The 56,603-nt window shown below is 67.2% G+C and carries 51 protein-coding genes (1 of these 51 running past the window's edge); 36 read left to right on the top strand and 15 right to left on the bottom strand.

Features of this window, described 5'->3' with window-relative positions; all coding sequences use genetic code 11:
• The 3 genes from KW835_RS09970 to pyk all read left to right on the top strand — a co-directional run.
• Positions 1–102: the end of an aminopeptidase P N-terminal domain-containing protein gene (locus KW835_RS09970; protein WP_218382222.1), read on the top strand. It extends 1,302 nt beyond the left edge of the window; 102 of the gene's 1,404 nt are visible here — the last part of the coding sequence; its start codon lies beyond the left edge, outside the window; its stop codon occupies positions 100–102.
• Positions 99–905 carry a type II CAAX prenyl endopeptidase Rce1 family protein gene (locus tag KW835_RS09965; RefSeq protein WP_218382221.1) on the top strand — a complete coding sequence of 269 codons (807 nt, stop codon included), beginning with the start codon at positions 99–101 and terminating at the stop codon, positions 903–905. Before KW835_RS09970 ends, KW835_RS09965 begins: the two co-directional genes overlap by 4 nt.
• A gap of 106 nt (positions 906–1,011) precedes the next feature.
• Positions 1,012–2,451 carry a pyruvate kinase gene (gene pyk / locus KW835_RS09960; RefSeq protein WP_218382220.1) on the top strand — a complete coding sequence of 480 codons (1,440 nt, stop codon included), beginning with the start codon at positions 1,012–1,014 and terminating at the stop codon, positions 2,449–2,451.
• A gap of 6 nt (positions 2,452–2,457) precedes the next feature.
• On the opposite strand, the gene KW835_RS09955 is transcribed toward pyk, so the two are convergent.
• Complete coding sequence (locus tag KW835_RS09955; protein WP_218382219.1) at positions 2,458–3,198, bottom strand: phosphatase PAP2 family protein; 741 nt, start codon at positions 3,196–3,198, stop codon at positions 2,458–2,460.
• A 79-nt stretch (positions 3,199–3,277) separates the two neighbouring features.
• On the opposite strand from KW835_RS09955, the gene KW835_RS09950 reads away from it, so the two are divergent.
• The 9 genes from KW835_RS09950 (at position 3,278) to KW835_RS09910 (ending at position 13,773) form a co-directional block, all read left to right on the top strand.
• Positions 3,278–3,979, top strand: coding sequence for a response regulator transcription factor (locus tag KW835_RS09950; protein WP_218382218.1), 702 nt, complete (start codon positions 3,278–3,280; stop codon positions 3,977–3,979).
• Positions 3,976–5,367: a histidine kinase dimerization/phospho-acceptor domain-containing protein gene (locus KW835_RS09945; RefSeq protein ID WP_218382217.1), complete on the top strand. Its 1,392-nt coding sequence runs from the start codon at positions 3,976–3,978 to the stop codon at positions 5,365–5,367. Before KW835_RS09950 ends, KW835_RS09945 begins: the two co-directional genes overlap by 4 nt.
• 97 nt (positions 5,368–5,464) lie before the next feature.
• A complete protein-coding gene (gene fba / locus KW835_RS09940) occupies positions 5,465–6,529 on the top strand; it encodes a class II fructose-bisphosphate aldolase (protein ID WP_218382216.1) in 1,065 nt (354 codons plus the stop codon).
• 204 nt (positions 6,530–6,733) lie between these two features.
• Positions 6,734–7,444 (top strand): hypothetical protein, encoded by a 711-nt coding sequence (locus tag KW835_RS09935; RefSeq protein ID WP_218382215.1) that lies wholly within the window; start codon positions 6,734–6,736, stop codon positions 7,442–7,444.
• Between the two features lie 68 nt (positions 7,445–7,512).
• A complete protein-coding gene (locus KW835_RS09930; protein ID WP_218382214.1) occupies positions 7,513–8,052 on the top strand; it encodes a phenylacetic acid degradation protein in 540 nt (179 codons plus the stop codon).
• A 56-nt stretch (positions 8,053–8,108) separates the two neighbouring features.
• Entirely contained in the window at positions 8,109–9,716 is a 1,608-nt protein-coding gene (locus KW835_RS09925) for a Re/Si-specific NAD(P)(+) transhydrogenase subunit alpha (protein WP_218382213.1), read from the top strand.
• A gap of 34 nt (positions 9,717–9,750) precedes the next feature.
• Positions 9,751–11,163, top strand: coding sequence for a Re/Si-specific NAD(P)(+) transhydrogenase subunit beta (pntB, locus tag KW835_RS09920; RefSeq protein ID WP_218382212.1), 1,413 nt, complete (start codon positions 9,751–9,753; stop codon positions 11,161–11,163).
• A gap of 94 nt (positions 11,164–11,257) precedes the next feature.
• Entirely contained in the window at positions 11,258–12,937 is a 1,680-nt protein-coding gene (locus KW835_RS09915; RefSeq protein ID WP_218382211.1) for a long-chain-fatty-acid--CoA ligase, read from the top strand.
• Positions 12,938–13,029: 92 nt separating this feature from the next.
• Positions 13,030–13,773: a 5'-methylthioadenosine/adenosylhomocysteine nucleosidase gene (locus KW835_RS09910; protein WP_218382210.1), complete on the top strand. Its 744-nt coding sequence runs from the start codon at positions 13,030–13,032 to the stop codon at positions 13,771–13,773.
• 318 nt (positions 13,774–14,091) lie between these two features.
• On the opposite strand, the gene corA is transcribed toward KW835_RS09910, so the two are convergent.
• The 6 genes from corA to KW835_RS09880 form a co-directional block, all read right to left on the bottom strand.
• On the bottom strand, positions 14,092–15,081 hold the full coding sequence (gene corA, locus KW835_RS09905; protein ID WP_218382209.1) for a magnesium/cobalt transporter CorA: 990 nt from the start codon (positions 15,079–15,081) through the stop codon (positions 14,092–14,094).
• A 303-nt stretch (positions 15,082–15,384) separates the two neighbouring features.
• Entirely contained in the window at positions 15,385–16,143 is a 759-nt protein-coding gene (locus KW835_RS09900; protein WP_255593436.1) for a uracil-DNA glycosylase family protein, read from the bottom strand.
• 33 nt (positions 16,144–16,176) lie between these two features.
• Positions 16,177–16,656 carry a ribosomal protein S18-alanine N-acetyltransferase gene (gene rimI / locus KW835_RS09895; RefSeq protein ID WP_218382208.1) on the bottom strand — a complete coding sequence of 160 codons (480 nt, stop codon included), beginning with the start codon at positions 16,654–16,656 and terminating at the stop codon, positions 16,177–16,179.
• Positions 16,653–17,360 (bottom strand): tRNA (adenosine(37)-N6)-threonylcarbamoyltransferase complex dimerization subunit type 1 TsaB, encoded by a 708-nt coding sequence (tsaB, locus tag KW835_RS09890; protein WP_218382207.1) that lies wholly within the window; start codon positions 17,358–17,360, stop codon positions 16,653–16,655. Before tsaB ends, rimI begins: the two co-directional genes overlap by 4 nt.
• 8 nt (positions 17,361–17,368) lie before the next feature.
• A complete protein-coding gene (locus KW835_RS09885) occupies positions 17,369–18,367 on the bottom strand; it encodes a DMT family transporter (protein WP_218382206.1) in 999 nt (332 codons plus the stop codon).
• Between the two features lie 143 nt (positions 18,368–18,510).
• Complete coding sequence (locus KW835_RS09880; protein ID WP_255593435.1) at positions 18,511–20,316, bottom strand: methyl-accepting chemotaxis protein; 1,806 nt, start codon at positions 20,314–20,316, stop codon at positions 18,511–18,513.
• A 189-nt stretch (positions 20,317–20,505) separates the two neighbouring features.
• On the opposite strand from KW835_RS09880, the gene dacB reads away from it, so the two are divergent.
• The 5 genes from dacB (at position 20,506) to KW835_RS09855 (ending at position 25,835) form a co-directional block, all read left to right on the top strand.
• Positions 20,506–21,969, top strand: coding sequence for a D-alanyl-D-alanine carboxypeptidase/D-alanyl-D-alanine-endopeptidase (gene dacB, locus KW835_RS09875; RefSeq protein ID WP_255593434.1), 1,464 nt, complete (start codon positions 20,506–20,508; stop codon positions 21,967–21,969).
• 43 nt (positions 21,970–22,012) lie between these two features.
• Positions 22,013–22,273 (top strand): SemiSWEET transporter, encoded by a 261-nt coding sequence (locus tag KW835_RS09870; protein ID WP_218382203.1) that lies wholly within the window; start codon positions 22,013–22,015, stop codon positions 22,271–22,273.
• Between the two features lie 150 nt (positions 22,274–22,423).
• Positions 22,424–23,722 carry a lipase family protein gene (locus KW835_RS09865; protein WP_218382202.1) on the top strand — a complete coding sequence of 433 codons (1,299 nt, stop codon included), beginning with the start codon at positions 22,424–22,426 and terminating at the stop codon, positions 23,720–23,722.
• A gap of 260 nt (positions 23,723–23,982) precedes the next feature.
• Positions 23,983–25,128: an SGNH/GDSL hydrolase family protein gene (locus tag KW835_RS09860; protein WP_218382201.1), complete on the top strand. Its 1,146-nt coding sequence runs from the start codon at positions 23,983–23,985 to the stop codon at positions 25,126–25,128.
• Positions 25,129–25,163: 35 nt separating this feature from the next.
• Positions 25,164–25,835, top strand: coding sequence for an OmpW family protein (locus KW835_RS09855; protein WP_218382200.1), 672 nt, complete (start codon positions 25,164–25,166; stop codon positions 25,833–25,835).
• An 84-nt stretch (positions 25,836–25,919) separates the two neighbouring features.
• Here KW835_RS09855 and KW835_RS09850 read toward each other — a convergent pair whose 3' ends face one another.
• From KW835_RS09850 to purE, 4 genes are all read right to left on the bottom strand, one after another.
• Positions 25,920–26,873 (bottom strand): SGNH/GDSL hydrolase family protein, encoded by a 954-nt coding sequence (locus KW835_RS09850; RefSeq protein WP_218382199.1) that lies wholly within the window; start codon positions 26,871–26,873, stop codon positions 25,920–25,922.
• Positions 26,874–26,965: 92 nt separating this feature from the next.
• The gene (locus KW835_RS09845) at positions 26,966–27,982 is read right to left on the bottom strand and encodes an L-threonylcarbamoyladenylate synthase (protein ID WP_218382198.1); all 1,017 of its coding nucleotides are present in this window, start codon (positions 27,980–27,982) and stop codon (positions 26,966–26,968) included.
• Positions 27,983–28,144: 162 nt separating this feature from the next.
• Positions 28,145–29,314 (bottom strand): 5-(carboxyamino)imidazole ribonucleotide synthase, encoded by a 1,170-nt coding sequence (locus KW835_RS09840; protein ID WP_218382197.1) that lies wholly within the window; start codon positions 29,312–29,314, stop codon positions 28,145–28,147.
• Positions 29,311–29,805, bottom strand: a complete 495-nt coding sequence (gene purE / locus KW835_RS09835) for a 5-(carboxyamino)imidazole ribonucleotide mutase (RefSeq protein ID WP_218382196.1) — start codon at positions 29,803–29,805, stop codon at positions 29,311–29,313. Before purE ends, KW835_RS09840 begins: the two co-directional genes overlap by 4 nt.
• 159 nt (positions 29,806–29,964) lie before the next feature.
• On the opposite strand from purE, the gene trxA reads away from it, so the two are divergent.
• The gene (trxA, locus tag KW835_RS09830; protein WP_218382195.1) at positions 29,965–30,873 is read left to right on the top strand and encodes a thioredoxin; all 909 of its coding nucleotides are present in this window, start codon (positions 29,965–29,967) and stop codon (positions 30,871–30,873) included.
• Positions 30,874–31,062: 189 nt separating this feature from the next.
• Here trxA and KW835_RS09825 read toward each other — a convergent pair whose 3' ends face one another.
• Positions 31,063–31,983 carry a phosphoribosylaminoimidazolesuccinocarboxamide synthase gene (locus tag KW835_RS09825; protein ID WP_218382194.1) on the bottom strand — a complete coding sequence of 307 codons (921 nt, stop codon included), beginning with the start codon at positions 31,981–31,983 and terminating at the stop codon, positions 31,063–31,065.
• Positions 31,984–32,330: 347 nt separating this feature from the next.
• On the opposite strand from KW835_RS09825, the gene KW835_RS09820 reads away from it, so the two are divergent.
• The 4 genes from KW835_RS09820 (at position 32,331) to hprK (ending at position 35,722) form a co-directional block, all read left to right on the top strand.
• A complete protein-coding gene (locus KW835_RS09820) occupies positions 32,331–33,590 on the top strand; it encodes an MFS transporter (RefSeq protein ID WP_255593465.1) in 1,260 nt (419 codons plus the stop codon).
• Between the two features lie 225 nt (positions 33,591–33,815).
• A complete protein-coding gene (gene hpf / locus KW835_RS09815; protein ID WP_056411430.1) occupies positions 33,816–34,151 on the top strand; it encodes a ribosome hibernation-promoting factor, HPF/YfiA family in 336 nt (111 codons plus the stop codon).
• A gap of 110 nt (positions 34,152–34,261) precedes the next feature.
• Positions 34,262–34,729 (top strand): PTS sugar transporter subunit IIA, encoded by a 468-nt coding sequence (locus tag KW835_RS09810; RefSeq protein ID WP_056166771.1) that lies wholly within the window; start codon positions 34,262–34,264, stop codon positions 34,727–34,729.
• 36 nt (positions 34,730–34,765) lie between these two features.
• Positions 34,766–35,722: an HPr(Ser) kinase/phosphatase gene (hprK, locus tag KW835_RS09805; protein WP_218382192.1), complete on the top strand. Its 957-nt coding sequence runs from the start codon at positions 34,766–34,768 to the stop codon at positions 35,720–35,722.
• A gap of 326 nt (positions 35,723–36,048) precedes the next feature.
• On the opposite strand, the gene fur is transcribed toward hprK, so the two are convergent.
• Positions 36,049–36,465 (bottom strand): ferric iron uptake transcriptional regulator, encoded by a 417-nt coding sequence (gene fur, locus KW835_RS09800; RefSeq protein WP_218382191.1) that lies wholly within the window; start codon positions 36,463–36,465, stop codon positions 36,049–36,051.
• A gap of 90 nt (positions 36,466–36,555) precedes the next feature.
• On the opposite strand from fur, the gene KW835_RS09795 reads away from it, so the two are divergent.
• The 6 genes from KW835_RS09795 to lptE all read left to right on the top strand — a co-directional run bounded on the left by KW835_RS09795 (position 36,556) and on the right by lptE (position 42,639).
• Positions 36,556–37,116, top strand: a complete 561-nt coding sequence (locus KW835_RS09795; protein WP_218382190.1) for an outer membrane protein assembly factor BamE — start codon at positions 36,556–36,558, stop codon at positions 37,114–37,116.
• 55 nt (positions 37,117–37,171) lie between these two features.
• A complete protein-coding gene (gene dapB / locus KW835_RS09790) occupies positions 37,172–38,005 on the top strand; it encodes a 4-hydroxy-tetrahydrodipicolinate reductase (protein ID WP_218382189.1) in 834 nt (277 codons plus the stop codon).
• A gap of 3 nt (positions 38,006–38,008) precedes the next feature.
• Positions 38,009–38,689 (top strand): MotA/TolQ/ExbB proton channel family protein, encoded by a 681-nt coding sequence (locus tag KW835_RS09785; RefSeq protein ID WP_218382188.1) that lies wholly within the window; start codon positions 38,009–38,011, stop codon positions 38,687–38,689.
• A 20-nt stretch (positions 38,690–38,709) separates the two neighbouring features.
• Entirely contained in the window at positions 38,710–39,192 is a 483-nt protein-coding gene (locus KW835_RS09780) for a biopolymer transporter ExbD (protein ID WP_218382187.1), read from the top strand.
• 129 nt (positions 39,193–39,321) lie between these two features.
• On the top strand, positions 39,322–42,033 hold the full coding sequence (gene leuS, locus KW835_RS09775) for a leucine--tRNA ligase (RefSeq protein WP_218382186.1): 2,712 nt from the start codon (positions 39,322–39,324) through the stop codon (positions 42,031–42,033).
• A 105-nt stretch (positions 42,034–42,138) separates the two neighbouring features.
• Positions 42,139–42,639, top strand: a complete 501-nt coding sequence (gene lptE / locus KW835_RS09770) for an LPS assembly lipoprotein LptE (protein ID WP_218382185.1) — start codon at positions 42,139–42,141, stop codon at positions 42,637–42,639.
• A gap of 183 nt (positions 42,640–42,822) precedes the next feature.
• Here lptE and rocF read toward each other — a convergent pair whose 3' ends face one another.
• Positions 42,823–43,773 carry an arginase gene (gene rocF, locus KW835_RS09765; RefSeq protein ID WP_218382184.1) on the bottom strand — a complete coding sequence of 317 codons (951 nt, stop codon included), beginning with the start codon at positions 43,771–43,773 and terminating at the stop codon, positions 42,823–42,825.
• Between the two features lie 251 nt (positions 43,774–44,024).
• Here rocF and holA point away from each other — a divergent pair, with 251 nt between their 5' ends.
• Positions 44,025–45,080: a DNA polymerase III subunit delta gene (holA, locus tag KW835_RS09760; RefSeq protein WP_218382183.1), complete on the top strand. Its 1,056-nt coding sequence runs from the start codon at positions 44,025–44,027 to the stop codon at positions 45,078–45,080.
• Between the two features lie 84 nt (positions 45,081–45,164).
• Here holA and KW835_RS09755 read toward each other — a convergent pair whose 3' ends face one another.
• Positions 45,165–45,443, bottom strand: coding sequence for a hypothetical protein (locus KW835_RS09755; protein ID WP_218382181.1), 279 nt, complete (start codon positions 45,441–45,443; stop codon positions 45,165–45,167).
• Between the two features lie 93 nt (positions 45,444–45,536).
• Between KW835_RS09755 and KW835_RS09750 the strand changes: the two genes are divergently transcribed.
• The 7 genes from KW835_RS09750 to gshB all read left to right on the top strand — a co-directional run bounded on the left by KW835_RS09750 (position 45,537) and on the right by gshB (position 56,165).
• Positions 45,537–46,817: a glutamate-5-semialdehyde dehydrogenase gene (locus KW835_RS09750; RefSeq protein ID WP_218382179.1), complete on the top strand. Its 1,281-nt coding sequence runs from the start codon at positions 45,537–45,539 to the stop codon at positions 46,815–46,817.
• 60 nt (positions 46,818–46,877) lie between these two features.
• Positions 46,878–48,341 (top strand): Trk system potassium transporter TrkA, encoded by a 1,464-nt coding sequence (trkA, locus tag KW835_RS09745; RefSeq protein ID WP_218382178.1) that lies wholly within the window; start codon positions 46,878–46,880, stop codon positions 48,339–48,341.
• Positions 48,342–48,540: 199 nt separating this feature from the next.
• Positions 48,541–50,007 carry a TrkH family potassium uptake protein gene (locus KW835_RS09740; protein ID WP_218382177.1) on the top strand — a complete coding sequence of 489 codons (1,467 nt, stop codon included), beginning with the start codon at positions 48,541–48,543 and terminating at the stop codon, positions 50,005–50,007.
• Between the two features lie 189 nt (positions 50,008–50,196).
• Complete coding sequence (gshA, locus tag KW835_RS09735; RefSeq protein ID WP_218382176.1) at positions 50,197–51,492, top strand: glutamate--cysteine ligase; 1,296 nt, start codon at positions 50,197–50,199, stop codon at positions 51,490–51,492.
• A gap of 388 nt (positions 51,493–51,880) precedes the next feature.
• Positions 51,881–53,749 carry a potassium transporter Kup gene (locus KW835_RS09730; RefSeq protein ID WP_218382175.1) on the top strand — a complete coding sequence of 623 codons (1,869 nt, stop codon included), beginning with the start codon at positions 51,881–51,883 and terminating at the stop codon, positions 53,747–53,749.
• A 126-nt stretch (positions 53,750–53,875) separates the two neighbouring features.
• Positions 53,876–55,063: a benzoate/H(+) symporter BenE family transporter gene (locus KW835_RS09725; RefSeq protein WP_218382174.1), complete on the top strand. Its 1,188-nt coding sequence runs from the start codon at positions 53,876–53,878 to the stop codon at positions 55,061–55,063.
• A 145-nt stretch (positions 55,064–55,208) separates the two neighbouring features.
• Entirely contained in the window at positions 55,209–56,165 is a 957-nt protein-coding gene (gshB, locus tag KW835_RS09720) for a glutathione synthase (RefSeq protein WP_218382169.1), read from the top strand.
• Positions 56,166–56,603 lie beyond the last annotated feature (438 nt).

Genomic DNA, 56,603 nt, shown 5'->3' with positions numbered 1-56,603 from the left:
GAGGACGATGCGATCGTCAATGACGCTGGCTGCGAGCTGATCACCCGCGGCGTTCCGGTGAAGGCCGACGAGATCGAAGCGCTGATGCGCGACGGTGCGTGAACCCGCAACCTCCCGGCAGCACCGCGCACGGCGCCGAGCCGACGCATACCTCGCAGCCGTCTTCAAAAGCCGCCAGGTGGCGGCTGGCGGGAGCCCTGTGGCTGCTGGGCCTACCTGGCGTAGTGGCCGTGGTGTGGGCGCTTCTGCCGCCCCTCGCCGCCAACGCGGCGATGTTTCCGCTGCCGCTGTGGGCCATCGTGCTGCTCAGCGGGCTGCAGACCGCGGTGCTGCTGGCGTTGGCCGTGGGCGTGGGCGTGTGGCTGGCGCCGCGAGTCGGGCTGGCAGCACCGGCAGTATCGGCATGGCTGGTCGGGCAACCCGTGGGCCCGGTGCTGCGCGCGCAGTGGCTGCCAGGCGTGCTGGGCGGTTTGGCAGGCGCCACCTGGCTCTGGGCGCTGTCGCGGCTGGCACCTGAGGCGCTGAAACCGTCGGACCCGGGCAGTGCGATGCCCCTGGTGGTCAAGCTGCTGTACGGCGGTGTGACCGAAGAGCTGCTGGTGCGCTGGGGCGTGATGACGCTAATGCTGTGGCTGGGCTGGCGCCTGGCGCAGCGCGGCAAGGGCCGACCGGGCGCCGGCGTGGTCGGTGTTGCGGTGGTTGTCAGCGCACTGCTGTTTGCCTTGGGCCACCTGCCTGCGGCGCAGGCCATGGCGGGGGCGCTGACCCTGCCGGTCGTCGCCTTCGTGCTGGTGGGCAACGTGGCCTTCGGCCTGGTGGCGGGCTGGCTGTTTGCGCGCCGGGGCCTGGAGGCCGCGCTCATCGCGCATGTGCTGGCTCATCTGCTCTCGCACCCGCTGCTGTAACTCCGCACGACCCCGCTGAGGTTGCCGGGAGGTAACTCGCATGTAACCGCTTCGTGTGAGAATTGAAATTCGATTACATCCGCCACGCACAGAAAGAGACAAGCCCATGCCCAGTACCCGCCGCGCCACCAAGATTGTTGCCACCCTGGGCCCCGCATCGAGCGACCCGGCACTGCTGGAGGCCATGATCCGCGCGGGCGTGAACGTGGTACGGCTGAACTTCAGCCACGGCAAGGCGCAGGACCACATCGACCGCGCCGCCACCGTGCGCGCTGCCGCCCAGCGCGCAGGCCGCGAGGTCGCCATCATGGCCGACCTGCAGGGCCCCAAGATCCGCGTGGGCAAGTTCGCGGAAGGCAAGGTGCAGCTCGAGCACGGCGCCAAGTTCGTGCTCGATGCATCGCGCACCGAGCCGGGAGACATCGACGGCGTGGGCCTGGACTACAAGGAGCTGCCCCGCGATGTGCGGGCGGGCGACCTGCTGCTGCTCAACGACGGCCTGATCGTACTCACGGTGGATGCGGTGCGTGGGGAAGAAGTGCACACCACCGTCAAGGTGGGTGGCGAGCTGTCCAACAACAAGGGCATCAACAAGAAGGGCGGAGGCCTCACGGCGCCGGCCCTCACGGCCAAGGACATGGAGGACATCCGCACGGCGATGAGCTTCCAGGCCGACTACGTGGCCGTGAGCTTTCCCAAGAACGCAACCGACATGGAGATGGCGCGCCAGCTGTGCAACGTGGCGGCGTCCGAGTACCGCCACAAGCCCGGGCTGATCGCCAAGATCGAGCGCGCTGAAGCCATCCCGCACCTCGAATCCATCCTGCGCGTGAGCGACGGCATCATGGTGGCGCGCGGCGACCTGGCCGTGGAAGTGGGCAACGCGGCGGTGCCGGCGCTGCAAAAGAAGATGATCCGCATGGCGCGCGAGCTGGACAAGGTGGTGATCACCGCCACGCAGATGATGGAGAGCATGATCACCAACCCCGTGCCCACGCGCGCCGAGGTGAGCGACGTGGCCAATGCGGTGCTGGACGGCACCGACGCCGTGATGCTCAGCGCCGAGACGGCTGCAGGCCGCTACCCGCTGGAGACCGTGGAAGAAATGGCCACGATCTGCGCCGCTGCCGAGGCGGCCGAGGACCACCAGCTTGATGCTGACTTCACGGGACAGACCTTTGGGCGCATCGACCAGTCCATTGCCATGGGCGCTCTTTTCACGGCCCACCACCTGGGGGCCAAGGCCATCGTGGCCATGACCGACAGCGGTGCCACGGCCCTGTGGATGAGCCGCCACAGCATAGACATCCCGATCTATGCGCTGACGCCCAAGGTGGCGACTCAGCGCAAGATGGCCATGTACCGCAACGTGCGCCCGCTGCTCATGGACACCAGCGCCGACCGCGACACCGCGCTGGAGCAGGCCGAACGCCACCTGAAGAGCCGCAACATCGTGCAAAAGGGCGACGTTTATGCCATCACCTGTGGCGAGCCCATGGGCGCGCCGGGCGGCACGAACATGCTGAAGATCTGCGTGGCTGGCTGATGCCTCTCAGGGGGCGGGCGTGGCCGCGAGGCGCTCGCCCGTCCGGGGCGCCAGGCGTGGACGCAATGCGTCCGCTGCCAGGTCGCAAGCCCATCCGGTGGTCCAGCACAGCCAGCCGGTCCACAGGGTGTGGCTCATGAAGTGGGCGCCGCGCATCTGCTGGGCGCCGCCCAGCACGAAACCGGCCGCCACGGCCGTGCCCAGCCACCAGCGGGCGGCACCCGGCGCCGTGCGGCGCAGCGCGAAGTACCCGCCGAGAAATGCGAAGCCCGCCGACGCGTGGCCTGCCGGAAAGCAGCGGCCGCTGCCGCCATCGAGCGTGCCCAGTGCCCAATGCGAGGCATAGCGCGCAACGCCCCCGAACTCCGCCAGATCCCACGGGCAACTGGTGTGGCTGAGGTTCTTGACCATGCTGACCACCGCCAGCGCGAGCAGTGCACTTGCCACGATCTGTAGACGCCCGGCCACGTCCAGCCGCCGCAGAATGCCCTGCGGCCACCACACGCCCAGCGTCAGCACCAGCGCCAGCAGCCACGCCAGGTAACGCGCGCCCTCGTGCAGCACCTGTACCAGCAGCCAGTGGTCCCGCAGTGGAAATCCGGTGCCTAAACCGAACAGGTGGGCCGCCGGCAGGTCCTGCCCGGCCGCATCCCAGGCCACCACACAGGCGAGCGCCGCCAGCGTCCACCACAGGGCGTGCAGATGGCGTGAAGGGGGCGCGGGCGGTCGGAGCGTGGTGAGGTGCATGGGCGCACGATAGGCGGGCGCACTTAACTCCGTCTTAATGCCTGCCCGAAAGACCCGCTGGCCCGGCGACAATGGCTGCATGCGAATCCTTGTGGTCGAAGACGATGCAGGCATTGCCAGCGGCCTGCGCACCAACCTTCAGCAGCGTGGCTATGCCGTGGATGTGTGCGACGGGGTCGCCGCGGCGTGGAGTGCCTTGCGGGCAGAGCGTTTCGATGCCGTGCTGCTGGACCTGGGGCTGGCGGACGGCGACGGAAGCGAGCTGCTGCAGCGGTTGCGGCTCAGCCCCGCAGCCGACAGCCCGCTGCAGACCGCGTTGCCAGACCCGGCCACCCCCGTGCTGATCGTCACTGCGCGCGACCAGGTCCACGAGCGCATCGCCGGATTGGACCAGGGCGCCGACGACTACCTGGCCAAACCCTTCGATGTCGATGAGCTCGATGCCCGCTTGCGGGCGCTGCTGCGGCGTGCGGCGGGCAGAGCGTCGCCCACCATCCGCTACGGCGAGATCGAGGTGGACCCTGCGGCGCGCACGGTGCGTCGGCAGGGGCGGCCGGTGGAGATGTCGCCGCGCGAGTTCTCGGTGCTGCTGGTGCTGCTGCAGGCCCGGGGCCGCGTGCTGTCACGTGCGCAGATCGAGGAGGGGCTGTACAGCTGGGACGCGGCCATCGAGAGCAACGCGGTGGAGGTACATATCCACCACCTGCGCCGCAAGCTGGGCGCCACCTGCATCCAGACCATGCGCGGCGTCGGCTACTTCATGCCGCAGGAATCGTTGTGACCGCCCCCGAACCCACAGGCCCCGTGGTGCCGGCTCGCCGCGCGTCGCTCACCCGGCAGCTGCTTCTGTGGTCGCTGGGCGCGTTGGTGCTGGTGTGGGCCAGCTTCGTGGTGATGGGCTACAAGACGGGCGTTCACGAGGCCGACGAGCTCACCGACGGCCACCTGGCCAGCGTCGCTGCGCTGCTGCTCAACCTGCGCGCTAGCGAGGCCATGCAGGAGCCGCAGCTCACCCAGCGCGCGCCCACGCCCTGGCTCAAGTCGCACGACTACCAGCAGTCGCTCAGCGTGGTGCAGTGGGATGCGCAGGGACGTCTGCTGCACCACACGGGCGCTGCGCCGCTGCCGCCCTTCAGCGGCGACGACGGGTTTGCCAACATCTCGCTGGGCCCCCAGGCCACTGCATGGCGCAGCTTCTCGCAGTGGGACTCGGCGCGCACCCGCAGGATCACCGTGCTGCTGGAGCTGAGCGAGCGCGACGATCTGGCGGAGGACATTGCCGAGCAGATGATCGAGCCGGGGTTGTGGCTGCTTCCCGTGGTGTCGCTGGCGCTCGGCCTGGCATTGTGGCGGGGGCTGCGGCCGCTGTACGCACTGTCTGCCGATGTCGCGGCGCTGGACCCCGCCAGTACGCAGCGCCTGGCCTCGCGCCATGCGTGGAGCGAGTTCGAGTCGGTGGTGGCGTCCATCAACACGTTGCTGGACCGCCAACAGGCCGCGATGGTGCGTGAGCGGCGCCTGGCCAACGAGGTGGCGCACGAACTGCGCACCCCGCTGTCCTCCATCGCCCTGCAGGCCAGCGCGCTGGCCGGCGACCTCGATGCGCAGGCTCGGCAGCAGGCCATTGCGCGCATCGGCGAGGACGCCTTGCGGGCGGGCCATGTGCTCAACCAGTTGCTGGCACTGGCGCGGGCGAGCCGGGCCGAACTGCACGAGGCCAAGGCGCCCGTGGACCTGGGAGCACTGGCCCGCAGTGTGTGCGCGGACTATGCCCAGGCGGCCTGGCAGCGTGGCGACGAGGTCGCGCTGTCGGCCCCGCCGTCACTGGTGGTGCGCGGGCACGCGGTGCTGCTGGAGATCGCCTTGCGCAACCTGGTGGAAAACGCGCTCAAGCACACGCCTGAAGGCACCAGCATCGCGGTGCAGTTGGGCGTGGACGGTGTGGGCAGCGCATGGTTGCAGGTCAGCGACGATGGCGGCCGCAGTGGCGCCGATGGTGGAACGCAAGCCGCGGCGGTCCCCCGGGACAGCCTGCATCTGGGCCACGAAATCCTGCGGCGCGTGGCCGATATCCATGGTGGCCACTTTGCCAAGGCCCAGGCCCACGCCCCCTTTACCACCTGCTATCGGTTGGATTTGTCGGAAACCCCTGTCACTCCGGCCGGTTAAAATTAGGAGTTACCAAGCGGTTACCACCGCCAGGCACCCCATCGGGCCCTACCAGGCTGACTGCGATTCCTCACCAACTTCCACGGACACCACGACCATGCCTCTCGTTTCGATGCGCGAACTGCTCGACCATGCCGCCGCCCACAGCTACGGCATCCCTGCCTTCAACGTCAACAACCTGGAACAGGTCCAGGCCGTGATGGCGGCCGCTGACGAAGTGGGCGCTCCGGTCATCCTGCAGGCCAGCGCCGGCGCGCGCAAGTACGCGGGCGAGCCTTTCATCAAGCACCTGATCCAGGCCGCCGTCGAAGCCTTCCCGCACATCCCGCTGGTCATGCACCAGGACCACGGCACCTCGCCCAAGATCTGCGCGGGCGCCATCGACCTGGGCTTCGGCTCGGTGATGATGGACGGCTCGCTCATGGAAGACGGCAAGACGCCTTCGTCCTTCGAATACAACGTGGAAGTGACCCGCAAGGTCGTCGAGATGGCCCACAAGGTCGGCGTGACGGTGGAAGGCGAACTGGGCTGCCTGGGCAACCTCGAAACCGGTGAAGCCGGCGAGGAAGACGGCATCGGCGCCGACGTGAAGCTCGACCACAGCCAGATGCTGACCGACCCTGAAGAGGCCGCCACTTTCGTCAAGGCCACGCAGCTCGATGCCCTGGCCATCGCCATCGGCACCAGCCACGGCGCCTACAAGTTCAGCCGCAAGCCCACGGGCGACATCCTGGCCATCAGCCGTGTGAAGGAAATCCACCAGCGCATTCCCAATACCCACCTGGTGATGCACGGCTCCTCGTCGGTGCCCGCCGAACTGCTGGCCATCATCAACCAGTACGGCGGCAAGATGAAGGAAACCTACGGCGTGCCCGTCGAGGAAATCCAGGAAGCCATCAAGTACGGCGTGCGCAAGATCAACATCGACACCGACATCCGACTGGCAATGACGGGCGCGGTGCGCAAGTTCCTGGCCGAGAACCCCGACAAGTTCGACGCCCGCGAATGGCTCAAGCCCGCGCGTGAAGCCGCCAAGTTGGTTTGCAAGCAGCGTTACCTGGAGTTCGGCTGCGAAGGCCAGGGCGCCAAGATCAAGGGCCACAGCCTGCAGGACGTGGCCCGGCAGTACGCATCTGGCGCGCTGGCCCAGGTGGTGAACTGATCGTCAGGTTCCGCTCCTTGTGAGAAGCCCGGTTGCAGTAGCCTCCGGGCTTTTCTTTTTTGGTGCATGGCGCCGCGCCTTCGGGGGCCTGCTGGAGAGTTTCCTCTACATCTCTCCTGCGCGACAGCCATGTGAAATTCTTCATGTAAGCTCGCGGTCAGTTTGCCCGGGCGGGCGCCGTAGAAAGTGTCTGAACCTTTTTCTATGACTTTGATGATTTCCAAGTTCCGGTGTCTTTTGCCCTGCGCCATGGCGGTGACGATGGTGGCATGCGCACCCCTGACCGTGCCACCGCGCGAGGAGTACCCGGTGGGCCGTGCGCGCCTGGTCATGCCTTCCGATGCGTGGCAGGACCTGGGCGCCACCGAGGAGATCGTGGATCGCTCGCTGTTGCAGACCCGGGCGGTAGGTTTGCGCGACGCGCAGGGGGCTTGGCTGGCGGTGGTGCGGGTGCAGACCAACCGCGACGGCCGCCTGAGCGGGTCCGCACCCTGGTTTGGGGCCTGCCCGCCCCAGGACAACGTGGCAGTGCAGGATGCCGCAGCAAGCAGCCCTGTGCGAATGGACTGCCTGCGCTTGAAGCGCTGGGCCAGCAGCGCCCAGTGGCTCGACAAGAACCGGCCCGGTTTCGCCCGGTGGCTGGCCGGGCAGCAGATCGCCGTGGCCCAGCCGTATCTCCATGTGGGCTACTGGTATGCCACGGCCGGTGGGGCCACCGTCGTGGTGGATGCGCTGGTGGACCAGCGCCTGCTCATTCCACGCGCCCGCAACAATGAAGAGTTCATGGCAGCCGGACTGCCTGCGCGGCAGTGGGCCCGGGAGCTGTCCCAGGCTGCACGACTGAGCATCGGCATGATGGATGGCTATCTGGCGGTGCCGCCATTCCCGCTGACAGACACCGCACTGAGGAACTAGGCGGCGCGGACATTTCCGCGCTGCAGGGCCAAGAGACAACACAACAAACGCAAGAGAGGGAAGTCGACATGGGCGTAATCCTGCAGATCCTGGGGCTCATCATCACCTTCACCATGGCGATGGAGGCCCTGCGGCGCTTTGGCATCGATGTGGGTTGGCTCAATCCGTTGACGTTCTTTCGGCGCCGAGCCTGGGCCAAGAAGGTCACGACGCCCCCGCTGTATACGCTGGAACACCCGGTCGACGTGGTGGCCGTCATGGCGCTGGCCATGGTGCAGGCGACGGGCGCCGTGACCGTGGAGCAGAAAGCGGGCGTGCTGGCCCTGCTGCGCCAGCATCTGGGCCTGAGCGAGCCCGATGCGAACAACCTTTGGCTCGCCAGCTCCCACATGCTGCGCAACCGCGCCCTGGCGCCCGGCGAGGTGCCTGCCGTGCTGGAGCGCAGTGCGGAGAAGTTCACCGACTACCACCTGGAGACGCTGCGCTCCGTGATGCAGGGGGCCGCGCAGATCGTGCCCCCGGCCAGTGCAGCGCAGACGCAACTGCTGGAGGCGGTGGACACCTATTTCGCCAAGCGGCGGGCCGCCGCACGCCCCTGGGCCGGCTGACGCGCGCCGGTATCGCGGGCGCTGGCAGAACGATTACGACACTCGAGGAGACACTCATGCAGACAAGCCCCCCACCGCCATCGCAGCGCATCGGCGTCCCCCGGGAGATCTTCCCGGGCGAGAAGCGTGTCGCCACCGTGCCCGATGTGGTCGAGAAGCTGATCAAGCTCGGTTTCTCGGTTGCTGTCGAATCGGGGGCGGGCGAGGCGGCCAACTTCAGCGACGACGCTTACCGCGCCGCGGGCGCGCAGGTGCTGCCCGATGCAGCGGCGCTGTGGGGGGCCAGCGACATCGTCTTCAAGGTGCGCCCGCCCACCAGCGCGGAAGTGGCGGCGATGCGTGAGGGCACGACGCTCATCGACTTCATCTGGCCTGCCCAGAACCCCGACCTGATGCAGCAGCTCGCGGCGCGCAACGCCACCGTGCTCGCCATCGACTGCCTGCCGCGCACGCTGTCTCGCGCCCAGAAGATGGATGCGCTCACTTCCACTGCGGGGGTCAGCGGCTATCGCGCCGTCATCGAGGCGGCCAACGCTTTCGGCCGTTTCTTCAATGGCCAGATCACGGCCGCGGGCAAGGTGCCGCCGGCCAAGGTGTTCATCGCGGGCGCTGGCGTCGCGGGCCTGGCCGCCATCGGCACGGCCGCCAATTTGGGCGCCATCGTGCGTGCCAACGACACGCGCGCCGAAGTGGCCGACCAGGTCAAGTCGCTCGGCGGTGAGTTCGTCAAGGTGGACTACGAGGAAGAGGGCTCGGGCGGCGGCGGCTACGCCAAGGTCATGAGCGAGGGCTTCCAGGCCGCGCAGCGCAAGATGTATGCACAGCAGGCCCAGGACGCGGACATCATCATCACCACCGCGCTGATCCCCGGCAAGCCCGCGCCCAAGCTCATCACCGCCGAGATGGTGCAGAGCATGAAGCCCGGCAGCGTGATCGTGGACATGGCCGCCGAGCAGGGCGGCAACTGCGAGCTGACCGTGCCCGGCGAGGCGGTGGTGCGCCATGGCGTGACCATCGTTGGCTACACCGACCTGGCCTCGCGCCTGGCCAAGCAGTCGTCCACGCTGTACGCCAACAACCTGCTGCGCCTGACGGAAGAGCTGTGCAAGGCCAAGGACGGCGTGGCCGTGGTCAACATGGAGGACGATGCCATCCGCGGTCTCACCGTGGTCAAGGACGGCGCCATCACCTGGCCCGCCCCGCCGCTCAAGCAGGCCGCCGCACCCGCACCCAAGGCCGCCGCAGCGCCCGTGGAGCAAAAGAAGAGCAGCCACGGCCATGGCGCCAGCGCGCCGCTTCCGGCCAAGACGCTGGCGATCCTTTTCGCCGTTGCTGCCGTGGCCTTCTGGTTCATCGGCGCCTATGCGCCTGCCGCGTTCCTCGGCCACTTCACAGTGTTCGTGCTGGCCTGCTTCATCGGCTACATGGTGGTGTGGAACGTCACGCCCGCGCTGCACACGCCCCTGATGAGCGTGACCAACGCCATCTCCAGCATCATCGCCATCGGCGCGCTGGTGCAGATCGCGCCGCCCGAGGCGGGGGTGAACGGGCGCCCCGACGGGCTCATCCTCTGGCTGGCCTTTGCCGCCACCGTGCTCACGGCCATCAACATGTTCGGCGGCTTTGCTGTAACGCGCCGCATGCTCGCGATGTTCCGCAAGTAACACACGACAACAAGAACGACGAGGAGCACAGAACATGTCCCAAAGCCTTGCCACCGTTGCCTACCTGGGCGCGGCCATTCTTTTCATCCTGAGCCTGGGCGGGCTCTCCAACCCCGAGACATCGCGCAGGGGCAACCTGTTCGGCATGATCGGCATGGGCCTGGCCGTGCTGGCCACCGTGTTCGGCCCGCGGGTCAGCGCTTCGGGCGTGGCCTGGATCGTCGGCGCGCTGGTGATTGGCGGCGGCATCGGCCTGTACGCGGCCAGGGTCGTGAAGATGACCCAGATGCCCGAGCTGGTGGCGCTCATGCACAGCCTGGTGGGCCTGGCGGCCTGCCTGGTGGGCTTCGCCAGCTACGTCGATACGTCCATCCAGCTGCAGGGCGCGGAAAAGGCCATTCACGAGGTCGAGATCTACGTCGGCATCCTTATCGGCGCGGTCACCTTCAGCGGGTCGCTCATCGCGTTCGGCAAGCTCAACGGCAAGATCGGCGGCAAGCCGCTGCTGCTGCCCGGGCGGCACTGGCTCAACCTGGCGGCCCTGCTGGTGGTGATCTGGTTCGGGCGCGAGTTCCTGCGCGCCGAGACCGTGGAGCAGGGCATGCTTCCCCTGGTCGTGATGACGGTGATCGCCTTGCTTTTCGGCATCCACATGGTCATGGCCATCGGCGGGGCCGACATGCCGGTGGTGGTGTCCATGCTCAACAGCTACTCGGGCTGGGCGGCGGCGGCCACGGGCTTCATGCTCAGCAACGACCTGCTCATCGTGACCGGCGCGCTCGTGGGCTCTTCGGGCGCCATCCTGAGCTACATCATGTGCCAGGCCATGAACCGCAACTTCATCAGCGTGATCGCGGGCGGCTTCGGCTCCGGCGCGGGCACGCCGGCCAAGAAGGGTGACGCGGCAGAACCGCAGGGCGAGGCGGTGCCCGTCAGCGCCGCCGAAACGGCCGAGATGCTGCGCGACGCCAAGAGCGTCATCATCGTGCCCGGCTATGGCATGGCCGTGGCCCAGGCCCAGCACACGGTGTACGAAATCACCCGCACCCTGCGCGACAAGGGCGTGGACGTGCGCTTTGCGATCCACCCGGTGGCCGGCCGCATGCCCGGCCACATGAACGTGCTGCTGGCCGAGGCCAAGGTGCCCTACGACATCGTGATGGAGATGGACGAGATCAACGCGGACTTCCCCGATGCCGACGTGGCCATGGTCATCGGCGCCAACGACATCGTGAACCCCAGCGCCCTGGACGACCCCACCAGCCCCATCGCCGGCATGCCGGTCCTGGAGGTGTGGAAGGCCAAGACCTCCATCGTGATGAAGCGCTCCATGGCGTCGGGCTATGCCGGGGTGGACAACCCCCTGTTCTACAAGGACAACAACCGCATGCTGTTCGGCGACGCGAAGAAAATGCTCGACGAAGTGCTCACCACCCTCAAGGGCTGACGGGCATAATTCCCGTGCGAAAAAAGCACGACCGTGCGGAGGGAGCCGGCACGGTTTTCATGATCACCATAAAACTGACCAGGAGACAACGCAAATGACCGATCGCCCGTGGCTGGCTGCCTACCCTCAGGGGGTTCCTGCCGACATTGACATCTCGCAGTACGCCTCTCTCGTTGCCTTGATGGACGAGGCTTTCAAGAAGTACGCAGACCGCGTGGCCTACAGCTTCATGGGCAAGGACGTGACCTACGCCCAGACCGACTCGCTCTCCAGCGCCTTCGCGGCCTACCTGCAGGGCCTGGGGCTGGTCAAGGGCGACCGCGTGGCGATCATGATGCCCAACGTGCCGCAGTACCCCGTCACCGTGGCGGCCATCCTGCGCGCCGGCTTCGTGGTGGTCAACGTGAACCCGCTGTACACCCCGCGCGAGCTGGAGCACCAGCTCAAGGACTCCGGCGCGAAGGCCATCGTCATCATCGAGAACTTCGCGAACACGCTGCAAAGCTGCATCGCCAACACGCCGGTCAAGCACGTGGTGCTGTGCGCCATGGGCGACCAGCTGGGCCTGCTCAAGGGCGCGCTGGTCAACTACGTGGTGCGCAACGTCAAGAAGATGGTGCCGGCCTACAACCTGCCCGGCGCCGTGCGCTTCAATGACGCGGTGGCCCAGGGCACGCGCGGAACCCTGAAAAAGCCGGACATCAAGCCCGACGACATCGCGCTGCTGCAGTACACCGGCGGCACCACGGGCGTGAGCAAGGGCGCGGTGCTGCTGCACCGCAACGTGATTGCCAACGTGCTGCAGTCCGAGGCCTGGAACGACCCGGTCATGAAGAAGGTGCCGGCGGGCGAGCAGCAAACCAGCATCTGCGCGCTGCCGCTGTACCACATCTTCGCTTTCACCGTGAACATGATGCTGTCCATGCGCACGGGCGGCAAGACCATCCTGATCCCGAACCCGCGCGATCTGCCTGCGGTGCTCAAGGAACTGTCCAAGCACACCTTCCACAGCTTCCCGGCCGTGAACACGCTGTTCAACGGCCTGGCCAACCACCCGGACTTCAACACCGTCAACTGGAAGAACCTCAAGGTCTCGGTGGGCGGCGGCATGGCCGTGCAGGGCGCCGTGGCCAAGCTGTGGCTGGAGAAGACGGGCTGCCCGATTTGCGAAGGCTACGGCCTGTCGGAGACCAGCCCCTCCGTCAGCTGCAACCCCGTGACGGCCACCGAGTACACCGGCACCATCGGCGTACCCATTCCCGGCACCCTCATGAAGCTGCTGGACGACGAGGGCCGCGATGTGACCACCATCGGCCAGCCCGGCGAGATCGCCATCAAGGGCCCGCAGGTGATGGCCGGCTACTGGCAGCGCCCGGACGAGACGGCCAAGGTCATGACCGAGGACGGCTACTTCAAGTCCGGTGACATCGGCGTGATGGACGAGCGCGGCTACTTCAAGGTCGTGGACCGCAAGAAGGACATGGTGCTGGTGTCGGGCTTCAACGTCTACCCCAACGAGGTCGAGGACGTGGTCGCGCAGATGCCTGGCGTTCTCGAATGCGCTGTGGTGGGCGTGCCCGACGAGAAGACCGGCGAGGCCGTGAAGCTCGTCATCGTGAAGAAGGACCCTGCGCTCACTGAAGCCCAGGTCAAGGAGTTCTGCCGGGCCGAGCTGACCGGCTACAAGCAGCCCCGCGTGATCGAGTTCCGCACTGAGCTGCCCAAGACCCCCGTGGGCAAGATCCTGCGTCGCGAGCTGCGCGACAAGAAGTAAAAACCCCGCTCAACAGTCCCGCCCCCGTGACCCGGGGCGGCCACCAGGCGGCCTCGGCCGCCTTTGTTTTGATCCCCTGGGAATTCCAAGCCATGAGCACCGCCATCCTCAGCGCCCTTCCCGAAGAACAGGCCGGGCTGGTCCACGCGTTGCAGCACCCCCAGCGCATCACCCGCGCCGGCCGCTCGTTCTGGCGCGGCGAGTTGCACGGGCGGTCTGTCGTGCTGGCGCTCTCGGGCATCGGCAAGGTGGCGGCGGCCACGACGGCCACGGCGCTCATCGAGCATTTCGGCGTCGCGCGCATCGTGTTCACCGGCGTGGCGGGCGGGCTGGGCGACGCAGTGCGCGTGGGCGACGTGGTGGTAGCGCAGACGTACCTGCAGCACGACATGGACGCCTCGCCCCTGTTTCCGCGCTGGGAGCTGCCCGGCTACGCACGGTCGCTGCTGGAATGCGATGCGAATCTTTCTGCTCTGCTTTTGATAGCTGCTCGCGATTGTGTATCAAGCGATAGCGGTCAGTCTGGCTCTTCGTCGGTGCCCCGCAGCGCGCACAAGGGCCTGATAGCCAGCGGCGACCGCTTCGTCTCCAGCGCCCACGAGTCCCTGAGCCTGCGCGACGCCCTGCGCGCCGCCGGCCACGAGGTGCTGGCGGTTGAAATGGAGGGCGCCGCCGTCGCCCAGGTCTGCCGCGACTACGACATCCCCTTCGCCGCCGCCCGCACCATCTCCGACCGCGCCGACGACACCGCCCACGTCGATTTCCCCCAGTTCATCCAAACCGTGGCCAGCCGGTACGCAGAGCACATCGTCGGCAAGTTGCTGCAGTCGCTATGAAATGTGTAGCTACTGGTGCTTTATAGGCAAGCGGTAGAAGGTGTTTTGGCTTAAAAATTGAGTATTTTCATGAGGGGGCGCCGCCGCCTTCATCCAGCAGCCGCCGACCTAGCTCACCCAAGACTCCAGCTAGCCCGCCTGCAGAAGGCACCCCACCGCCGGTACCCCGCCAGAGCGCAGCGAATGGCGCTCCCTGGAAAAAGGGTGCGCCGCCAATTCACCCTCCGCCCTCATCGCCAGCGCCACCGTGGATCCGGCTTCGCCGGTCCACCGGAGGCGTCCCCCCTGGGGGGGGAGGCGCCCAGCGCCACAGGGGGGCTACTTCAACCAGCCGCGTTTGCGGAAGTACCACATGGGCCCGAGCGCACTCGCCAGCATGAGTCCGATCACATACGGATAAGCCGCCGGCCCCAGCAGCTCCAGCTCGGGGAACTTCATGTTCATGCCGTACACGCTCGCGATCAGCGTGGGCGGCAAGAGGGCCACGCTGGCCACCGAGAAGATCTTGATGATCTTGTTCTGGTTGATGTTGATGAAGCCGACCGTGGCGTCCATCAGGAAGTTGATCTTGTCGAACAGAAAAGCGGTGTGGTTGTCCAGCGATTCGATGTCGCGCAGGATCTGGCGGGCTTCCTCGAACTGCTCGGAGTTGAGCATCTTGCTGCGCATCATGAAGCTCACCGCGCGGCGGGTGTCCATCACGTTGCGGCGGATGCGGCCGTTCAAGTCTTCCTGGCGGGCGATGGCGGCCAGCACCTCGCCGGCACGGGCGTCGGTCACGTCGGCGGCCAGCACCTGCTTGCTGACTTTTTCCAGCTCGTCGTAGATGTTCTCCAGCGTGTCGGCCGAGTATTCGGCGTCGGCGTCAAAGAGCTTGAGCAGCACTTCCTTGGCGTCCTCGATCAGCCCCGGCGCGCGGCGTGCGCGCATGCGCAAGAGGCGGAACACCGGCACGTCTTCGTCGTGGATGGAAAACAGCACGCCCCGGCTCTTGAGGTGGGCGTTGTGCTGGTTCAGTATGAAGGCCACACGCACCGAGCGAGGATCTTCGTCGTCGTCGATCAGGAAGTCGCTGCGGATGTGCAGCTCGCCGTTGTCTTCCTCGTAGAAGCGGGCGGATTCCTCGATGTCCTCGTCCATCGCATCCTCCGGGATGGACAGGCCGTAGTGCTGCTTGATCCAGCGTTTTTCTTCGAGTGTGGGGGCTTCCAGGTCCACCCAGATGGGCTGGAAGCGGGTCAGTTCTTCCAGGGATTCGATTTCTTCCTGGACCAGCCGGCCATTGGCGAGCGAAAAGATGTTGAGCATGGGCTCACTCCCTTGTTATGTGGCATCTGCAGCGGTGGGGGTCATGGGGTGCTTTCAAACCCCACGGCGGCAGGCCGGGGAGCTGAAAGCTACCAACTGGGGTAGGTTTCCAAGGAGCTTTCTCCGTCAATCAATAAAAAATGGGCAAGCGGCGGATTATGGCACCGGACCCCTTGCCTGGCCGTGGCGCCGGGTGGCACGGGGCGGTGATTTCATGCGCTGGAGCATGCAGTGAGAGACTCCGCCAGGCGCTGTCCAGTTCCCGCCGCACGTGGGCGGCGCGGCGGGGGGGTCAGGGCGAGGTCAGGCGGCCCGGCGTGTGCGCACGGTGGCCAGCGCGCGGCACAGGTCGGCCCAGGCGGCGGCCTTGATGTCCTGCGAGCGCAGCAGGAAGGCCGGGTCGTACGTCACCACGGCCGGGCAGCCCGCCAGTTGGTGCAACTCGGCGCGCAGGCGCCCCAGGGGCTCGGTGCGGCCAAGGGCGGCACGCGCCGCGATGTGGCCGAGCACCAGCACCATCGCGGGCTGCAGGCGGGCCACGGTTTCGGCCAGGCTTTCGGGAATGGCGTCGGTGCCCGGTGTGCCGGGGGCAGAGCGCTCCAGCGCCGCGATGTAGACGCGCGGGTGCCTGTGCAATTGCATGGCCCGCAGCATGTTGTCCATCAGCTTGCCGGCGTCGCCCGCGAGCGGGTCGGTGGGTGTGGTGCTCTCGGCCACCACGAGCCAACCAGCGCCCAGTTCGGCCGGTGCCTGGGCTGGGTCCGCCTGGGGATAGAGCGCCTGTGCGGCATGCAGCCGCAGCGCGGGCGCGCCCGCGCCGGCCGCTGCGGGCGAAGCCACCGGTGCCGGCGGCGCTGGCGCTGGGTCCGCCCGCACAGCTGCGGGCGCCATGGCCACGGGGGGCGGGGCGGAGACGGGCAGGGCGACGCGGGGCACTGGCGGCACCTGCATCGGTGCGAGCACGGTGGGCGCTGGCCGCGCTGCGTCCGGCGGGCCCCAGACGGTCACGCCCATTTCCTGCAGCATGGCGCGCTGCCGCGCATCGAGGTGGAGACTACTCATGGACGACAACATGGATGGGGCAGGGTGCGTGGTTCATAGCGCAAAGCTCATGACCACCGCATCTTCGCGTTGGCCGTGGTCGGCGGGGTAGTAGCGCTTGCGTTCGCCCACGCGGCGAAAGCCATAGGCCAGATAGATGCCATGGGCGCGCAGGTTGCTGGTGCGCACCTCCAGCCACAGCCACTGCGCGCCGCGCCCACGCGACCACACGGCCAGGGCGTCGAGCAGCATGCGCGCCCAGCCCTGGCGCTGGTACTCGGGGGCGACGGTGATGTTCAGCAAGTGCACTTCCTCCACCCCCAGCATCGCCACGAAGTAACCCAGCAGGTGGTCGCCCGCCATCAGCACCTGCGCCTGATAGCCCGAGGCCAGGGCGTCGGTGAAGTTGCCGCGCGTCCACGGGTGGGAGTAGGCGCGCTGCTCCACGGCCAGCACGGCGTCCAGCCGAGCGAGTGTGAGGCTTTCAAAGCGCGCTTCCAGCGCGGCTGTGGGGGGGGTGGGCAAGGCGCTCATGACGGGGTGGAGGCAGCGCGCTGTGCTGCGCGCTCGGCCGTGGTTTGCGCCACTTTATCGCGGATGTAGCGCGGCAGCGCATCGCTGGCGGGCACCGCGCCACCAGCGGCCAGCAGGGCGGGCGCCAGGCGCAGCAGGGCGGCGGCGGTGGGCAGCACGGCCACGTGGGCAAAGGCGGGCGCCAGGCGCTCGCCGTAGGGCGCGAGCGCATTGCCCGCGACGGTCCAGCCAGGCGGCGGCTGCACTGTCTGTGGAGCGCCCAGCCCGAAGTCGGCATCTGCGAGCCAGCGGCCTTCGGCGGCCTGCCATTCGAATCGGGCGTGATAGACCTCGTCCATGCGTGCATCCAGCACGGCCACGACCTGGGTGCAGCCGTGCTGCGCGCGCGCTTCCTCGGCGACGGCCAGCAGGGTGTCCACGGGCAGCACCGGCACCCCTTGGCCGCCGCGCGCGCCGAACGCCAGGCCCTGCGCCACGGCGCAGGCAGTGCGCAGGCCGGTGAAGGAGCCCGGCCCGCGCCCGAAGACCAGTGCATCGAGCGTGTCGAACGTGATGCCCGCCTGCGCCATCAGGCTGCGCACCGCAGGGATCAGTGTGGCCGAGGCCAGCGGTCCGCCTGGCCCCTGGTGTTGCAGCACGGCATCGCCACTCTGTACGGCGATGGAGATGACGTCGGTGCTGGTGTCGAAGGCAAGCAGGTTCATGGAGCAGGTTACGGGGTAGGACGGCCGCACGCGCAGGCCTGAAGTGTGGCAGCCGCTGGCGGAGCCTTGCGCAGTACGCCCAGCAGGATACCCGCCGTCACGAGCAACAGCCCGGCGACCAGGTTCCAGTGCAGTGGCTCGCCCAGAAAGATCACGGCCCCGAAGGCTGACAGCCCGGGCACCAGTGCCGTGATCATGGTCGAGCGGACGGGGCCGAAGTGCTGGATCATGCGTGTGAAGGCGATGCCGGAGATGACCACCGAGCCGCCGCCCTGGAACGCCAGTTGGAACAGGATCTCGCTCCACGGCGCCAGCGCAAGGCGGCTGGAGACCACGCCCAGGCCGGCCAGCAGCGCATACGACGGCACATACGCCAGGCACGCGAACGCGGTGATGGCGATGGTGGCCTGCACCGCGTCCACCGCGTGGCGCCGCGCCATCACGCTGTAGGCGGCCCAGCACGCGGCGGCGGACATGAACAGCAGGTCGCCCTTCCACACGTCACCGCCTGCGAAAGCTGCCAGCAGGCTGCTTCCGCCCACCAGCAGGTCTCCGGCCACGATCAGCGCGAGCCCGGCGGCGCGCAACGGTGTGATGCGGTCGCGCAGCAGCACGGCGGCCAGCAGCGCGGTCCACAGCGGCAGGCTGCCGGGCATGAGCACGGCCGCGTGCGTGGCCGGCGCATGAAAGAAGCCGGCATAGGCCAGCATGGCGTAGAGCAGTCCGCCGAAAGTGCCCAGCAGCGCCGTGGTGCGAAGGGGCAGGGGCGAGATGCCTGCCAGGCTCGACGGCGGTGCCGCGGTGCCCGCGGCCGCCTGGCGGCGGCGCACCATCCACCACCCCCAGGGCAGCAGCACCAGACTGGCGCCTGCGATGCGCAGCAGGGCGATATCGAACGGCGTGAGCGTGCGCTGCGCCGAGGCCCGGGCAATGACGATGAAGCCCGTCCAGATGGTGACCGTCACGACAGCCGCCAGCAGGCCTGTGGCACGAGGGGAAAAGCGCATCCGTGGATTATCCGGCCGCGCGGGCCGGCATCGGACTGCCCTGGCGCAAGCCTGGCCGCTGCTCGGGGCGGGGCGCCAGGGCTTTGGCTGTACCGGGTTGGCTGATCGTGCTTTCGCCCTTGCTCCCGCAGCGCCGCAAGGGTTCAGAAGGATTCCCAGTCGTCGTCGCTGCCCTGTTGCTGTGGGCGCTGGGCGGGCGCTGGCGCGGCCGGCGATGCCAGGGCGGGGGCCGATGGCCGTGGCGCGGCGGTTGGTTGGGTGCGGGGAATGGCCGCCTTCGCAGGTGCCTTGGCCACCGTGGGGCGCGCAGCGGTGGGGCGTGCGGGCGCGGCGGCCGGGCTTGGCGCTGTCCGGGCAGAAACGGACGCAGAAACAGAACCGGGGGCTGGACGTTCCTGGTCCCCGGAGAGCTTGAACACCGCGACCACCTGGACCAGGTCGTGCGCCTGGGTGCGCAGGCTGCTGGCGGCGGCTGCCATTTCCTCGACCAGCGCGGCGTTCTGCTGCGTGGCCTGGTCCATCGAGGTGACGGCCTCGCCCACCTGCGCGACACCGGCGCTTTGCTCGCTGCTGGCAGCGCTGATCTCGCCCATGATGTCTGTGACGCGGCGGATGCTGCTCACCACCTCGGACATGGTCTCGCCCGCTTTGTCGACAAGTGCCGTGCCGTGTTCGACACGGTCCACGCTGGCCTGGATGAGGTTCTTGATCTCCTTGGCGGCCTCGGCGCTGCGGCCCGCCAGGCTTCGCACTTCCGAGGCGACCACTGCAAAGCCGCGACCCTGTTCGCCCGCGCGGGCGGCCTCCACTGCCGCGTTCAGCGCCAGGATGTTGGTCTGGAAGGCGATGCCGTCGATGACGCTGATGATGTCGCTGATCTTGCGGCTTGCTTCGTTGATGCCCTTCATGGTCTCCACCACATCGCCCACGACGGCGCCGCCCTGGGCGGCCACGCCGGAGGCCGTCATCGCCAGCTGGTTGGCCTGGCGGGCGTTGTCGGCGTTGTTGCGCACGGCGGAATTGAGCTCTTCCATGCTGGCCGCTGTCTGTTCCAGTGCGCTGGCCTGGTGTTCGGTGCGGGCGCTCAGGTCGCTGTTGCCCTGCGCGATTTCTGCGCTGGCATTGGAGACGGATTCCGAGCCGCGCCGCACGTTGTTGACCACGCTGGCGAGGTTGGCCTGCATGAGTTCCAGCGACGACATGAGCTCACCCACCTCGTCCTTGCCATGCTGGGGCACCGTGGCGGTCAGGTCGCCCGCGGCCACCCGCTTGGCCAGGTCCGAGGCCTGCCCCAGGGGCACGGTGACCGAACGCGACAGCACCCACGAGAAAAGCGCCGCGACCGCCACGCTCAGCGCGCCCAGGGCCACCAGCAACTGGCGGCTGGTCCGGCGGTTTTCCTCGATGGCCCGTCCCAGCGCGTCCACTTGCTCGCGCTGGTTGCGCAGCAGCTCGTCCATCTTGGCGGCGTAGTTGTTTGCCTCGGGCATGAACTGCTTTTCGAGCAGCGCATTGGCTTCGTCTACCTTGCCTTCCTTCTTGAGCGCGAAGATGACGTCGCGGTTCTTGAGGTAGACCGCGCGCAGCGCACCAATTTCAGCGAACAGCTTCTTCTCCGAGTCGAGGAACATCAATTCCTCGACGGCCTTTTGCAGCTCGCCCGAACTCTTGGACGAGGCCTTGCTGTCCTCGGCGAAAAAGTCGGCCAGCGCCGGGTCGCTGCTGCGGGCGACGGCGGCCGTGCGCGTGATGCCGGAGCGCAGGTTGCGGGACCAGTCGCTGACCAGCCGCTCGGTCTTGATGGGGTTTTGCACCATCTCCAGCGTGGCGTCGGCCACGGCATTCAGGCGCGAGATGCTCAGCGCGATGGCGCCGATAAGCAGCAGCAGCACCAGGGAAAATCCCAGCGCAAGGCGCTTGGCGACGGAGAGGTCGGAGAGTCGGCTCATAGGAAAAGATGCCTTGTGTGTAGCGTGGTGTTGGCGGCGATGACGGCGTGCAAGCGGGGCACGCCCTGTGTGCACAGCGCCCGTCCAGTGCGTGGAGTCATCGGTTGCATAGTGTAAGTACGCCAACCCCCCGAACGCAGGCTCGGCTGTCACGCCCGCGGCGGCGCTGTCCTCCCCTAGACTTCCTGCATGAAGTATTTTTTGAGAATGGCCCGGTCTGGGCGATGGGCGCGGTTCGTGGCCGTGGCGGGGGCCCTGTTCGGGGCGGCTGCCTGCGCGGTACATGCCCAGCCTGGGGGGGGCGCCGTGGCGCTCCCTCCCGAAGTGGAAGCCACCCTGGCCCGCGCCAAGCTCCCGCGCGAGTCCCTGAGCGTGCTCGTCACCGATGCACAGGGCACCGCACGCACACCGCCCCGCCTGGCGCACCGCGCCCAGGTGCCCGTCAACCCTGCCTCGGTGATGAAGCTGGTGACCACTTACGCGGCGCTGGAACAGCTGGGACCCGCCTACGTGTGGAACACCCCCGTGTACGTACAGGGCACGGTGCAGGACGGCAGCCTGCGCGGCAACGTGTACATCCAGGGCCAGGGCGACCCCAAGTTGGTGATGGAGCGCCTGTGGCTGCTGATGCGGCGCCTGCAGGCCCAGGGCATTCAGGTGATCGTGGGCGACATCGTGCTGGACCGCACCGCCTTCGATGTGCCCGAGCACGACCCGGGCCGCTTCGACGGCGAGCCGCTGCGTCCCTACAACGCAGCGCCGGATGCGCTGCTGCTCAACTACAAGTCGTCGGTCATGACCTTCGTGCCAGACGTTCCTGCAGGGCTTGCACGCATCCAGTACGACCCTCCGCTGGCAGCGGTGCAGCGCCAGCCCACTGTGGCGCTGGCGGCGGCCGGCACCGACTGCGGTGACTGGCGCGGCGCGCTGCGCGCCGATCTGGCCGACCCGGCGAAGGTGGTCTTTCAGGGGGTGTACCCGGCTGCCTGCGGTGAACGCGTGTGGCCCGTCGCGGCGGCCGACCCACGCGGCTTTGCGGCGAGGGCGGTGGAGGGCATGTGGCGCGAGCTGGGTGGCAAGCTCACCGGCAGCGTGCGCGACGGCAAGGTGCCTGCCGGCCTCAAGCCCGCGTTCGTGGCCACGTCCCCCGCGCTGGCTGAGGTGGTCCGCGACGTGAACAAATACAGCAACAACGTGATGGCCCAGCACGTGTTCCTCACCCTGGCACTGCAGAAGAACGGCGTGGCCACGTTTGATGGCGCGCGCGAGGCCCTGCGCCATTGGTGGCAGGCGCGCATCGGCGATGCGGAGATGCCCCAGGCCGACAACGGCGCGGGGCTCAGCCGCGATGCGCGGCTCACCGCGCAGGCTCTTGCGCGCATGCTGCAGGTGGCCTGGCAGTCCCCGGTGATGCCCGACCTCGTGGCGTCCCTGCCGATGTCGGGTGTCGATGGCACCCTGCGCCGCAGCCAGAGCCGTGCGTCCGCCCACCTCAAGACCGGCAGCCTGCGTGATGTGATGGCGGTGGCGGGCTATGTGCACGCCGCCAGTGGCCGGCGCTATGTGCTGGTGGCGGTCATCAACCATGCCAACGCAGGTTCGGCCCGCCCCGTGCTGGACGCCCTGGTCGACTGGGCGGCGCGTGACCAGTGAATAATCCCTGCTCGCCCTGACATATCTCCCTCACACCCGCTCCATGCCTCTCTCCGAGCTCATCGGCTATCTGGCCGCGTTTCTCACGACCTGCAGCTTCGTGCCGCAGGCCTTGCACACGTTTCGAACGCGGGATGTGGGCGGCATCTCGCTGGGCATGTACACCGTCTTCACCGCGGGTGTTGCGCTGTGGCTGGTCTACGGGCTGGTGCTGGCGGCCTGGCCCATCGTGGTGGCCAACGCCATCACGCTGGCCCTTGCGGGCACCATCCTGGGCATGAAGATGGTCTACGGCGAGCGCTGAGGCCCCGACACGGCCCCGCCCTCATGCCGGCGGCGCCCACTGTCGCCCAGGTGTCAAATCCACGCCCCCCGGGGCGCGTTAACCCCAATGCTGCTGCACTGCAGGTGCGCGCACGATCCGCCTTCCTTACCCACCTTGAGGTGTTCATCCATGACGTATTTGCGCCTGACCTGTGTTGCCGCTGCGGCGGTTCTGCTTGTTGCCTGCGGAGGCTCGGACGACCCCGAGCGCGGAGCGCTCATCGATCCGCCGGCCGTACTCACCACGCTCACGGCGGCCCAGATCGATGCCGGTACGAACAGCAGCGGCCTGCAGCCCATCAGCGGCAAGGCCAAGTGCGATGTGAAGGTGGTGTCGCTCAACTACGCCACTGCCGGCGCCAAGAGTGGCGAGCAAACCAATGCTTCGGGCGTGATGCTGGTGCCTGCCGGCAGTTGCACGGCCGCAGCACCGCTGATCGCCTACGCCAAGGGAACCGACGTGCAAAAGCCGCGCACCCTGGCCAATCCGCAGGACAGCGAGACCTTCCTGCTCGCCGCGATGTACGCCGCGCAGGGCTACGCAGTGGTCGCCACCGACTACCTGGGCTTCGCCAAGTCCGGCTACAGCTACCACCCCTATCTGCATGCCGATTCCGAGGCCACCACGGTCATCGACTCGGTGCGCGCCGCGCGCAATGCCGCCGGCACGGTGGGCGCCAACCTGTCGGGCAAGGTGATGTTCACCGGCTACTCGCAGGGCGGGCACTCCTCCATGGCCGCGCACCGCGCGGCGGAGCGCGACTACGGCAGCGAGTTCAACGTGGTTGCGGGCGCCCATCTGGCGGGCCCGTACAACCTGTCGGGCTCGCTGCGCATCCCGGACGCGATCGCGGGCGTGCAGTTCTTCGTGCCCTACCTGGTCACGGCCTGGCAGAAGGTCTATGGCGACGTCTACACCGACGTGAAACAGGTCTTCAAGGCACCGTACTCCGGCTACATCGAGACCCTGCTGCCCAATGCCACGATGAACTACACCACGCTGGTCACGTCCGGCACCCTGCCTGCTGGCACGCCCAACCAGGCCCGTGACGCGCTGTTCCAGCCGGACTTCATCAAAGGCTCGCAGACCAGCACCACCCACCCGCTGTACCTGACCGCCAAGAAGAACGACCTGCTGGGCTGGAACCCCAAGTCGCGCGTGCTGCTGTGCGGCGGGGCTGGCGACCCTACCGTGCCGCCTGCCGTCCACCAGCAGGTCATGAAGGCCGACTTCGACAGCCGCGGACTGACCAATGTGGTGTCGGTCGATGTGGACGCAGCCGTCCAGGCTACGTTCGGCCCCGGTGGCAAGGCGCCCACGGACCCCACTTCTGCCGCCTTCGCAACCTACTACGGCGCCTACCACGGCACGTACGAGCCCCCGTTCTGCCACGCCCAGGCCCGCGCGGTGTTCGACGCTGTGAGGTAATCCGCCAGAGCCGGCGCGGGCGCAGCCTCGCCGGCGCGTTCGCGGACATGTCTGCCCGTCTGCCTGCCAAGCCGACCTTCGGGTCGGCTTTTGCTTTTTCAGGGGCGGGTGCGGGAGCGGCCTGAAGGCTGCGGGCTGCTTTGTAAAGAGCAAGGCGGCTCGGTAGTTTCCCGAGCGGGCAAGCCGGGAACTCGGGAGTACCATGAAGATGCAAAAAAGCACGCTCGTTCGTTTTTTCCATTTTCCACGGGAGAACCTCCTTGAACTCACAACAATGCAAAGCCTCCTTGTCGGCCCTGGTTGCGGCCTGCCTGCTGGCCGCCTGCGGTGGCGGCGGCTCGGACTCGGCGCCAGCCTCCGCGGTCACCTCGGTCAAAGTCGCGGGCGACAGCCTGGCCGACAGCGGGACCTTCGGCTACAAATTCACCGTCCAGGGCTCGGCCGCCACCGGCGTGGGCTCCACGGCGATCTGGCCCGAGCGCGTGGCCACGAGCTACGGCCAGTCGCTGTGCGCGTACTACCAGTTCAACGGCTCGGCCTTCGGCACCAATGCTGCCTGCACCAACCATGCGGTGGGTGGCGGACGCATCAACAACCCCACGGCGCCTACCTCGCCGGTGTCCATCACGCAGCAGCTCAAGGACATGGGCGCGCGCGGCTACAGCGCCTCGGACCTCGTGCTGATCGATGGCGGCGGCAATGACGCGGCCGACCTCATTGGCGCCTACCTGCGCGCATCCAGCGACAACGGCCAGGCCTACGCGGCTCTGCTGGGCAGCGTGTTGCCCCAGGCCACCGTCAGCGCCGCGTTGGCCGGCGGCGCCACGGGCCTTGCCCAGGTGGGCGGCGCCTACATGCAGGCGCTGGCAAAGAACTTCGCAGACACCATCAAGGCCAACACCACGGCCAAGAACGCGCCGCGCGTGGCCGTGCTCAATGCGCCCGGCGTCACGCTCACGCCACGCTTCCGCCTGGTACTGGCGTCCATCAGTGCGACCCGCGGCGCGGCGGCCGCGGCACAGGCTGAGACCCTTTTCGACAGCTGGATCCAGGCGTACAACGCGCAACTGGCCACCAGCCTGGCGGGCGACAACCGCATCGCCCTGGTGGACTTCTACACGTCCTTCAAGGACCAGGCCACCAACCCGGCGCAGTACCAGCTCACCAACGCCACCACGCCGGCCTGCCCCGCCACGGGCGTGGGCGCCGACGGCCTGCCCACCTACAACTTCCCCACCTGCACCGCGACCGCCCTGTCGGCCATGAACCCTCCTGCGGGCGCCACGGGCGGCGCCGACTGGTGGAAGAGCTATGGCTTTGCCGACAGCTTCCACCCCACGCCCTACGGCCACCAACTGGTGGGCCAGCTGGTGTCGCGTTCGCTGTCCCGCGCCGGCTGGCTGTGAGCCGGATGCGCTTCCCCCCATTCAAGGAGTCATTCATGCACGCATTTTCCAAGGCCGGCCTGGCGGCTGCTGCTCTCTTGCTGGGCACCGGCGCGATGGCGCAGGTTGCAGGCACACTGAGCGTTCGCGCGGGCTTCACCCATATCGCGCCCCAGGTCAAGAGCGGCAACCTGAGCGCCCCCGCGTTCCCCAACACCAAAGTGGACGTGGACGCTGCCACATCGCTGTCCGGCGGCGTGAACTACATGTTGACCGACCACTGGGCGGTGGACGTGCCGCTGTCCTTGCCTTTCAAACACGACATCGTGGGCGACGGTGCCATCGCGGGTGTGGGCAAGCTGGCCGAGACCAAGGTGCTGCCCGTCACGGTGTTCGCGCAGTACCGATTTGGTGAGGCAGAGGCGCGGTTTCGTCCCTATCTGGGCGTGGGCGTGACCTACGGCCGGTTCTTCAAGACCCGCACCACGGCCACGCTCAGCGGCCTGACGGGGGGCACGCCTGCGAACCCGACCACGGCATCCGTCGACAACAAGTGGGGCATCACGCCCCAGGTCGGCTTCGTGTGGAAGATCAACGACCGCTGGTTCCTGGACGCGGCCTATTACAAGAGTTTCCTCAAGACCACGTCGCACCTCTCGTCGGGGCAGTCGATCTCCAAACGCCTGAACCCCGATGTGATCGCCGTGGGCGTGGGCTACCGGTTCTGATGGCGGATTGAAGGGGCGGGCCTCGCCCCTCGCCATGAAAAAGGCCGCCCGAGGGCGGCCTTTGTCCGTGGGGAAGCCCCCGGATCACCAGCGCGCGCGCAGGCGGTCGTAGACGTAGGTGCCGAACTGGCGCTGCGCCGACGGGGTGAGATACACCTCGTCCGCGAACACGTACGACTCCTGGCTTGCACCCGACAGCAGCGTAGAGGCGTTGCACAGTGCCGAGTTGATCTTGCCCGCGCCGATGCCGATGCCGTTCGCCGGATCCACCGAGGTGCACACGGCTGCGGTGGCGTTGTTGAAGCCGTAGTTGGCGGGCACGCCTGTGTACAGGTTCACGTAGTAGGCCGAATCGACATACAGCACGTTGGCGCCCAGATCGACGATGTTCACCAGCAGGCCGTCGTTGAAACGGGTGCTCGCATCGGCCAGCAGCGCCTCGCGGTTGATGGACTTGGCCCAGGGGCTCTTGCTCAGGTCGTAGGTGCCGGTCACCACGACGTACTTGGCGCCGGCGGCGACCAGGCGGCGCACCTGCGCGGCCAGGTCTTCACCGGCCTGGCGGGCAGCCGCCACCATGGCGGCTTCGGTCTGGGTGCCGGCCTGCACTGCGGCCATTCCCGCGATCACTTCGCTCACGCCACCACTCAGGAACACCACGTCGCTGCCGCCGAAGGTGTTGGTGGCCAGGAAGGTGTCGATCTGCTCGGTGATGGTGGGCGTGCTGGCGTTGCCAGTCGCGTCGGGCTTGGCCTTGACGCGGGCGTTGCCCACGGCATAGCTCTTGCCGCCGGCCGATACGGCTGCCAGGGGCTTGCCGTAGTTGGCCGCGACCTGCAGGGTCCAGTTGTTCACGCTGCCGTCATTGACGGTGTAGCGCGTGCCCTTTTGCCCGATGTCGCTGTAGGCATCGCCGAAGGCGATGAAGCGCTCGGGCGTGATGGCCGATTCGGTGGTGCTTGAACCGCAGGCCGCGAGCAACGCGGCCGATGCACATGCGGCGACCATGACGGTGCGGCGCATCCAATTTGCTGCCATGTATTTCTCCAGAAAAGTGGGGGGTAGTTTAGCGGGGCCGCGCCAAGCCTTGTAAAGCCGGCTTCGCAACGGCATGTCGCAGGCGTCAGGCGTCAGGCGGCCGCGGCGCGCTGCAGCCGGTCGCGCACGCCTTCCCAGTCGGCGGTGGCCGGCGGGGTTTCGATCCAGATGAGCTTCACCCCGTCGTCGTCGAAGCCGCGCAGCACCGCGAACAACTGCTGGGCGGTTGCTGTGGCGTCGTCGGGCATGCGGCGCATCACCAGCCTGGAGGACTTGGTGCGCAGCGCCGTGCGCGCATAGACCGCGATGTTCGCTGCGTCGGCGCCCAGCAGGTCCAGCCCGGTCTGCAGCGCCTTGGCATCCATCAGGCGCACCTTCGCGGCGGGTGCGTAGTGCGCCTCCAGCGTGCCGGAGGCGCGGGGCGTATGGTCGGGCAGGTCTTCCTTGGACAGCGGTGCGGTGCCGCAGGCCGCCGCGATCTGCTCGCGCGTGATCGCGCCGGGCCGCAGGAGCACGGGCACGCCGCGCGTGCAGTCCACGATGGTGCTCTCGATGCCCACGGCGCAGGGGCCGCCGTCGAGCACCAGCAGTTCGGGCCCCAGTTCATCCTGCACATGCTGCGCGGTGGTCGGGCTCACGCGGCCGAAGCGGTTGGCGCTGGGGGCTGCTACCCCCCACACGGGCGGGCCGCCGGCTTCGGGGCCGTCCCCAGGTGCGGCGCAGGCCGCGAGCAGGGCGTGCGCCACCGGGTGGGCGGGGCAGCGCAGGCCCACGCTGTCCTGGCCGCCAGTGGCGGCCGTTGCCACGCCAGGCAGGCGCGGCAGGATGAGCGTGAGCGGGCCGGGCCAGAACGCGTCGACCAGGGCCTGGGCGAACGCGGGTACCTCGCTGGCGAAGTGGCGGATGCCCTCGGCGTTGGCCACGTGCACGATGAGCGGGTGGTCGCTCGGGCGCCCCTTGGCCGTGAAGATCTGCGCGACCGCCGCATCGCTGCTGGCGTCGGCCGCCAGGCCATACACGGTCTCGGTGGGCAGGCCCAGCAGCGCGCCGCTGCGCACCGCGCGGGCGGCTGTGGCGATGGCCGCCGGGTCGTTGCCATCGAGGATCATGTCAGTTCTCCATAGCGATGTGCGCCGACCGCGTCCCGCGGAACTGGCGCGGCCGGGGCCAGTGCACCCGTGGAACTGGCTTTGCCAGGCCACCGGGTGCGTCCCTCTACCGCGCAGCGAGGGAAGGGGGAAGGCGCGAAGCGGCTCAGGGGGTGCTTCACGTCAGAACGCTGCGATGCCGAGCAATGCGGCCGCCTTCAGCGCCGTGGCGCGTGCGGCCTCGGGCGTGGCGCCGGTCACGTTCAGGTGGCCCATCTTGCGGCCGCGCTTGGCATCGCGCTTGCCGTACAGGTGCAGGTGGGTGCCGGGCAAGGCCAGCACCTCGGCCCAGGGAGGGGTCTGCGCCGCGTCGCCGTGCGCGAACCACAGGTCGCCCAGCAGGTTGAGCATCACGGCGGGGCTGTGCTGGCGCGGCTGCGTGAGCGGCAGGCGGGCCATGGTGCGCACCTGCAGCTCGAACTGCGACACATCGCAGGCGTTCTGGCTGTAGTGGCCGCTGTTGTGCGGGCGTGGCGCGATCTCGTTGACCACCAGGCTGCCGTCCTGCAGCACGAAGAACTCCACGCACAGAACGCCGACGTATTGCAGGCCTTCCGCTACAGATTTTGCAGCAGCTACCGCTTGTTCAATAAGCGCTGGGGGCAGATTTTGTTCATGAACTTCGGTCACGGCCAGGATGCCGTCGCGGTGCAGGTTGCGCTGCACGGGCAGGTGCACCATGGCGCCGTCGGCGCCGCGCGCCACGATCACCGAGCATTCGAGCGCGAGCGGCAGCATCTTCTCCAGCACGCAGGGCACGCGGCCGACGGAATCCCAGGCGGCGGCCAGTTCGGCGGCGGTTTTCACGCGCACCTGGCCCTTGCCGTCGTAGCCCATGCGGGCGGTTTTCAGGATGCCAGGCAGCAGTTCTGCAGACACTGCGCCGAGTTGCTCGGCGGTCTCGATCACGGCGTAAGGCGCGCAAGGCACGCCGCAGCCCACGAAGTGCGCCTTCTCCCGGGCCCGGTCCTGCGCCACCGACACGGCGTTGGCCGCGGGCGACACGGGGCGCTGTGCTGCCAGCGTGGCCAGCGCGGCGGCGGGCACGTTTTCAAACTCGGTGGTGACCGCATCGGACACGCGGGCCAGTTCGGCCAGGCCGGCAGGGTCTTCGTAGCCTGTCTGGATGTGGTGGTGGCTCACCAGGCCGGCGGGGCTGTCGGGGTCGGCATCCAGCACGGCCGTGAAGTAGCCCATGGCCTGCGCCGCGTGCACGAACATGCGGCCCAGCTGGCCGCCGCCGAGGACGCCCAGCGTCGCGCCAGGAAGGAGAGGCGTAATGGAAGCGGTCATGCTGCGGGCGGCAGGGTCATGTTGCGGGCCACCTCGGTCTGCTCTGCGCGGAAGGCTTCCAGGCGCGTGCGCAGCTCGGGGCTCTCGCTGGCCAGCAGCGCCACGGCGAACAGTGCCGCGTTGGCCGCGCCGGCCGTGCCGATGGCGAAGGTGGCCACCGGAATGCCCTTGGGCATCTGCACGATGCTGTGCAACGAATCCACGCCCTGCAGGTGGCGGCTGGCCACGGGCACGCCCAGCACGGGCACGGTGGTCTTGGCGGCGATCATGCCGGGCAGGTGGGCGGCGCCACCGGCGCCGGCGATGATGGCCTTCAGGCCCCGGCCGGCGGCGGCTTCGGCGTAGGCGAACATGTCGTCGGGCATGCGGTGGGCCGAGACCACGCGGGCCTCGTGCGCGATGCCGAACTGTTCAAGAATCTGCACTGCATGCTGCATGGTGTCCCAGTCGCTGCTGGAGCCCATGACCACGCCGATCTGGATGGGTTTCATGGTGGTAGGGGGTGCGCGGCGGCGGGTCGCGCCCGCCGCACGGCTGTAGGTGGAACCCGCGATTTTACTTTTTGCGCCTCCCTTGCCGGCGCCCGGGTATGTCGATGGGCCAAAATAGCGCGAAACCACCAGCTTGGCCGGCCTGGCCGGACACCCATCATGATTGACGTCACCGTAGAGAATTTTGAAGCCGAGGTGGTCGCCGCCTCCATGGAAGTGCCTGTCCTGGTGGATTTCTGGGCGCCCTGGTGCGGCCCGTGCAAATCCCTCGGGCCCGTGCTGGAGAAGCTGGAGACCGAATACGCCGGCCGCTTCAAGCTCGCCAAGATCGATTCCGACCAGGAGCAGCAACTCGCGGGCATGTTCGGCATCCGCAGCATTCCGACCTGCGTGCTGCTGATGAACGGCCAGCCCGTGGACGGTTTCATGGGCGCGCTGCCCGAAGGCCAGGTGCGCGCTTTCCTCGACAAGCACGTGCCCACCGAAGACCAGTTGGTCGCCGAAGCCGAGGAAGAAGAGGCCTATGAAGCACTGGCCGATGGCGACACCGACACCGCGCTGGAAAAGCTGCAGCACGCCGTGGTGACCGACCCCGCCAACGACGACGCCCGCTTCGACTACGTCAAGCTGCTGCTGCAGCTCGGCCGCGAGGATGACGCCAAGGTCGCCTTCGCCCCCGTGATCGCCAAGGCCCCGGGCTCGCGCAAGCTGGGGGCACTCAAGACCTGGATGGATGCTATTGATTTCGTAGCTTTAAGCGCTTATGGAGAGGGCTCTGGAGCCGAATTTGATGCAAAAATTGCTGCCAACAAGCGCGATTTCGACACCCGCTACGCCCGTGCCCGCTGGCTCATCGCCCGCCAGCGCTGGACGGACGCGATGGACGAACTGCTCGAGATCCTCATGCGCGACAAGGCCTGGGGCGACGAGGCGGCCCGCAAGACCTATGTCGCCATCCTCGAAATCATCGACCCTCCCAAGCCCAAGGTGGCGGACGGCCAGATCCCGCCGGACGACCCGGTGGTGGCAACGTACCGCCGCCGCCTGTCGAGCGTGGTGCTGAGCTGAGAACCTGCTCTGCGGCCCCGCGTAAAAAAGGCTCCCTGCCGGGAGCCTTTTTCGCTATCGCGCACGGTGCAATGGAAGGCGCGGGCCTTCGAATCCGGCGTAGCGCAGGCCAGCGCCCCTGCGCAAGGGCCGCCCTGTCGCGCCGGGAGCGTCACCCCCAGGGGGAAGGCGCGAAGCGCCTCAGGGGGGCTAGCCCACCAGCCTTTCCAGCGCCTCGCGGTACTTGGCGGCGGTCTTCTCGATCACCTCGCGCGGCAGGCGGGGCGCGGGGGCGGTCTTGTCCCAGGGCTTGCCGTTGACCTGGGCCTGCTCCAGCCAGTCGCGCACGAACTGCTTGTCGTAGCTCGGCGGGTTCTCGCCGTTGGCCAGTGCGGCGGCGTAGCCTTCCACCGGCCAGTAGCGCGAGCTGTCGGGGGTAAGCACCTCGTCCATCAAAACCAGCGTGCCGTCGGGCGCGAGGCCGAACTCGAATTTGGTGTCGGCAATGATCATGCCCTTGGTCAGCGCGATCTCGGCGGCGGCCTGGTAGATGGCGATGCTCAGGTCGCGGATGCGGGTGGCGAGGTCCAGGCCGATCATCTCCACCGTGCGCTCGAAGGTGATGTTCTCGTCATGCTCGCCCACGGCGGCCTTGGCGGCGGGCGTGTAGATGGGGGCAGGCAGTTTGGCTGCGTTGGTCAGCCCTTCGGGCAGCGGCACGCCGCAGACCGAGCGCGATTCCTGGTATTCCTTCCAGCCGCTGCCGGCCAGGTACCCGCGCACCACGGCTTCCACCGGAATGGGCTTCAAGCGCTGCACGAGCATCGAGCGACCACGCACCTGGGCCACCTCTTCGGGCTTGACCACGCTCTCCGGCGCTTCGCCCGTGAGGTGGTTGGGGCAGATGTGGCCCAGCTTGTCGAACCAGAACAACGCCATCTGCGTGAGCAGCTCGCCCTTGCCGGGAATGGGCTCGCCCATGATCACGTCGAAGGCCGAGAGGCGGTCGCTGGCCACCATCAGGATGCGGTCGTCGCCCACCGCGTAGTTGTCGCGCACCTTGCCGCGTGCCAGCAGGGGCAGCGATGTGAGGGCAGAGGTGTGCAGGGCGTTGGGGCTGGGCTGGGTCATGGTGTCGGTATGGCGGTCGATGGTTCGCGTCCGCTGCGGGCAGGCCGGTGAACGTGCAACGTGGAAACGGGGTGCGGGAGCATTCCACGCAACCTGCGGATTTTACGCGCCAGGGCAAAGCCGGGCGCCGGGACTGGTTCGGTGGGGCGCAGGGGCCGGGCGCGTGGCGAAGTGGCGAAGTGGCGAAGTGGCGAAGTGGCGAAGTCGCGAAGTGGGCGGTCGCAGTCGCAGTGTGGCGCACGAACCGAATGTCTCGCGTGTTGCACCGTGTTGCGGCACACTGGCCGGCCCTTGTCACCGCCCCGCCCGCGCGCGGCTTTTTTCCTGTGCAGTCTTCCACTTCCGATTTGCCTTCTGCGGCACCTTCTGCCGCCCCGGCCTCTGCTTCCACCCCCGCACTCACGCCACGGCGCGAGCTGTGGCTGCTGCTCACGCTGGCCGGCATCCAGTTCACCCACATCCTGGATTTCATGATCATGATGCCGCTGGGGCCGCAGTTCACGCGGCTTTTTGCCATCACCGACGCGCAGTTCGGGCTTCTCGTGTCGGCCTACACGCTGTCTGCCGGGGCATCGGGGTTGCTGGCCTCCACCTACATCGACCGTTTCGGGCGCAAGCGCCTGCTGCTCACGCTGTATGTGCTGTTCGGTCTGGCCACGCTGGCCTGCGGCCTGGCGCCCACCTACGGCACGCTCATGGTGGCGCGCATCCTGGCCGGGGCGTTCGGCGGGGTGCTGTCGGCACTGGCCCAGACCATCGTAGCCGACCTGGTGCCCTTCGAGCGCCGCGGCCGTGCCATGGGCATCGTGATGACCGCGTTCTCCCTGTCCACGGTGGCGGGCGTTCCTGCGGGGCTGCTGCTGGCCGAGGCGGGGGGCTGGCACCTTCCGTTCATCGCCATCGCGGCGATGGTCGGCATGCTGGCCGTGCTCGCGGCGCGCACGCTGCCCGCGATGACCGCGCATCTGCAGGCCGCACAGCGCCGCAGCACTTTCGGCGGTATCGCCCAGGTGCTGGGCGATGCCAACCATCGCTGGGCGTTTGTGTTCTCCGGGTTGGTCATGTTCGCCGGGTTCACGGTGATTCCCTACATCACCATCTACATGCAGGCCAATGCCGGCGTGCGGCCCGACCAGGTCCCGCTGGTGTACCTGTGCGGCGGGGTGGTGACGCTGTTCACGGCGCGGCTGTTCGGGGTGCTGACGGACCGGTGGGGCAAGGTGCGGGTGTTCCGCGGCCTGGCGGTGGCAGGCGCCTTTCCGCTCCTGGGCATCACGCTGGTGCACGGCGTGCCGCTGTGGGGCGTGCTCGTCGTGTCCACGCTGATGTTCGCGCTGATGAGCGGCCGCATGATCCCGGGCATGGCCATCATCACGTCGGCCGCGCAGCCGTCGCTCAGGGGCACCTTCATGACGCTGAACGCGTCGGTGCAATCAGGTGCGATGGGGGTGGCGTCGTTCGTGGGTGGGCTGCTGATCAGCCGCGATGCGCAGGGGCTGGTGCAGAACTACTGGATGTCCGCTGCGGTGGGCATCGCGGCCAGCGTGCTGTCGATGGTGGTGGTGGGGCGCCTGGCGCTGCATGGCGCCGCACCGTCTTCGCGCTGAACACCGATTGCCTGGGCCTTTGGAAGCAACCTACCCATTGTGCGCGCTTTTCGGGCCCTTGGCACCTTGGCGGGCATAACCCAGCAGGCAGGGGCGGTATGGGATTGCTTTTCAGTGAGGGCAGGGGCATAGTGAACTCACGTCAACGGATGCATCCAAGTTCCCGAGCCGCTCCTCTGATCCAGGACGGCATTTTTCACCGAGAGTGTTACAGGAGACTTATCTATGAACTTGACGATCAGCGGTCACCATCTCGAAGTTACCCCGGCCTTGCGCAGCTACGTCACCACCAAGCTGGATAGGATCACCCGCCATTTTGACCAAGTTGTCGATGTCAAGGTACTGCTGACGGTAGAGAAGCAGAAGGAGAAGGAAAAGAGGCAGCGAGCGGAATGCAACATCCACGTGAAGGGCAACGACCTGTTTGCCGAAAGCTCGCATTCCGACCTGTATGCTGCCGTGGACGAACTGGTCGACAAGATGGATCGCCAAGTCGTGCGCCACAAGGACCGCCTGCAGGATCACCACCACGAAGCCGCCAAGCGCGAACTGCACGCGTGATGCGCCAGCCCTGAGCCTGGCACAGCAGCCGCCCACTGGGCGGTTTTTTTGTTGCCTGACGCCGTGCAGTCAGGGTTTTCGCGAAGATGTGCATAATTGTTACCTTGACCATGAATCGACTCGCCTCCATCCTGCCCTCCGCCCAAGTGCTCGTGAGCGTTGACGCCACCAGCAAGAAGCGTGCTTTTGAAGAAGCGGGTCTCCTGTTCGAGAGCCAGCACGGCCTGTCGCGCGCGCTGATCACCGACAGCCTGTTCGCGCGCGAACGCCTGGGCTCCACGGGCCTCGGTCACGGCGTGGCCATTCCGCATGGCCGCATCAAGGGGCTCAAGGCCCCCATGGCCGCGGTCTTCCAGCTGCTGCACCCCATCGGTTTCGATGCGCCGGACGAGCAACCCGTGGGCCTGCTGATCTTTCTGCTCGTGCCCGAAGCGGCCACGCAGAAACACCTGGAAATCCTGTCCGAGATCGCCGAGCTGCTGAGCGATTCAGCTCTGCGCGAAAAGCTCAAGTCCTGTACCGACGCGGCCGAGCTGCACGGCATGATCGCGGGCTGGCAGTCCACCCAGGCCGCCTGAGCCGGCTGGCGCTGACCCTTCTACCGCCAGCACTCCGTGAAGCCCAATGTCGTCAGCGCCGACGTCCTCTTCGAGGAATTCCGCGCCGCCCTGAAATGGGAATGGGTCGCGGGCCTGGGCGCCTCCGAGCGCCGCTTCGACGAAGTGGCGGTGCGCTCGGCGCGCTCCGGCGCCGACCTCGTCGGCTACCTGAACTACATCCACCCCTACCGCGTGCAAATCCTGGGCGAGCGCGAGATCGCCTACCTGAGCAGTGCATCGCCCGACGACTGCAAGCGACGCATTGCCCGCATCGTGACCCTGGAGCCGCCGGTGCTGGTGCTGGCCGACAACCAGACCGCACCCGATGCCCTGGTGTCGATGTGCGAGCGCGCGCAGATCCCGATGTTCTCCACGCACGAGTCGTCGGCGTTTGTCATCGACGTGCTGCGCGCCTACCTGTCCAAGCACTTTGCCGACCGCACCACGATGCACGGCGTGTTCATGGACATCCTGGGCCTGGGCGTGCTGATCACCGGCGAATCGGGCCTGGGCAAGAGCGAGCTGGGCCTGGAGCTCATCTCGCGCGGCAATGGTCTCGTGGCCGACGATGCGGTGGATTTCTACCGCATCAACCAGACCACCATCGAAGGCAAGTGCCCCGAACTCCTGCAGAACCTGCTCGAGGTGCGCGGCATCGGCCTCCTGGACATCCGCGCCATCTTTGGCGAGACGGCGGTGCGCCGCAAGATGCGCCTGAAGCTCATCGTGCACCTGGTGCGCAAGGAAACGCTGGAGCGCGACTACGAACGCCTGCCCTACGAGCCGCTCACCCAGGACGTGCTGGGCGTGCCCGTGCTCAAGGTGGTGATCCAGGTGGTGGCCGGCCGCAACATCGCCGTGCTGGTCGAAGCCGCCGTGCGCAACACCATCCTGCAGCTGCGTGGCATCGACACCTACCAGGAATTCGTCGAACGCCACCGCCGCGCGATGGAACGCGACACGGGTGGATAGGTCCGACTGCTATTGATTTGGTAGCTGCTTGCGCTGGATGGATAAGCGGTAGCGCCTGTTTTGGCTCAATGGGGCCTGCCAGAGTGCCTTTGCCCACCGAACCTTCGCCGGGATTCGCGGACCCTGGGTGCGCCCTCACGCCAAGGCAAAGGGCCAAAGAACTTCACACCCCCGAACGCACCCATCGGCACGGCCCACCAGAGTAGAGCCCCCCAGACCGCAAAAACTGGCGCTCCCCCAACGCCAGTGCACCCGTGGAACCGGCTCCGCCGGGCCACCGGGCGCGTACCCTGGAGGGGAAGGCGCCGAAGGCGAATCAGGGGGAGTTACTTGCTAGCGCAAGCAGCGCATTGGCCGTACAAGGCCATGGTGTGGTCATGCACCACCCAGCCCTTGGACTTGGCCACGGCCTGCTGGCGCTTTTCGATCTCGGCGTCGTAGAACTCTTCCACCTTGCCGCACGAGGTGCACACGAAGTGGTCGTGGTGCTGGCCTTCGTTGAGCTCGTACACCGCCTTGCCGCTCTCGAAGTTGCTGCGGATCAGGATGCTGGCCTGTTCGAACTGGGTGAGCACGCGGTATACGGTGGCCAGGCCGATGTCGGAGCGCTCTTCCAGCAGCACGCGGAACACGTCTTCGGCCGTCATGTGGCGCTGCGCGCCCTTCTGGAAGATTTCCAGGATCTTCAGGCGGGGCAGCGTGGCCTTGAGTCCCGTGCTTTTGAGTTCGTCGATGTTGGTCATGGCATGGTCTTTCGGGATGCCGGCCTGGGCTCCGGGGTCCGGGGGGCCAGCCGCTACAATGGGGCGATCATATCCTCAGCCCTTTTATCCATGCCCGTCAAAGCCACTTGCAGCGCCCGCCTGGGCCTGGTTCTTTTGATCGGTGCCGGCGTGGCCACCCTGGCCGGGTGCGGTAGCTTCAATGGCGCCAGCACACGCATCGCCAACATCGTCACCCCGTACAAGATCGACGTCGTCCAGGGCAATTTCGTCTCGCGCGAGCAGGTCGAAGCCCTGCAGCCCGGCATGAGCCGCCAGCAGGTCCGCGAGATTCTGGGCACGCCGTTGCTCACCAGCCTGTTCCACGCGGACCGCTGGGAGTACGTGTTCACGCTCAAACGCCCTGGCGAAGAGGCGCAGACCCGCAAGCTGACCGTGTTCTTCAAGGGCGATGCGCTCGATCGCTCCGAGGGCGACACCATGCCCACCGAGACCGAGTTCGTTGCCACGCTGGGCTCCAAGGGGTCCAAGGGCAAGGTGCCGGTGCTGGAGGCCACGCCCGAGCAACTTGCGCGCTTTCCTGCATCGGCGCGGCCCACCACGCCACCCACCGCGGCGCCGCTGGAGCCCGCCTCCATCAGCTACCCGCCGCTTGAAGCGCCCGCGCGCTGAACCGGCCCCCTGCAGCGCGCGGCCAGGCCCCGCTGCACCAACGATTAGGACTCTCATGACAGGGACATCAACCCCCGCTGCCACCGCTCCGTGCCGCGTGGCCGTGGCTGGCGCTTCCGGCCGCATGGGCCGCATGCTCATCGAAGCCATCCGTGCCACGGACGACCTGGTCCTCGCCGGTGCGCTCGATGTGCCGGCCAGCCCCGGCATCGGCTCGGACGCCACGGCCTTCCTGGGCCATGCCAGCGGCGTGGCCATCACCGCCGACATCGCCGCGGGCCTCAAGAATGCCGATGTGCTGATCGACTTCACCCGCCCCGAGGGCACGCTGGCCCACCTGGCCGTGTGCAGCCGCCTGGGCGTGAAGGCCGTGATCGGCACCACGGGCTTCTCGGACGAGCAAAAGGCCGAGATCGCGGCCCACGCGCAGAACACCGCCATTGTCATGGCCCCCAACATGAGCGTGGGCGTGAACGTCACGTTCAAGCTGCTGCAGATGGCTGCCAAGGCCATGGCCACTGGGTACGACATCGAGATCATCGAAGCCCACCACCGCCACAAGGTGGACGCGCCCTCGGGCACCGCGCTCAAGATGGGCGAAGTGATCGCCGAGGCATTGGGCCGCGACCTCAAGGACTGCGCCGTATACGCCCGCGAGGGCGTGACCGGCGAGCGCGACCCGTCGAGCATCGGCTTTGCGGCCATCCGCGGCGGCGACATCGTGGGCGACCACACGGTGCTGTTCGCGGGCATCGGCGAGCGCATCGAGATCTCGCACAAATCTTCCAACCGTGCCGGCTATGCCCAGGGCAGCCTGCGCGCGGTGCGCTTCCTGGCAGAGCGCAAGACCGGCATGTTCGACATGTTCGACGTGCTCGATTTGCACTGAACCATGGACGCGCTGCACTGGTGGCGCCAGGGCGATGCGGTAACGCAGAGCACGGCCCTGCTGCTTCTGGCCATGTCGGTGGCCAGCTGGGTCGTCATCGTCTGGAAGCTGCGCCTGATGCGCCGCGCGGGCAGTGACGTGGCGCGCAGCACCGCCGCCTTCTGGCAGGCGCCCTCGCTGGACCTGGCATCCCAGCGCTTGCAGGCATTTGATCGGGAAGCGCTTGTCCTTCCGCTGGTGGCTGCTGCAAATTCCGTAGCAGGCTCGACGGCTGCACCCGGCAGTCTTGCCACGCAGGGCAGCCTCTCCACGCAGCTCACCCGCGTGCTGCGCGATGCGTTGCACGGCGTGCTGGGGCGCCTGCAGTTCGGTCAGGTAATGCTGGCCACCGTCGGCTCCACGGCGCCGTTTGTCGGTCTGCTGGGCACGGTGTGGGGTATCTACCATGCGCTCACCGCCATGGCGGGCGCTGGGCAGATCACCATCGACCGCGTGGCTGGCCCGGTGGGCGAGGCCCTGATCATGACCGCCGCCGGCCTGGCCGTGGCGATCCCGGCCGTGCTCGCGTACAACGTGTTCGGGCGCCTCATTGGCCGCATCGAGGCGGACCTGGAAGGCTTTGCGCGCGACCTGCGCGAGCTGCTGACCGAACAGGCTGCAGCGCGGGCCCCCAGCGCCGCCTGAACGCACACGGGGGCACCACCATGGCTTTCGGACGGCTCGAACGCACCACGGGCCCAGAGCCCATCAGCGACATCAACATGACGCCGCTGGTGGACGTGATGCTGGTGCTGGTGGTCATCTTCATCCTGACAGCACCCCTGCTGGCCAGCTCCATCCGGCTGGACCTGCCGCGCACCGACGGCGCCACCCCGGGCTCCGCGCCCGAATCCGTCACGCTGGTGGTGGACGCCAGGGGCCAGGCCTATCTGGACGACCAGCCCCTGGGCCAGGCCGCGCTGGCCGAGCGCCTGCGCCGCATTGGCGCCGAGCGCCCCGACACCGAGGTGCAACTGCGCGCCGATGCCGCCGTGCCCTACGGCCGCGTGGTGGAGGTCATGGGCGCGGCGCACCTGGCCGGGCTGCAGCGCATCGGTTTCGTGGCCGAACCCACGCCCTCTTCGGCGCCATCCGCCCCATCCGCCACCGGCCCGGCGGGGGCTGCGCGACCACCCCGGGCCCCCTGAAACCGCGGGCGGCGGGCAGGGCAGGCTGGTGCCGCCGCTGCCGCGCCGCTGTGACCGGCGCATGACCGCCTAAAATCCGCCCAGCGCAGCACCGCACGCGGCTGCACCCCCCTCTCACCCCGAGCCCCCATGCAAGACAAATATTCGCCCCAAGACGTCGAACGCTCCGCACACGACCACTGGACCGCCACTGACGCCTACCGCGTGACGGAAGACTCCAGCAAGAAGAAGTTCTACGCCTGCTCGATGCTGCCCTACCCCAGCGGCAAGCTGCACATGGGCCATGTGCGCAACTACACCATCAACGACATGCTCACGCGCTATCTGCGCATGAACGGCCACAACGTGCTCATGCCCATGGGCTGGGACGCCTTCGGCCTGCCGGCTGAGAACGCAGCGCTCAAGAACGGTGTGCCGCCTGCCAAGTGGACGTACGAGAACATCGCGTACATGAAGCAGCAGATGCAGGCCATGGGCCTGGCCATCGACTGGAGCCGCGAAGTCGCCACCTGCGACCCCGAGTATTACCAATGGAACCAGTGGCTGTTCCTGAAGATGCTGGACAAGGGCATTGCCTACCGCAAGACCCAGGTCGTGAACTGGGACCCGGTGGACCAGACCGTGCTGGCCAACGAGCAGGTCATTGATGGCAAGGGCTGGCGCACCGGCGCCACGGTCGAAAAGCGCGAGATCCCCGGCTACTACCTCAAGATTACCGACTACGCCGACGAACTGCTGGACTTCGTGGCCGGCGACAAGCTGCCCGGCTGGCCCGAGCGCGTGAAGCTCATGCAGGAGAACTGGATCGGCAAGAGCGAAGGCGTGCGCTTTGCGTTCACGCACGGCATTCGCGGTGACGACGGCGCGCTCATCGGCGACGGCAAGATGTATGTGTTCACCACGCGCGCCGACACCATCATGGGCGTGACCTTCTGCGCCGTGGCGCCCGAGCACCCGCTGGCCGCGCACGCCGCCAAGAGCAATCCCGCGCTCGCGGCCTTCATCGAGGAATGCAAGAACGGCGGCACCACCGAGGCCGAGCTCGCCACGCAGGAGAAGAAGGGCCTGCGCACCGGCCTGTTCGTCACCCACCCGCTGACCGAAGAGCAGGTCGAGGTCTGGGTCGGCAACTACGTGCTGATGAGCTACGGCGACGGCGCCGTGATGGGCGTGCCCGCGCACGACGAGCGCGACTTCGCCTTTGCGCTCAAGTACGGCATTGAGATCAAGCAGGTCGTGCTGGTCGACGGCGAGAGCTTCAATTACCACCAGTGGCAAGACTGGTACGGCGACAAGCAGCGCGGCGTCACCATCAATTCCGACAGCTTCAGCGGCCTGTCCTTCAAGGACGCCGTGAACGCCGTGGCGCATGCGCTGGAGCAAAAGGGCCTGGGCGAGAAGAAGACCACCTGGCGCCTGCGCGACTGGGGTGTCTCGCGCCAGCGCTACTGGGGCACTCCGATCCCGATCATCCACTGCGAAGAGCATGGCGCCGTGCCCGTGCCCGAAAAAGACCTGCCCGTGGTGCTGCCGCAGGACTGCATCCCCGACGGCTCCGGCAACCCGCTGCACAAGCACGAGGGCTTTCACGCTGGCGTGACCTGCCCCGTGTGCGGCAAGGCCGCGCGCCGCGAGACCGACACCATGGACACCTTCGTGGACAGCTCGTGGTACTTCATGCGGTACTGCGACCCCAAGAAGAGCGATGCCATGGTGGGCGAAGGCACGGCCTACTGGATGCACGACCAGAAGGCCGCCACCGGCGGTGCCGGCATGGACCAGTACATCGGCGGCATCGAGCACGCCATCCTGCACCTGCTGTACGCGCGCTTCTGGACCAAGGTCATGCGCGACCTGGGCCTAGTGACGGTGGACGAGCCCTTTGCGCACCTGCTCACTCAGGGCATGGTGCTCAACCACATCTACTACTGGCGCGACGAAAAGGGCGGCAAGAACTACTTCCCGCCCGAAGCCGTCACGCAGGTGCTCGATGCCCAGGGCCGCATCGTGGGCGGCCGCCTGACCGAGGCCGAGGGCCAGTACCCGCAGGGCCTGCAGCTGGAGTACGGCGGAGTCGGCAAGATGGGCAAGACCGAGCGCAACGGCGTTGACCCGCAGGACCTGATCGCCAAGTACGGCGCCGACACGGCCCGCCTGTACACCATGTTCACCGCCCCGCCCGAGGCCACGCTGGAGTGGAACGACGCCGCCGTGGAAGGCAGTTACCGCTTCCTGCGCCGCGTTTGGAACTTCGGTGTCAAGCTGTCTGCTATGGATATGGGAGCGGCCACCGCAAGCGTGGCAAGCGCCAGCAGCCTGAATGACGTGGAGTTCGGCAAGGAGGCCAAGGCCCTGCGCCGCGAGATCCACACCGTGCTCAAGCAGGTGGACTACGACTACCAGCGCATGCAGTACAACACCGTGGTCTCTGGCGCGATGAAGATGATCAATGCGCTGGAAGACTTCAAGGCCACCGATACCGCAGGCGCCCAGGTCGCGCTGATCGAAGGCTTCGGCATCCTGCTGCGCGTGCTGTATCCCGCCACCCCCCACATCGCGCACAGCCTGTGGAGCAGCCTGGGCTATGCCAATCACCTGGGCGACCTGCTCGACGCGGCCTGGCCAGCGGTCGATGCCGGCGCGTTGGTGCAGGACGAGATCGAGCTCATGCTGCAGGTGAACGGCAAGCTGCGCGGCTCCATCCACGTGCCCGCCCAGGCCGACAAGGCCGAGATCGAGCGCGTGGCACTGGCCAGCGAAGCGTTCACCGCGCACGCGGCGGGCGCCCATCCGAAGCGCGTGATCATCGTGCCGGGCCGCCTGGTGAACGTGGTGGTGTGATGTTCCGGTGCACTCCCAGGGCATTGCGGGCCATGCGGCCCCGTCCCGGGGAGCACCCCTGTCTTCCTGGGTCCTGGATGGCGCGCGGCGCCGTGGAAAACTGAAATGCAAAGACGACGTACGCTGCTGACCTTCGCCCCTGCCGCTCTGTTGGCGGGCTGCGGCTTTCGCCTGCGGGGCGTGCCGGAGTTCGGTTTCGAGACGCTCTACATCGTCGCGCCCGCGACCTCGCCGCTGGCGCGTGAGCTGGCGCGCACGCTGGAAGGCTCGGGTGGCAAGCTGCGGGTACTGCGCGACGCGACCGGCCTGACGACGGCCCAGGCCATCATGGACCTGGTGCAGGAGCAGCAGGAGCGTGTGGTGGTGGGCCTCAACGCCTCGGGCCAGGTGCGCGAGCTGCAACTGCGCCTGCGCGTGAAGTTCCGCCTGCGCACCCCCGCCGGCACCGAGCTGATCCCCGAGACCGAGATCCTGCAGCAGCGCGACATCAGCTACAACGAAACCATCGCCTTGGCCAAGGAAGCGGAAGAGGCGCTGCTGTACCGCAACATGCGCACCGACATCGTGCAGCAGCTGCTGCGGCGCCTGGCGGTCGTCAGGCTGTGATCGATTTCTGAACGGCAGTGTGCTGCTGCGCGCTACCGGGATGGACGCTGCAATTCGCCGCCGCCCGTAGATACTGACGCGCCCCAGGGCGAGGGCGGCCGCGCAAGGGCCGCCCCGCTGCGCCGGGCTGGACGGCCCGAAGAGCTGCCGCTTCTGGCGGCCAGCACCGAGGCGCGCAGCGCCTCAGGGGGACCGCCTCATCAACGTGCTTTTCCCGAACAGCGACTCCACCAGGTCCACCGCCAGCAGCGCCGTGCGGTTGCGCACATCGAGCGCCGGGTTCACCTCCACGATGTCCAGCGAAGCCAGGCGCCCGCTGTCGGCGATCATCTCCATGCACAGCTGGGCCTCGCGGTAGGTCGGGCCGCCGGGCACCAGGGTGCCCACGCCGGGCGCGATTTCAGGGTCCAGAAAGTCCACGTCGAAGCTCACGTGCAGGTGGGTGTTCTCGTCCACACCGGCCAGAGCCTGCTGCATGGTGGCGCGCATGCCCATCTCGTCGATGTAGCGCATGTCGAAGACCTCCAGGCCCTGCTCGTGCACAAAGCGCTTCTCGCCCGCATCCACGCTGCGGATGCCGATCTGGCGGATCTGGCCGGGCGTGAGGGCAGGGCGCCCGCCGGGCATGCCCGCCAGCTGCGTGAGTTCTGCCGGGCCAAAGCCGCACAGGCAGGCCACCGGCATGCCGTGCACATTGCCGCTGGGGGTCAGCGCGCTGGTGTTGAAGTCGGCATGCGCGTCGAGCCACAGCACGCGCAGGGTCTTGCCCACGTCGAGGCAGTGGCGCGCCACCGCGCTGATGCTGCCCAGGCCCAGGCAGTGGTCGCCGCCCATCAGGATGGGCAGGTGGCCCTGCTGCAGTTCGGCGTACACGGCATCGAACACATGCTGGTTCCACGCCACCACCTCGGCCAGGTGCCGGTAGCCTGCGTCGGGCGGCTGCCAGGGGTTGGCGGGGCCGTTGAGGTTGCCCCGGTCGACCACGGTCAGGCCATGGCTCTCCAGCGCAGGCTGCAGGCCGGCCACCCGCAGGGCTTCAGGCCCCATGGAGGCGCCGCGTGCGCCGGCGCCGACGTCGGTGGGGGCGCCGATGAGGCTGATGGCGGGCGCCGTGGGGTGGGGCGAGGGGGTCATGAACAAAGCCTTTGTGGGGAGCTGAAGGGGTCTGGGCATCCGGTGTCGGGGTGCGCCGTGGTGGCGGGATTGTCTGCGCAGCGCGCGCCAATGAAAAGCCGGACAGCTGCACCATCCAGCGCGTGCGCTGTGCAATCTGCGGGCTGGCGCTGGCGATCTGCGCAGTGCGTGCCCGCTGGCCGGGCGTCCGAGGCCCCGGTCACGGCCCGTCCAGAGGCCGTGACTGGATCCAAGGCGATAAACTTTGCCGCATGCAACTCGCCCTGGCCCAACTCTCCACCCACCTCCAAAAGGGCCTGTCGCCGCTGTATGTGCTGCACGGCGACGAACCCCTGCTGCAGCAGGAGGCGGCGGACGCCATCCGTGCCACGGCGCGCGCGCAGGGCTACACGGAGCGCAGCAGCTACACGGTGGCGGGCGCCCACTTCGACTGGAGCGCCGTGCTGGCGGCGGGCGGGTCCCTCAGCCTGTTCGCCGACAAGCAGATCGTGGAGATCCGCATCCCCTCGGGCAAGCCCGGCAAGGACGGCAGCGTGGCGCTGCAGCAGGTGGCCGAATCCTCCCGGGGCAATGACAGTACGCTCACCCTGGTGATGCTGCCGCGCCTGGACAAGGCCACGAAGACCGGCGCGTGGTTTGCCGCGCTGGAAGCCAACGGCATGTCGATCCAGATCGACACCATCGAGCGCGGCATGCTGCCGCAGTGGATCGCCCAGCGCCTGGCCACCCAGGGCCAGCGCGTGGTGGCCGGCGAGGAGGGCCAGCGCACGCTGCAGTTCTTTGCCGACCGCGTGGAGGGCAACCTGCTGGCCGCGCACCAGGAGATCAGCAAGCTGGCGCTGCTGCACCCGGCGGGAGAATTGACGCAGGCGCAGGTCGAGGCGGCAGTGCTCAACGTGGCGCGCTACGACGTGTTCAAGCTGTCCGAATCCGTGCTGTCGGGCCAGACTGCCCGCGTGCAGCGCATGCTCGACGGCCTGCAGGCCGAGGGCGAGGCCGAAGTGCTGGTGCACTGGGCATTGGCCGAGGACATCCGCGCCTTGAAGCGCGTGAAGGACGCGATGAACGCCGGCCGCCCCCTGCCCATGGCCCTGCGCGAGAACCGCATCTGGGGAGCCAAGGAAAAGCTGTATGAGCGCATCCTGCCCAAGGCCAGCGACGCCGCCCTGGCACGCCTGCTGCAGTCGGCCCACACGGTGGACGGCATCGTCAAGGGCCTGAAGGTGCCCGACTGGCCGCAGAACGGCTGGCAGGCGCTGCAGCGGCTGGCGTTTCAGGTGTGCCGGCTGACGCAGGCGGCGCGGTGACCGGCGCTGCACCTGGTTTCAGATAAAAATAGCCGCTACCGCTTGTCCATCAAGCGCTGGCAGCTATCAAAATAGTAGTAATGTTCAGGCGGGGTCCAGCACGCCACGCGCCTTGTCCGCCCACATCTCCAGGTTGGCGACGAGATCCTTCTGGCTGAACGAGCAGCTTTCTTCCGAGAACAGCGCGCTGGATTCCAGCCGGTCGAGCAGGCCGTGCAGCACCTCGGTGTAGCGCGGGGGCAGGGCGGCCAGCAGGTCGGTCTGGGCGCGGGCGGTGGTGCTCAGGGCGGACGCCGACAGCGCGCCTTGGCTGAAGGCTTCCAGGGCGTCGTGGACAGGTTGGAGCAGGTGGGCGCGGGTCATGGGCGGCGGTGGATGCATGGGATGGCGGCGGGGTGGCAAGGGTAACAGGCGCTCGGTGGGCCGCACAGAGGGTATCTGCGGCAAAATCGCCGGATGAACGCCCTCAACGTCGCTGAATACACGCACACCCTCGGCCTGCAGGCCAAAACGGCCTCGGCGCTGATGGCCAAAGCGCCGGCAGCTATCAAAAACAAAGCGCTCAAGGCCCTGGCCCGGCTGCTGCGCGAGAACGTGGATGCGCTGCAGGTCGACAACGCCCGGGACCTGGACCGTGCCCGCTCCGCCGGCTTGGCAGAGCCCATGGTGGACCGCCTCAAACTCAGCCCCAAGGTGCTGGAGACCTGTGCCGAAGGCTGCGAGCAGCTGGCCGCCATGCCCGACATCATTGGCGAGATCCTGGGCATGAAGCAGCAGCCCAGCGGCATCCGCGTGGGGCAGATGCGTGTGCCGATCGGCGTGTTCGGCATGATCTACGAGAGCCGGCCCAACGTGACCATCGAGGCCGCGTCGCTGTCCATCAAGAGCGGCAATGCCTGCATCCTGCGCGGCGGCTCCGAAGCCATCGATTCCAGCAAGGCGCTGGCCAGGCTGGTACAGCAGGCGCTGGCCGAGGCCGGCCTGCCGCAGGACGCGGTGCAGCTGGTGCAGACCACCGACCGCGAGGCCGTGGGCCAGCTCATCGCCATGCCGCAGTTCGTGGACGTGATCATTCCGCGCGGCGGCAAGGGCCTGATCGAGCGCATCAGCCGCGATGCCAAGGTGCCCGTCATCAAGCACTTGGACGGCAACTGCCACACCTATGTGGACGACCCCTGCGACGTCGCCATGGCGGTGAAGGTGGCCGACAACGCCAAGACGAACAAGTACAGCCCCTGCAACGCGAGCGAAGGCCTGCTGGTGGCGCGCGGTGTGGCGGCCGACTTCCTGCCCAAGATCGGCGCCGTGTATGCCGCCAAAGGCGTGGAGATGCGCGGTTGCCCCGAGTCGCTGGCCATCTTGAAGAGCGTGGCCGGCGCCCAACTGGCCCAGGCCACGGAGCAGGACTGGAGCGAGGAATACCTCGCACCTATCATCAGCGTGAAGATCGTGGCGGGCGTGGATGAAGCCATCGCCCACATCAACCACTATTCGAGCCACCACACCGACGCCATCCTGACCACCAACCACGTGCATGCCCAGCGCTTTCTGCGCGAGGTGGACTCGGCCAGCGTGATGGTGAATGCGAGTACACGCTTTGCCGACGGCTTCGAGTATGGGCTGGGCGCCGAGATCGGCATCAGCACCGACAAATTCCACGCCCGCGGCCCGGTAGGGCTGGAAGGGCTGACCTCGCTCAAGTATGTGGTGCTGGGTGATGGCGAAGTCCGGGCTTGATTTGCTCTTGTTTTGATAGCTGATGGCGCTTGCTGATCAAGCGGTAGCCATCAAAAACACATGAAAATCATCATCCTCGGAGCCGGCCGCGTGGGCCAGAGCGTGGCGGACAGCCTGGTGTCCGAGCGCAATGACATCACCGTCATCGACACCGATGCCGAGCGCCTGCGCGACTTGGAGTCGCGCTACGACCTGCGCGGTGTGGTGGGCAGCGGCATCGAGCCCAACGTGCTGGCCGAGGCCGGCGCGCACGACACCGACCTCTTGATCGCCTGCGCCGCGCAGGACGAGACCAACCTGGTGTGCTGCAAGATCGCTCAGCTGATGTTCAACATCCCCAAGCGCATCGCACGCGTGCGCTCCACGGGCTTTGAAGGCGAGGAGCGCCTGGTGGGGCCCGAGGGCTTTGCGGTGGATCGCATCATCTGCCCCGAGGAATCGCTCACCCGCTACATCGCCAAGCTCATCGACTACCCCGAGGCCATGCAGGTGCGTGAATTCGCCGGCGGCCGCGCCTGCCTGGTGTCGGTGCGCGCACGCGTGGGTGCGCCCATGGTGGGCCACACCATCGGCGACCTGCGCGAGAAGGCGCCCGAGCTGGCCATGCGCATGGTGGCCATCTACCGGCGCTTTCCCGACGAGCCCGACCGCTTCATCGCCTGCGATGGCCGCACTCGCATCGAGCCCGGCGACGAGGTCTTCGTGCTGGCCGCGCAGGAGCGCATTGCCGATGTGCTGGGTGCCCTGCACCGCCCGCACGCCCAGCCCTCCAAGCCCGTGCGCCGCATCATGATCGCCGGCGGCGGGCGCGTGGGCCTGCGCCTGGCCCGGCAGCTGGCGCAGGCGCCGGGGCGCTACAACATCAAGATCATCGAGGACCACGCGGAGCGCTGCGTGGAGCTGGCGTCGTCCCTGCCCACCGACGTGCTGGTGCTGCAGGGCGACACCACCGACGAGGATCTGCTGGGCGACGAGGGCATCGAAGAGGTGGACCTGTTCCTCGCGCTCACCGACGACGACGAGGACAACATCATGTCCTGCCTGCTGGCCAAGCGCATGGGCGCCAGCCGGGTGCTGGCGCTCATCAACCGCCGCAGCTACGCCGACCTGATGCACGGCACGCAGATCGACATTGCGCTGTCGCCCGCGCAGGCCATGCTGGGCGAGCTGCTGGCCTATGTGCGCCAGGGCGACGTGCAGGCGGTGCACAGCCTGCGCCGGGGCGTGGCCGAGGCGCTGGAGATCGTGGCGCGCGGCGACCGCAAGAGCTCGCGCGTGGTGGGTCGCAAGGTCAGCGATCTGCAACTGCCGCGCGACGTGCACATGGGCCTGATCGTGCGCGGCCTGCCCGACGCCCACGGCGCTGCCGAAGGGGCGCCGCAGGACCTGCGAGAGCCCGAAGTCATCATCCCGCGCAGCTCCACCGTGATCGAGAGCAACGACCACGTGGTCTTCTTCCTGCCGCACAAGCGGCTGGTGCGCGACGTGGAAAAGCTGTTCCGCGTGAGCGCGACGTTCTTTTGATGCACCCCCCTGAGTCGCTTCGCGCCTTTCCCCCGCTCTCGCAGCGCTGCGCACTGCGGGCAGGGGGATGCCGCCAGCGCACGGAGGTGAAGCGCCGGCTGTGCAGCGCGGCGGCCCTTGCGCGGCGGCCATCGCCTGGGCTGCGCCAGTATCGGCAGCTGCATGCGATGTTGGCGGCCATGGGCCCAGGGCGCCGGCCATGACGGACATGTTTCCCGTCCTGCGTGTGCTGGGCATCTTGGTCATGATCTTCTCGCTGTCGATGGGGGTGCCGCTGGCCGTGTCGCTGTGGACGCGCGACGGGGTCTGGCACGTGTACCCTGTGGCCATGGCCGCCACCATGGCGGTGGGCGCGTGGCTGTGGTGGCGGCTGCGGCTGTTCAGGCAGGAGCTGCAGCCGCGCCACGGCGTGATGCTGGTGTCGCTGGTGTGGGCGCTTTTGCCGCTTTCGGCCACGCTGCCGCTGATGCTGGCGGGGCATCACACCGGGCACCCGCTGTCCTTCACGCATGCCTATTTTGAGGCGGTATCGGGGCTGACCACCACGGGCTCCACAGTGCTCACCGGGCTGGATGCGCTGCCGGTGTCGGTGAACGTGTGGCGCACCTTTTTGCAGTGGATGGGCGGCATGGGCATCCTGATCCTGGCGGTGGCCGTGCTGCCGCTGCTGGGCGTGGGCGGCAGCCAGCTGTTCAAGGCGGAGGCGGCGGGGCCGCTGAAAGACACCAAGCTTACGCCACGCATGACCGGCACGGCCAAGGGGCTGTGGGGCGTGTATGCGCTGTTTTCGGCGTTGTGTGGCCTGGCCTACTGGGCGGCGGGCATGGCGCCGCTGGATGCGCTGATGCACATGTTCACGACCGTGAGCCTGGGGGGGCTGTCCTCGCACGACCTGAGCTTTGGCTACTTCCAGTCGCCGCTGCTGGAGGCGATCTGCATCTTCTTCATGCTGGTGGCCAGCTGCAATTTTGCGCTGTACTTCGTGGCGTTTCGCAAGGGCCACTGGGGCGGTTTCTGGCGCGACCCGGAGCTGCGTGCCACGCTGTTTGCACTGATCGGCGGTGGGCTGGTGGTGGCGCTGCTGCTGTGGGCCAAAGGCGTGTATGCGCCGCTGGAGGCATTGCGCCACGGCATGTTCAACTTGGTGTCGCTCGCCACCACCACTGGCTATGCCACGGTGGACTATCTCGCCTGGCCGGTGTTTGCGCCCGTGTTCATGCTGCTGCTGTCGGGCGTGGCCACCAGCGCGGGCTCGACGGGTGGGGGCATCAAGATGGTCCGCATGCTCATTTTGGTCAAGCAGGCGCGCCGCGAGATGAACCGCCTGGTCCACCCGCGCGCGGTGCAGCCAGTGCGGCTGGGCAGCGGCGTGGTGGACAACCGGGTCATTTTCTCGGTGCTGGCCTTCATGCTCGTGTATGGCGGCACTGTCTTTGGCCTGTCGATGGTGATGCTGCTGACCGACCTGGATCCGGTGACCGCGTTCTCGGTGGTGCTGGCCAGCGTGAATTGCGCGGGGCCGGGGCTGGGCAGTGTCGGCCCCGCGTCCAACTACGCGGTGTTGACCGATTTTCAGATCTGGGTGTGCACACTGGCCATGCTGCTGGGGCGGCTGGAGATTCTGAGTTTCATGGCCCTGCTCACGCCGGCCTTTTGGCGCCGCTGATTCCATTTCTCGATCCACCGTGTCGTCGTTGCTTCGCCTTGTCGTGCTACAGCACTGCCTGCGGCTTCGCGCCTGGACACGAGCGAATTGGAAATGGAAGGCCCCGGTTTGTGCCGGGGCGCCTTGCGAAACCGGAAGGCGGCCCCAAATCCCTACAATTCGTCCGCAATTTGCTTCCCGAGGGCATCTATGGTTCCGCATCTCATCACGGCCCTCACGGGGCCGATCAACGAACTCGAACAGCGCGTTCTCGACTCGATGCCCGCCATCGAACGCTGGTTCCGGCTGGAATGGATGGAGCACACGCCGCCGTTCTACACCTCGGTGGACATCCGCAATGCGGGTTTCAAGCTGGCGCCCGTGGACACCAACCTGTACCCCGGCGGCTGGAACAACCTGACCAAGGAGATGCTGCCCCTGGCCGTGCAGGCCGCCATGGCTGCCATCGAGAAGATCTGCCCCGAGGCGCGCAACCTCCTGATCATTCCCGAGAACCACACGCGCAACACCTTCTACCTGGCCAACGTGGTGCAGCTGCAGCGCATCTTCAACATGGCGGGCCTGAACGTGCGCGTGGGCTCCATCAGCCCCGAGATCAAGAAGCCCACGCTGATCGAGCTGCCCAACGGCGACACCGTGACGCTGGAGCCCGTGGTGCGCACCAAGCGCCGTCTGGGCCTCAAGGACTTCGACCCCTGCACCATCCTGCTGAACAATGATCTCTCCGCCGGCCCGCCCGGCATTCTGGAAGACATCCACGAGCAGTACCTGCTGCCCCCGCTGCACGCGGGCTGGAGCGTGCGCCGCAAGAGCACCCACTTCAAGAACTATGAAGAGGTGGCCAAGCGCTTCGGCAAGATGCTGGGAATCGACCCCTGGCTCGTGAACCCCATGTACAGCCAGTGCGACGGCGTGGACTTTGCCGAGGACAAAGGCATGGACAAGCTGCAGACCACGGTGGATGCGCTGCTGACCAAGGTGCGCCGCAAGTACAAGGAATACGGCATCAACGAAAAGCCCTTCGTCATCGTCAAGGCCAACAACGGCACCTACGGCATGGGCATCATGACCGTGCGCGATGCCAAGGAGCTGGACGCGGTCAACCGCAAGACCAGGAACAAGATGGCGGTCATCAAGGACGGCCAGCCGGTCAGCGACCTCATCATCCAGGAAGGCGTGCTGACGCAGGAGCGGGTGCACGAGGCCGTGGCCGAACCCGTGGTCTACATGATGGACCGCTATGTGGTCGGCGGCTTCTACCGCATGCATGCCGAGCGCGGCGTGGACGAGAACCTGAACGCCCCGGGAGCGAGCTTTGTGCCACTGGCCTTCGAGCACAGCACCCACATGCCCCAGCCCGGCGTGCGCCCCGGTGTGAGCGCGCCCAATCGTTTCTACATGTACGGCGTGGTGGCGCGCCTGGCCATGCTGGCCGCCAGCTACGAACTGGAGGCCACCAACCCCGACGCCGAGGTCTACGACTGAGGTGAATGGCCCCCCTGAGGCGCTGCGCGCCTTCCCCACGGGGGACGCACCCCGTGGCCTGGCAAAGCCAATTCCACGGGTGCACTGGCCTTGGCCGCGCCAGTTTTATGCACCTGGGTGGCGCGCGCAACGCAATGGATCGCTGTGACGGAGTTGCGCGCAATAACTCCACACCGTTCACACCGTTCGGGCTGAGCCTGTCGAAGGCTTGCGTGGCGCTGCCGTTGCGGCCATGCCATGTCTGCGGTGCGCTGCCAAGCCGTGAATCACCGACGAGTTGCTGCGCTGCAACATAGTGCAAGCCCTCCAGACGCGGCGGGGGGCACAGGCGCACAATAGCGTTCCCAAAAGTAACGGAACCCCGCCAGATCCGGCGCGGGGCTGGTCAGTGCAAAGCTCCAAATCATCGCTCGCAGCGCTCACGCTGGGCGCCATCGGTGTTGTGTATGGCGATATCGGCACGAGCGTGCTGTATGCCATGAAGGAGGTGTTCGGGTCGGGCCACGTGCCGTTCACCCAGGCCAACATCTACGGCATCCTCTCCATCTTCTTCTGGACGCTCACGGTCATCGTGTCGCTCAAGTACGTGGTGCTGGTGCTGCGGGCCGACAACCACGGTGAAGGCGGGCTCATCGCCATGCTCGCCCTGGCCTCTCAGGCCGTGAAGGACAAGCCCCGGCTGCGCGCGCTGCTGCTGGGCGTGGGCATTTTCGGCACGTCGCTGTTCTATGGCGACGGGGTCATCACGCCCGCCATCTCGGTGCTGTCCGCGGTGGAGGGGCTGGAGGTGGTGTCCCCCCACTTCAAGCAGTATGTGATCCCCCTCACCCTGGTCGTGCTGTTCTGCCTCTTCGTCGTGCAAAAGCGCGGCACGGGCGGCATCGGCAAGTTCTTCGGGCCCATCACGCTGATCTGGTTCATCAGCATCGCGGCCCTGGGCGTCTCGCACATCGTCGGGCACCCCGAGATCCTGTGGGCGCTGAGCCCGCACCATGCGCTGGGCTTCATGTGGGCCAACCCGGGTACCAGCTTCATCATCCTGGGTGCGGTGGTGCTGTGCGTGACCGGCGCCGAGGCGCTGTACGCCGACCTGGGGCACTTCGGCAAGCGGCCCATCCGCCTGGCGTGGTTCGGCGTGGCGATGCCGGCGCTCACGCTCAACTACTTCGGCCAGGGCGCGCTGCTGCTGGCCGAGCCCGAGGCCGTCAAGAACCCGTTCTACATGATGGCGCCTGACTGGGCCCTGATCCCGCTGGTCGTCATGGCCACCATGGCCACGGTGATCGCGTCGCAGGCGCTCATCACCGGCGCTTTCAGCGTGACCAAGCAGGCCATCCAGCTCGGCTACCTGCCGCGCCTGAACATCCAGCACACCAGCGTGCGCGACACGGGCCAGATCTACATGCCGTTGGTCAACTGGGGACTGTTTGTGGCCATCGTGCTGGCAGTGGTGATGTTCCGCTCGTCCAGCAACCTGGCCGCCGCCTACGGCATCGCCGTGACGCTGGACATGCTGATCACCACCATCCTGACCTTCTTCGTGATCCGCTACGGCTGGGGCTACCCGCTCGCGCTGTGCATCGCCGCCACGGGCTGCTTCTTCGTGGTGGACCTGGCCTTCTTTGCCTCCAACCTGCTCAAGCTCTTTCAGGGTGGCTGGTTCCCGCTCATGATCGGCGGCATCGTGTTCTCCTTCATGATGACCTGGAAGGAAGGGCGCCGACTGCTCAACGACAAGCTGCGCGCGGATGCCATCGACCTCAAGGACTTCCTGGAGTCCGTGTTCATCAGCCCGCCCACGCGGGTGGAAGGCACGGCTGTGTTCCTGACCGCAGAGACCGGCGCGGTGCCCAATGCGCTGCTGCACAACCTCAAGCACAACAAGGTGCTGCACCAGCAGAACCTGTTCGTCACCGTGCACAACCACGAGACGCCCTGGATCGGGCTGGACAAGCGCCTGCAGGTCGAGTCGCTGGGCCACGACTGCTGGCAGGTGGTGATCCACTACGGCTTCAAGAACGACCCCGATGTGCCGCGCGCGCTGGAGCTGCTGCGGGGCCGTGGCTGTGAACTCGAACCCATGACGACGAGCTATTTCCTCTCCCGCGATACCGTCATCCCCACCATCGGCAGCGGCATGGCCCCCTGGCGCGAGAAGCTTTTTGCCCAGATGCACCACAACGCCAGCGGCGCGGCGGATTTCCTGCACCTGCCAAACAACGCGGTGGTTGAGCTGGGCTCCAAGATCGAAATCTGATTGCGGCGAGTCGGGATACCGTCTGGATTTGTGAGTTTTGGCCTCCAGCGCTTTCCCCGTAAGCGCTGGTAGCTATATAAAGCATAGCAATCGTGGTGCTCAGATCTGGGTGCCAGAATTCATGCCATGCAATTCTTCAAAGACCTGAGCCTGTCGGCGTTCACTGCGGGCTTCGTGGCGGTGTTGGTGGGCTTCACGAGCTCCGTCGCCATCGTGTTCCAGGCCGCACAGGCCTTCGGTGCCACGCCGGCGCAGATCACCTCCTGGATGTGGGCTCTGGGCCTGGGCATGGGGCTGTGCTCGCTGGTGCCGTCGTTGCTGCTGCGCAAACCCGTGATGATTGCCTGGTCCACGCCGGGTGCTGCGGTGCTGGCCACTGCGGGCCTGGCGGGCGGCTTCAGCATGGGCGAGGCGGTGGGTGCGTTCATGGTCAGCGCTGCATTGGTCGCGCTGGCGGGGATGACCGGGTGGTTCGAGCGCGTCATGAACCGCATTCCCATGGAGATCGCTGCCGCGCTGCTGGCCGGTGTGTTGGCGCGGTTCGGGCTGCAGGCGTTTGCGGCGGCGCAGACGGCGTTGCCGCTGGTACTGACCATGCTGGTCGTCTACCTCTTTGCCCGCAAGTTTGCGGCGCGCTACGCGGTGGTCATAACACTGGCGGTCGCCGTCGTCTTTGCGGCCCTGCAGGGGCAGATGGCTTGGTCTGCCGTGCACCTGGAACTCGCGATGCCGGTGTTCACAGCGCCTGAGTTCAGCCTCGCGGCCGCCATCAGCCTGGCGTTGCCGCTGTTCGTGGTCACGATGGCCTCGCAGAACCTGCCGGGCGTGGCGGTGATTCGTGCCTCGGGCTACGACCTGCCGATCTCCCGCCTCATCACGCTCACGGGGCTGGCGACGCTGGTCCTGGCGCCGTTCGGCGCATTTGCGCTGAACTTCAGTGCCATTACCGCCGCCATGTGCATGGGCCCCGAGGCGCACGAGGACCGCCGGCGCCGCTATACGGCGGCTGTCTCTTGCGGCGCGCTCTACGTCGCTATCGGCCTGTTCGGCGCGGTGATCACCGGTCTGCTCACGGCGTTTCCCAAAGAACTCGTGATCGCCATCGCCGGCCTGGCCCTGCTTGGCACCATCGGCAATGGCCTGGCCGTGGCCATCCGGGACGAGCAGCACCGCGAGGCGGCATTGATCACCTTTCTGGTCACGCTGAGCGGCGTGGTAATAGCCGGCGTCGGATCTGCCTTTTGGGGTGTGGTCGCGGGCAGCTTTGCGCTATTTGTGCAACAGTACAGGCGCGCACCGGCCCGAGGGGTTTGATGCCCCCGCCCAGCGGCAGCGGAAGCGGCACCGTCTCGGTTTCGGGACGCGCCGGATTGGCTTTCCCTACATATATATATAGATACACACGGCATGGCCTGCACGGGCCGCGCACCCCTCCAGCGTTTTCTGATATCCCGACACCATGACCCTGCTCTTCATTGCCGATCCCCTGGACAGCTTCAAGATCTATAAGGACACCACCTTCGCCATGATGCGCGAGGCCCAGGGCCGGGGTCATGCGTTGGCCGTGTGTGAGCCGCAGCACATCTCCTGGCAGCGCGGCAGCAAGGTTGTGGCCCAGGTCACCGACATCCGCCTGACGGGAGATGCCATCGACTGGTACGAGGCGCAGCCCCAGCGCACAGCGGCGCTGGTGGAGTTCGACGCGGTGCTGATGCGCAAGGACCCACCCTTCGATAGCGAGTACTTCTACGCCACCCACCTGCTGGAGCAGGCAGAGCGCGACGGCGCCCGGGTGTTCAACAAGCCGCGGGCTTTGCGCGACCACCCTGAGAAACTGGCCATCATGGAGTTTCCGCAGTTCATCGGGCCGACACTGGTCACGCGCAACCCTGCGGACATCCGCGCGTTCCATGCAGAACACCGCGACATCATCCTCAAGCCACTGGACGGCATGGGCGGCATGGGCATCTTCCGCGTGGGGCCGGACGGCCTGAACCTAGGCAGCATCACCGAAACGCTGAACCGCAACGGCACGCAAAGCGTGATGGTGCAGAAGTTTCTGCCAGAGATCATCGACGGCGATAAGCGCGTGTTGGTCATCGGCGGCAAGCCCGTGCCCTACTGCCTGGCGCGCATCCCCCAAGGTACGGAAGTGCGCGGCAATCTGGCCGCTGGCGGCAAAGGTGTTGCCCGCCCCCTGTCCGCGCGTGATCAGGAAATCGGCGAGGCACTGGGGCCCATCCTGCATGAACGTGGGTTGCTGCTGGCAGGCGTGGACGTGATAGGAGACTGCGTGACTGAGATCAATGTCACCAGTCCCACCTGCTTCCAGGAGATTTTCGACCAGACAGGATGCGATGTCGCTGCGCTCTTCATTGATGCGCTGGAAGCGGCCATGGCTGCACATGGCAAGTAAGAAAGCGAGATTTCTTCTCAACCCTTGCGCAATGCTTCGAAACGGTGCTATAGTCGAGGGCTTCGCTACTGAGACAGTTGCTGCAGATTGCAGGAGTTGTCGAGGTCTGGGTGGTGGTTGGGGCGAATGCTCTGGTTGCTGGTTGGATCTGAAGGTTGCGGGGAAAAAAGTTTGGTTTTGAGTTGATTGCGGTGTAAAAACCGGTATATAATTCAAGGCTTCGCTGATCGGAGGTTGTGTCGAGAGATGCAGAATTTGATCGGTGATGAAAACAAAAAAAGTTTTCAAAAGTTTGACAGTTCTTCAAAAACTGTGCTAGAATTCAAGGCTCAGCTGATCGCAGCTAAGTCGGGAAAGCAAAGAAAGACTCTGGTCTGATTTGTGATCCGGTTCATTAAAAACATACAGCCGATAAGCGTGGGCGTTTGATGGCGAGTG

Origin of the sequence: Acidovorax sp. sic0104 (assembly GCF_019219095.1) — a bacterium.
GTDB lineage: Bacteria > Pseudomonadota > Gammaproteobacteria > Burkholderiales > Burkholderiaceae_C > Acidovorax.
This window is presented reverse-complemented; position numbering and strand designations above follow the sequence as displayed.

What these genes read in the sequence shown, in the direction of transcription:
- KW835_RS09925 (WP_218382213.1), top strand. Translation starts at nt 8,109, where the DNA reads ATGCAGACAAGCCCCCCACCGCCATCGCAGCGCATCGGCGTCCCCCGG.
- pyk (WP_218382220.1), top strand. Translation starts at nt 1,012, where the DNA reads ATGCCCAGTACCCGCCGCGCCACCAAGATTGTTGCCACCCTGGGCCCC.
- KW835_RS09795 (WP_218382190.1), top strand. Translation starts at nt 36,556, where the DNA reads ATGCCCGTCAAAGCCACTTGCAGCGCCCGCCTGGGCCTGGTTCTTTTG.
- KW835_RS09885 (WP_218382206.1), bottom strand. Translation starts at nt 18,367, where the DNA reads ATGCGCTTTTCCCCTCGTGCCACAGGCCTGCTGGCGGCTGTCGTGACG.
- KW835_RS09825 (WP_218382194.1), bottom strand. Translation starts at nt 31,983, where the DNA reads ATGACCCAGCCCAGCCCCAACGCCCTGCACACCTCTGCCCTCACATCG.
- holA (WP_218382183.1), top strand. Translation starts at nt 44,025, where the DNA reads ATGCAACTCGCCCTGGCCCAACTCTCCACCCACCTCCAAAAGGGCCTG.
- KW835_RS09780 (WP_218382187.1), top strand. Translation starts at nt 38,710, where the DNA reads ATGGCTTTCGGACGGCTCGAACGCACCACGGGCCCAGAGCCCATCAGC.
- KW835_RS09740 (WP_218382177.1), top strand. Translation starts at nt 48,541, where the DNA reads ATGACGGACATGTTTCCCGTCCTGCGTGTGCTGGGCATCTTGGTCATG.
- tsaB (WP_218382207.1), bottom strand. Translation starts at nt 17,360, where the DNA reads ATGAACCTGCTTGCCTTCGACACCAGCACCGACGTCATCTCCATCGCC.
- KW835_RS09935 (WP_218382215.1), top strand. Translation starts at nt 6,734, where the DNA reads ATGACTTTGATGATTTCCAAGTTCCGGTGTCTTTTGCCCTGCGCCATG.
- purE (WP_218382196.1), bottom strand. Translation starts at nt 29,805, where the DNA reads ATGAAACCCATCCAGATCGGCGTGGTCATGGGCTCCAGCAGCGACTGG.
- rimI (WP_218382208.1), bottom strand. Translation starts at nt 16,656, where the DNA reads ATGAGCGCCTTGCCCACCCCCCCCACAGCCGCGCTGGAAGCGCGCTTT.
- KW835_RS09950 (WP_218382218.1), top strand. Translation starts at nt 3,278, where the DNA reads ATGCGAATCCTTGTGGTCGAAGACGATGCAGGCATTGCCAGCGGCCTG.
- trkA (WP_218382178.1), top strand. Translation starts at nt 46,878, where the DNA reads ATGAAAATCATCATCCTCGGAGCCGGCCGCGTGGGCCAGAGCGTGGCG.
- gshB (WP_218382169.1), top strand. Translation starts at nt 55,209, where the DNA reads ATGACCCTGCTCTTCATTGCCGATCCCCTGGACAGCTTCAAGATCTAT.
- KW835_RS09865 (WP_218382202.1), top strand. Translation starts at nt 22,424, where the DNA reads ATGACGTATTTGCGCCTGACCTGTGTTGCCGCTGCGGCGGTTCTGCTT.
- KW835_RS09955 (WP_218382219.1), bottom strand. Translation starts at nt 3,198, where the DNA reads ATGCACCTCACCACGCTCCGACCGCCCGCGCCCCCTTCACGCCATCTG.
- dacB (WP_255593434.1), top strand. Translation starts at nt 20,506, where the DNA reads ATGAAGTATTTTTTGAGAATGGCCCGGTCTGGGCGATGGGCGCGGTTC.
- dapB (WP_218382189.1), top strand. Translation starts at nt 37,172, where the DNA reads ATGACAGGGACATCAACCCCCGCTGCCACCGCTCCGTGCCGCGTGGCC.
- KW835_RS09840 (WP_218382197.1), bottom strand. Translation starts at nt 29,314, where the DNA reads ATGACCGCTTCCATTACGCCTCTCCTTCCTGGCGCGACGCTGGGCGTC.
- KW835_RS09725 (WP_218382174.1), top strand. Translation starts at nt 53,876, where the DNA reads ATGCAATTCTTCAAAGACCTGAGCCTGTCGGCGTTCACTGCGGGCTTC.
- trxA (WP_218382195.1), top strand. Translation starts at nt 29,965, where the DNA reads ATGATTGACGTCACCGTAGAGAATTTTGAAGCCGAGGTGGTCGCCGCC.
- KW835_RS09900 (WP_255593436.1), bottom strand. Translation starts at nt 16,143, where the DNA reads ATGAGTAGTCTCCACCTCGATGCGCGGCAGCGCGCCATGCTGCAGGAA.
- pntB (WP_218382212.1), top strand. Translation starts at nt 9,751, where the DNA reads ATGTCCCAAAGCCTTGCCACCGTTGCCTACCTGGGCGCGGCCATTCTT.
- KW835_RS09755 (WP_218382181.1), bottom strand. Translation starts at nt 45,443, where the DNA reads ATGACCCGCGCCCACCTGCTCCAACCTGTCCACGACGCCCTGGAAGCC.
- KW835_RS09930 (WP_218382214.1), top strand. Translation starts at nt 7,513, where the DNA reads ATGGGCGTAATCCTGCAGATCCTGGGGCTCATCATCACCTTCACCATG.
- KW835_RS09850 (WP_218382199.1), bottom strand. Translation starts at nt 26,873, where the DNA reads ATGGCAGCAAATTGGATGCGCCGCACCGTCATGGTCGCCGCATGTGCA.
- fba (WP_218382216.1), top strand. Translation starts at nt 5,465, where the DNA reads ATGCCTCTCGTTTCGATGCGCGAACTGCTCGACCATGCCGCCGCCCAC.
- KW835_RS09915 (WP_218382211.1), top strand. Translation starts at nt 11,258, where the DNA reads ATGACCGATCGCCCGTGGCTGGCTGCCTACCCTCAGGGGGTTCCTGCC.
- KW835_RS09870 (WP_218382203.1), top strand. Translation starts at nt 22,013, where the DNA reads ATGCCTCTCTCCGAGCTCATCGGCTATCTGGCCGCGTTTCTCACGACC.
- KW835_RS09910 (WP_218382210.1), top strand. Translation starts at nt 13,030, where the DNA reads ATGAGCACCGCCATCCTCAGCGCCCTTCCCGAAGAACAGGCCGGGCTG.
- lptE (WP_218382185.1), top strand. Translation starts at nt 42,139, where the DNA reads ATGCAAAGACGACGTACGCTGCTGACCTTCGCCCCTGCCGCTCTGTTG.
- fur (WP_218382191.1), bottom strand. Translation starts at nt 36,465, where the DNA reads ATGACCAACATCGACGAACTCAAAAGCACGGGACTCAAGGCCACGCTG.
- KW835_RS09845 (WP_218382198.1), bottom strand. Translation starts at nt 27,982, where the DNA reads ATGATCCTCGATGGCAACGACCCGGCGGCCATCGCCACAGCCGCCCGC.
- rocF (WP_218382184.1), bottom strand. Translation starts at nt 43,773, where the DNA reads ATGACCCCCTCGCCCCACCCCACGGCGCCCGCCATCAGCCTCATCGGC.
- corA (WP_218382209.1), bottom strand. Translation starts at nt 15,081, where the DNA reads ATGCTCAACATCTTTTCGCTCGCCAATGGCCGGCTGGTCCAGGAAGAA.
- gshA (WP_218382176.1), top strand. Translation starts at nt 50,197, where the DNA reads ATGGTTCCGCATCTCATCACGGCCCTCACGGGGCCGATCAACGAACTC.
- KW835_RS09750 (WP_218382179.1), top strand. Translation starts at nt 45,537, where the DNA reads ATGAACGCCCTCAACGTCGCTGAATACACGCACACCCTCGGCCTGCAG.
- KW835_RS09810 (WP_056166771.1), top strand. Translation starts at nt 34,262, where the DNA reads ATGAATCGACTCGCCTCCATCCTGCCCTCCGCCCAAGTGCTCGTGAGC.
- hpf (WP_056411430.1), top strand. Translation starts at nt 33,816, where the DNA reads ATGAACTTGACGATCAGCGGTCACCATCTCGAAGTTACCCCGGCCTTG.
- KW835_RS09785 (WP_218382188.1), top strand. Translation starts at nt 38,009, where the DNA reads ATGGACGCGCTGCACTGGTGGCGCCAGGGCGATGCGGTAACGCAGAGC.
- KW835_RS09855 (WP_218382200.1), top strand. Translation starts at nt 25,164, where the DNA reads ATGCACGCATTTTCCAAGGCCGGCCTGGCGGCTGCTGCTCTCTTGCTG.
- KW835_RS09880 (WP_255593435.1), bottom strand. Translation starts at nt 20,316, where the DNA reads ATGAGCCGACTCTCCGACCTCTCCGTCGCCAAGCGCCTTGCGCTGGGA.
- leuS (WP_218382186.1), top strand. Translation starts at nt 39,322, where the DNA reads ATGCAAGACAAATATTCGCCCCAAGACGTCGAACGCTCCGCACACGAC.